Source organism: Mycobacteriales bacterium (assembly GCA_035995165.1).
Classification (GTDB): domain Bacteria; phylum Actinomycetota; class Actinomycetes; order Mycobacteriales; family CADCTP01; genus CADCTP01.
This window is the reverse complement of record DASYKU010000031.1, coordinates 1-57,164: the sequence shown is the minus strand read 5'-3', so window position 1 is coordinate 57,164 and position 57,164 is coordinate 1. Positions and strand designations below refer to the sequence as shown.

The window sequence follows — 57,164 nt, the reverse complement described above, 5'->3', positions numbered from 1 at the left end:
CAGCTCCGGGTGCCAGGTCCCGGGCGGCCCGGCCAGCTGCGCCTCGACCAGCGAGCCGAACCGCTTGTCCAGGCGGCGCAGCCGCGGCCGGTGCCGCAGCCCGAGCAGCCGGCTGACCTCGAAGCCGCCCTCGGTCAGCAGCGTGGTGAACTCGGCCGGGTCCAGCTCGCGGTGGTGGAAGGGGTTCAGCGGCCGGTTCTCCGGCGAGAACGTCAGCCGGTTCGGCGTGGTCAGCAGCAGCGTGCCGGCCGGGCGCAGCACCCGGGCGCACTCGGCCAGGAAGCCGGGCTGGTCCCAGAGGTGCTCGATCACCTGCAGGCTGGCGACGACGTCGACCGCGCCGTCCGCGACCGGCAGGCCGGCCAGGTTGCCCCGCACCGGCCGCACCCGCGGGTACGCCCTGGCCACGTGCCCGACCGCGGCCCGGTCGTAGTCCAGGCCGAGCACGGTCTGCGCGACCGTGGCGATCCGGTCCGCGCCGTACCCCTCGCCGCAGCCGGCCTCCAGGACGACCGCGCCGAGGCAGAACGGAAGCACCGCGTCGTACGCGGCCTCGTGCCGGCGGAACCAGTAGTTCTCCGCCGGGATGCCCGGCAGGGTGCGCTCTCCGGTGAGCTGGAGGGTCGGATGCACCGACGAAGCCTCGCACATCGGGCAAGTCGCGCATCTTCCGCGCGTGCGCGCCGCCGTCCACTGTGGACGCCGCGTCGCCGGCCGTGCTGGACCGGTGGACGACAAGGACCTGCCCTCTCTGGTCGCGCCGTGAGGTTCGCCACCCGCCCGCCTGACCTCGCAGCTCAGCCCGGCGCCGCGTACGCCAGACTGGTCCCGGCGCTGGCCCGATGACCCTGCGCATGAAATAACCTATGGCGGGCAGGCCGGTGAGCAGGATCACCGGCCGTCGTCGACCTACTTGTGAGTAACATCGGCGCACCTCACGGTGGAGGAGGACCGAGCACGTGGACATCGTCGTACTGGTCAAGCAGGTGCCCGACACCTGGGCCGAGCGCAAGCTCCAGGAGACGGACAAGACGCTCGACCGCGAGTCGGTCGACGCCGTCATGAACGAGATCGACGAGTACGCGGTCGAGGAGGCGCTCCGGCTCAAGGAGGCCCACGGCGGTGAGGTCACCGTCCTCACGATGGGCCCCGAGCGGGCGGCCGAGACGATCCGCAAGGCGCTGTCGATGGGCGCGGACAAGGCCGTGCACGTCAGCGACCCGGCGCTGCACGGCTCCTGTGCGGTGCAGACCGCCGAGACGCTGGCCGCGGCGCTCGGCACCATTCCTTTCGATCTGGTGGTGCTCGGGTCGGAGTCGACCGACGCCCGGCTGTCGGTGATGGCCGCGATGCTGAGCGAGAAGCTCGGCCTGCCGCAGCTCTCCGGCGCCCGCAAGGTCACGGTCGAGGACGGCACTGTCACGATCGAGCGGCAGACCGAGACCGGCTACGACCGGGTCCAGGGCGCGACGCCGGCCGTGGTGAGCGTGGTCGAGAAGATCAACGAGCCGCGGTACCCGTCGTTCAAGGGGATCATGGCCGCGAAGAAGAAGCCGGTCACGACGGTGACGGTGGCCGACCTCGGCCTCGACGCCGGCTCGGTGGGCCTGGCCAACGCGACCAGCGAGGTGCTCGAGATGACCCCGCGGCCGCCCCGGCAGGCCGGTCAGATCGTCAAGGACGAGGGTGACGGCGGCGCGAAGATCGCCGAGTTCCTCGCCGCCCAGAAGCTGCTCTAGGAGGCAGGGAGATGGCATCCGTTCTCGTCCTCGTCGAGCACGCCGAGGGCACCGTCAAGAAGGTCACGCTGGAGCTGCTCACCGCGGCCCGCACGATCGGCGAGCCCGTCGCGGTCGTCGTCGGCGCACCCGGCAGCGCGGCGGCCCTGACCGGCAAACTCGCCGAGTACGGCGCCGGCACGGTCGTGGTCGCCGAGACCGACGCGGTCGACAAGCACCTGGTCACCCCGCAGGTGGCCGTGCTGACCGACCTGGTGGCGTCCGAGTCGCCGGCCGCGGTGCTGCTGGCCTCGTCCGCGGAGGGCAAGGAGATCGCGGCCCGGCTGGCGATCCGGACCCGGTCCGGCATCCTCACCGACGCCGTCGGCCTGGACGGCGACGGCACCGCGACCCAGAGCGTCTTCGGCGGCGCGGTCGTGGTGAAGTCCCGCGTGAAGACCGGCACGCCGATCATCACGGTGCGGCCGAACTCGGTCACGGCCGAGGCCGCCCCGGCCGAGGCGAGCACCCGGTCGGTCGAGGTCACCCTGGACGACGCCGCCCGCGGGGCGACCGTGCTGGAGCGGGTCGTGGAGGAGAAAGGCAGCCGCCCGGCCCTCACCGACGCCTCGATCGTGGTCTCCGGCGGCCGCGGGATGGGCTCCGGCGACAACTTCGTGCTGGTCGAGGCGCTGGCCGACTCGCTCGGCGGGGCCGTGGGCGCGTCCCGGGCCGCCACCGACGCGGGCTGGTACCCGCACCAGAACCAGGTCGGCCAGACCGGCGTCACCGTCTCCCCGCAGCTGTACGTCGCGGTCGGCATCTCCGGCGCCATCCAGCACCGGGCCGGCATGCAGACGTCCAAGACGATCGTCGCGGTGAACAAGGATCCCGAGGCGCCGATCTTCGAGCTGGTCGACTTCGGCGTCGTCGGCGACCTGTTCCAGGTCGTCCCGCAGCTGACCGAGGAGGTCGGCAAGCGGAAGAACTGAGGCGGCTCCCGGCGTACCCGCGGGTTACGTTCGGGGCATGACCGACGGGATCTTCGCGCGCCCGTACCGGGTCGCGACGGTCGGGATCGTCGGGCTGATCAGCCTGATCGCGTTCGAGGCGGTGGCGGTCGCGACCGCGCTGCCGACCGCGGTCCGGGAGCTGAACGGGCTGGCCTACTACGGCTGGTCGTTCAGCGCGCTGCTGGTCACCTCGATGGTGGCCATGGTGATCTCGGGCGAGCTGAGCGACCGGTTCGGCCCGCGGGCGCCGGTGCTGATCGGCACCGCGTCGTTCCTGGCCGGGCTGCTGGTGGCCGGGTTCGCGCCGGACATGGGCGTGTTCCTCCTCGGCCGGGCGCTGCAGGGCGTCGGGGTCGGGCTGCTGATCGTGGTCATGACCGTGATGGTCGGCGACCAGTACCCGGAGCAGCTGCGGCCGCAGGTCTTCGGCGCGATCTCGGCCGCCTGGGTGCTGCCCGCGCTGATCGGGCCGGTGATCGCGGGCGCGCTGGCGCAGGGGCCGGGCTGGCGCTGGGTCTTCCTCGGGCTGGTCCCGCTGGTGGTGACGGCGCTGGCGTCGCTGACGCCGACCCTGCGGCGCAGTCGCCGGCCCGAGCATCCGGTCCCGCCGCGCCGGGCCCGCCGGGTGGCCGCGGTCGGCGCCGCGCTCGGGGTGGCGGCCGTGCAGTGGGCGCTGCAGGACCTGTCCTGGGTGCGGGTGCCGGTGCTGCTGGCGGGACTGGTCCTGCTGGTGGTGTCGCTGCGCTCGCTGCTGCCGCGGGGGACCGGCGCGGTCCGGCGCGGGGTGCCGGCCGTGGTCGCGTTCCGGGGGCTGATGGCCGGGGTGTTCACCTCGATCGAGTCGCTGGTGCCGCTGACCCTCACGCTCGTGCACGGCTACTCGCCGACCGCGGCCGGCGTACCGCTGACGGTCGGCGCGCTCGGCTGGTCGGCCGCGTCGTACTGGCAGGGCCGGCACGGGCACGTACCCCGGCACCGGCTGATCCGGGCCTGCTTCGTGCTCATCTTCATCGCCGCCGCCGGCCTCGCGGTGGTCGCCCAGCCCTGGTCGCCGGCCTGGGTCATCTACCCGGTCTGGATCGCCGGCGGCGCCGGGATGGGGCTGGGCATGTCGAGCGTCTCGGTGCTGCTGCTGTCGTTCAGCCCGCCGGCCGAGCGCGGGGTGAACTCCTCCGCGCTGCAGCTGTCCGACGGCGTCGGCAGCGCGCTGTGCATCGGGCTCGGCGGCGCGCTGGTGGCCGCCAGCGCCCGCGGTCTGCTGCCGCTGAACCGGGCCGCCGCCGCCCTGGATCTGGCCATGGCCGCGGTCGCGCTGGCCGGGGTCGTGCTGGCCGGCCGGGCCCGGCCGGCTGTCCGGGCGGCCTCACGCCGGCCGGACACCGAAGTCGTACGCTGATCGGTGATGCACTACCTGGATCACGCCGCGACGACCCCGATGCTGCCGGAGGCGGCCGAGGCCGTCGCCGCCGCCTTCCGCGACACCGGCAACCCGTCCTCGCTGCACGCCGCCGGCCGCCGGGCCCGTCGCGTCGTCGAGGAGTCGCGCGAACGGCTGGCCGCCGTGGTCGGGGCCAAGCCGTACGAGGTGGTCTTCACCGGCGGCGGGACCGAGGCCGACAACCTCGCGGTCAAGGGCATCTTCTGGGCCCGCCGGGCCGCCGACCCGCGCCGCCGCCGGCTGCTGGTCAGCGCGATCGAGCACCACGCGGTCGTCGACTCGGTCGAGTGGCTGGAGCGGCACGAGGGTGCGCTGGTCACCTGGCTGCCGGTCGACCCGTACGGGCGGGTGCGGCCGGAGACGCTGCGCGCCGCGCTGGCCGAGCCGGACGACGTCGCGCTGGTGTCCGTGATGTGGGCCAACAACGAGGTCGGCACGGTGCAGCCGATCGCGGCGCTGGCCGCGATCGCGGCCGAGCACGGGGTGCCGTTCCACACCGACGCGGTGCAGGCCGTCGGGGCGGTTCCGGTCGACTTCGGCGCGTCCGGCGCGGACGCGCTCGCGCTGACCGGGCACAAGCTCGGCGGGCCGGTCGGCGCCGGCGCGCTGCTGCTCGGCCGGGACGTCGAGTGCGCGGCGCTGCTGCACGGCGGCGGGCAGGAGCGCGAGGTCCGCTCGGGCACCCTGAACACCGCCGCGATCGTCGGGCTGGCGGTCGCGACCGAGGCCGCGGTGACGAACCGGCCCGCGACCATGGCCCGGGTGGCGCAGCTGCGGGACGAGCTCGTCGCCGGCGTACGGGCCCGGGTACCGGACGCGGTGCTGTCCGGCGACCCGGCCGACCGGCTGCCCGGCAACGCGCACTTCGCCTTCCCCGGCTGCGAGGGCGACTCGCTGCTCATGCTGCTGGACGCGCGCGGGGTCGAGTGCTCGACCGGGTCGGCCTGCTCGGCCGGCGTCGCGCAGCCCAGCCACGTGCTGCTCGCGATGGGGGCGGAAGCGGAGCTGGCCCGCGGCTCGCTGCGGTTCTCGCTCGGGCACAGCTCGACCTCGTCCGACGTGGACGCGCTGCTGGCCGTACTGCCCGGGGCGGTGGAGCGGTCCCGGCGGGCCGTGCTGGCGGCGTCCCGATGAAGGTGCTCGCCGCCGTCTCCGGCGGGGTCGACTCGGCCGTCGCGATGGCCCGCGCGGTCGACGCCGGGCACGACGTGACCGCGGTGCACCTCGCGCTGGCCCGCAACCCCGCCTCGACCCGGACCGGCGCCCGTGGCTGCTGCACGCTGGAGGACGCCCGCGACGCCCGCCGCGCCGCGGACGTGCTCGGCGTCCCGTTCTACGTCTGGGACCTGGCCGAGCGGTTCCACGCCGACGTCATCGACGACTTCGTCGCGGAGTACGCGGCCGGCCGGACCCCGAACCCCTGCCTGCGCTGCAACGAGAAGATCAAGTTCGCGGCGGTGCTGGACCGGGCGCTCGCGCTCGGCTTCGACGCGGTCGTCACCGGACACCACGCCCGGCTCGACGGCGGGGTGCTGCGGCGCTCGGTCGACCCGGCCAAGGACCAGTCGTACGTGCTGGCGGTACTGACCGCGGCGCAGCTCGCGCACGCGGTCTTCCCGCTCGGGTCCTCGACCAAGGAGTCGGTGCGGGCCGAGGCCGCCGCGCGCGGGCTGGCGGTCGCCGACAAGCCCGACTCGCACGACATCTGCTTCATCGCCGACGGTGACACCCGCGGCTACCTGCAGCGGGCCCTCGGCGACCGGCCCGGGGCGCTGGTCGACGCCGAGACCGGGGCCGAGGTCGGCCGGCACGACGGCGCGTACGGGTTCACGATCGGCCAGCGGCGCGGGCTGGGATTGGACCGTCCCGACGGCGAGCCCCGGTACGTGCTGTCGATCGAGCCGGTCGGCGGGACCGTGACGGTGGGCCCGGGGTCGCGGCTGGACGTCGGGTCGGTCACCGGTTCGCGTCCGGTCTGGACGTCCGGGTCGGTGCCGTCGTCGTCCTTCGGGTGCCTGGCCCAGCTGCGGGCGCACGCCGCGCCGGTGCCGGCGGCCGTCACGGTCGGCCCGGACTCGGTCGAGGTCCGGCTGCTCTCGCCGGTACGCGGCGTGGCCACCGGGCAGGCCGTCGTCCTCTACGACGACGACGCCGTCCTCGGCTCCGCCACCATCTCCGCCACCGCGCCGATCCCCGTCCCCGCCGGAGCCTCTGTCGTCCGCGCCTGAGCCTCTGTCGTCCCGGCTTGAGCCGCGCCCGCGCGCTCAGCGGAGGAGGCGGGCCGGCGTCGTTCCGGCGAGGGTGTGGCAGTCGCGGGTGAGGTGAGGCTGGTCCGCATAGCCGGCCTCGACGGCCAGCCGGGCCAGCCCGGCGTCCGGATCGGACCGGCCCAGCGCGAGGAACCGCTGCAGCCGCAACACCCGGTCCAGGGTCTTCGCGCCGTACCCGAAGGCGGTCAGGCAGCGCCGGTGCAGCTGCCGCTCCGACAGCCCGGTCCAGGCCGCGAGCCCGGCCACCCCGGCCGACCGGCGCCCGAGCTGCCCCGCGACGGCCAGCGCGACCGGATCCGGCGCGGGAGCGTCGGCCAACCGGCGCCGGACCGCGTCGGTCAGCTCCGCGACCCGATCCGAGGCGTCGGACACCTGCCGCTCCAGCAGCGCACCGTCCGCCCACAGCTCGGCCAGCGGCACCCGCCGGTCCCGCAGGTCGGACGCGGGCAGCCCCAGCACGGCCGGCGCCGCGCCCGGCCGGAACCGCACCGCCGCGATCTCGACCCCGGGCCGCACCTCGCTGCGGGCGACCACCGAGTCGGGCCCGGCGACCATCAGCGCGCCGCCGACCCACATCAGGTCCAGGCAGCCGTCGGGCAGCACCGTCCCGGACCCGCCGGTGACCCGGGTCCAGGAACAGCGCAGGTGGCCGGCGAGGTCCGCCGGGGGTGCCGCCTCCGCGTACATGCCTGCATCCTGCCCGGCCGCACCGACAGATTTGCTCGGACTAGGGTCCGCCTGTGACCGAGGTGGAGTGGACGGGCGTGGCGACCGGGATCGGCTCGCTGCCCGGGACGGATCCGGCCGAGGCGGTCCGGATCGTGCTCGGCGAGCTGCCCGGAATGCCGCACGTGCCGGAGCTGCCGGCCCGCGGGGTCGGCGCCGACATGGTCGGGCGGGGCGCGACGTTCCTGGTCGACCTGCCGGTGGACGTGCAGCCCTCCGGCTGGCGGCTGGTCGACCACCCCGGCCGCGACTCCCGCCGGGCCGCCGACCTGCTCGCCCGCGACCTCGACACCCTCGAGGACCTGGCCCAGGACTACGCCGGACCGCTGAAACTGCAGGTCGTGGGCCCGTGGACGCTCGCGTCGACGCTGGAGCTGCACTACGGCGACAAGGCCGTCTCCGATCCCGGCGCGGTCCGGGACCTGATCCAGTCGCTGTCCGAGGGGGTCCGGCGGCACGTCGCCGACCTGGCCGGACGGCTGCCGAACGCGCAGATCGTGCTGCAGCTGGACGAGCCGTGGCTGCCGGCGGTGCTGACCGGGCAGGTACCGACCGCGAGCGGGTTCGGCACGCTGCGGACGATCGAGGAGCAGGTCGCGCGGGACGGGCTGATCGACGTGATCACGGCGGCGACCTCGGCCGGCGCCGTCCGTACGGTCGCGCACTGCTGCGCGCCCCGGCCGCCGGTCCAGCTGTTCCGGGACGCCGGGGTCGGCGCGGTCTCGCTGGACGCGTCGCTGCTCAAGACCGTCGACGAGGAGGCGATCGGCACCGGGGTCGAGGCCGGGCTCGGCCTCTGGCTGGGCGTGGTCCCGGGTACGGACGCGGAGCTGGGCGACCTGGGCGACACGGTCCGGGCCGTCCGCGGGATCTGGAGCCGCTTCGGCTTCCCCGCCACCCTGCTCCCCACCGCCGTCGTCCTCACCCCGGCCTGCGGCCTCGCCGGCGCGTCCCCGCCGTACGCCCGCGCCGCGATGCGCCGCGTCCGCGAAGCCGCCCACGCCCTGGCCGAAGACCCCGAAGGCTGATCCTCCGCGGCTTCGCGGCGGTTCCGACCGGTCCTCCGCGGCTTCGCCACGCCCCGACTGGCCGTGCCCGATTGCCGCGCCCCGACTGGCCGCGCCCCGACTGGCCGCGCCCCGACTGGCCGCGCTCCGACCGGCGGCCGGGCGCCCCGACTGGTCCCCGGGCGCGCCCGACTGGCTGCCGGTCCGATTCGGCGCCGCCGGCGTGCGGCCGCTCGGTGCGCGCCCCGACTGGTCGCCGCGCGAGGCCCGATTGGCCGCCGGGCGCCCGACTGGCGGCCGGTCCGGCTCGGCGCCGCCGGCCCGGACCCGCTCGGGTGCGGCCGTGCGGCCGTGCGGCCGTGCGGGATGCGGCGAGGCGGCGGCGCACGCCGCCGTGGGCCCGAATTGTCGGGGGCGGCGGATACGGTGCTCGGGTGAGTGAGATCGGGGAGGACCTGCCGGCCGTGCCGCCGGCGGCCGAGCCACGCCGGGCGACGCCCGAGGCGCGGGAGCGGGCCGCGGAGCTGGCGCAGGCGATCGACGACGCGCAATACCGCTACTACGTCCTCGACCGACCCACCCTCTCCGACCACGACTACGACGTCCGCATGCGCGAGCTCGAGGCGCTGGAGGACGAGTTCCCCGAGCTCCGGACGCCGAACTCGCCCACCCAGCGCGTCGGCGGGACGTACTCGACCTTGTTCACCCCGGTCGACCACGTCGAGCGGATGCTGAGCCTGGACAACGCGTTCTCCGGCGACGAGCTGGCGGCCTGGGCGCAGCGCGTCGAGCGCGACGCCGGCGCGGGCGCCGAATACCTCTGCGAGCTCAAGGTCGACGGCCTCGCGATCGACCTCGTGTACGAGAAGGGCCGGCTCGTCCGCGGCGCCACCCGCGGCGACGGCCGGACCGGCGAGGACGTCACGCCCAACCTGCGCACGCTCGACGACGTGCCCGACCAGCTGACCGGCGAGCACATCCCCGAGCTGCTCGAGGTCCGGGGCGAGGTCTACTTCCCGGTGGCCGGCTTCGAGAAGCTCAACGAGTCGCTGGTCGAGGCGGGGAAGGCGGCGTTCGCCAACCCCCGCAACGCGGCCGCGGGCTCGCTGCGGCAGAAGGACCCGCGGGTCAGCGCGACCCGCCCGCTCCGGCTCGTGCTGCACGGCGTCGGCGCCCACCAGGGAAAGGCGCCCGACCGGCAGAGCGGCTGGTACGAGCTGCTGGCCGGCTGGGGCCTGCCGGTCTCCGACCGGGTCCGGGTGGTCAGGACCCTGGACGAGGTCGAGGACTACGTCTCCTACTACGGCGAGCACCGGCACGACGTCGAGCACGAGATCGACGGCGTCGTGGTCAAGGTCGACCAGCTCACGCTGCAACGGCGGCTCGGCTCGACCTCGCGCGCGCCGCGCTGGGCGATCGCGTTCAAGTACCCGCCGGAGGAGGTCAACACCAAGCTCCTCGACATCAAGGTCAACGTCGGGCGCACCGGCCGGGTCACGCCCTTCGGGCAGCTGGAGCCGGTCGTCGTGGCCGGCTCCACGGTCGGCCTGGCCACCCTGCACAACGAGAACGAGGTCCGCCGCAAGGGCGTCTGGATCGGCGACACCGTCGTGCTGCGCAAGGCCGGCGACGTGATCCCGGAGATCGTCGCGCCGGTGGGGGAGCATCCGCCGGGCGCGTACGAGTTCGTGATGCCGACGCACTGCCCGGAGTGCGGCACGAAGCTGCGCCGGGAGAAGGAGAGCGACGTCGACATCCGCTGTCCCAACTCGCGGTCGTGTCCCGCGCAGCTGCGGGAGCGGGTCTTCCACGTCGCCGGGCGGGGCGCGTTCGACATCGAGGCCCTCGGGTACGAGGCCGCGATCGCGCTGACCCGGATCCCGGCGGACGGCGGCGAGCCGGTGCTGGCCGACGAGGGCGACCTGTTCTTCCTCGACGTCGACCGGCTGACCCAGGCCGAGCTGTTCCGCAAGAAGGACGGCACCCCGTCCGCGAACGCGCTGCGGCTGCTGGAGAACGTGGCCGCGGCCAGGGACCGGCCGCTCTGGCGGGTGCTGGTCGGCTTGTCGATCCGGCACGTCGGGCCGACCGCGGCCCAGGCGCTGGCCCGGGAGTTCCGCTCGATGGACGCGATCCGGTCGGCCTCGGACGAGGAGCTCGCTGCCGCCGACGGGGTCGGGCCGACGATCGCCGAGGCGGTCCGGGAGTGGTTCGCGGTCGACTGGCACACCGACGTGGTCCGGCGCTGGGCCGAGGCCGGGGTCCGGATGGAGGACGCCGGCGCCGACGAGGGGCCGCGGCCGCTGGTCGGGATCACGGTCGTGGTGACGGGATCGCTGGCCGACTACAGCCGGGACGACGCCACCGACGCGATCCAGACCCGCGGCGGGAAGGTCACCGGCTCGGTGTCGAAGAAGACGTCGTTCGTGGTCGCCGGCGAGAGCCCCGGCTCCAAGTACGACAAGGCGCTGCAGGTCGGCGTCCCGATCCTGGACGACGCCGGCTTCGCGGTCCTGCTCGCCGACGGACCCGACGCCGCGCTGGAAATCGCCACCAAACCCGCCCCACCCGAGAAGCCCGCCAAGAAAACCCCCGCCAAGAAGCCCCTTGCCGACCCCGCCGACGCCGACGCCGACAAGAAACCGGCCAAGAAGACCGCGCCGAAGAAGGCACCTGCCGACCCGGCAGATGCCGACCAGAAGCCGCCCGAGAACGCCGCCGACCCGGCCGACCCCGAGGAGAAGCCGGCCAAGAGGACCGCCGCGAAGAAGGTCGCCGAGCAGGCCGACTCCGACGAGAAACCCGGCGAGAGGGCCCCGGTCAAGCGAGCTGCCGCCAAGAAGGCGCCCGCCAGGAAAGCCGTGGCGAAGAAGGCCGCCGCGGCGCCCTAGCGTCGCCGCTCGTCAGCGGCGGCGGGCCCGCGCCGACCCTGAGCCCAGCAGGTGCCGGGGCCGCGACGAGGGTCGCGCCACCCGCTCAGCGGCGGGTGCGTTGTTGGGGTGGCGGTGCGGCCTGGGCGGCGACCGTGACCGCGATCCCGGCCAGGTGCGCCAGCCGCATCAGCTCGGCCGGGCGCCAGGCCGGCCCGCCCGGGCGGCCGACCAGCACGGCCCGGTCCGGGTCGCCCAGCGGCGCGGCCGCGAGCTCCGTCCCGAGCGTGCCCCAGTCCGAGGGCACCCAGCGCGCGGTCGGGTCCAGCACCTGCACGCGCGCCAGCGGCAACCAGGGCAGGTCGACATCGGCCAGGTCCGGCGCGGCCGGCGACGCGGCCTCGACCAGCGGCCCGCGCTCGTCGTACCGGACCACGACCGCCCAGCCGGCCCGGAAGATCCGCGGCGCCCCGGAGACGAGCAGCTCGGCCGAGCGTTCCGGCGAGGTCGCCAGCGCCTCCAGCAGCTCCAGCTCGCGGTGCGCGTCCCCCGACCCGGCGTAGTAGCGCTGGATCGACTCGACGCTCACCCCCGGCACCGAGACCGCGGCGCTGACCAGCGTGTCGGCCAGCTTCCCGGGCGGCAGCTCGACGATGAGGTCGTCCACGGCGACCCCAGCGGAGCGCTCCACGACGTCGACGCTGAGGATGTCGGCCCCGGCCTCACCGAGCGCCGACGCGACCGCGCCCAGCATGCCGGGCCGATCCGGCAGCAGAACGCGCAGCAAGTAGGACACGCCGGGTCACCTCCGCCGGCCAGCGTGCCGCACCGATGTTTACAGCGTGTTACCCCTGACCACGTCGTCCGGTATCGGACGTTGCCGGGAGGAGTCCGGACAGCGACCGCGAGACGGCTGCACGGAGGCGGTGGGGCACCGCTGAACCCGCCCAGTCGTGACCAGACCGTGCCCGGCACCCGCTTCGGTCAGTCCAAAGGCGGCGCTAGGGTGACGCCATATAGCCCCGGCGCCGCCCGGGTTGTCGGTGATCCCGAGACCAGTGGAGCCCACATGCTTGGTACGAAGGCGAGGAGGGCGATCGTCCTCGCTGCGGTCGCGGCCCTGTCGGTCGCCGTCTCCAGTTGCGCGAAGAGCGATCGCAGCGACGACGCGGCCGGTGGCAACGGTGCCCAGACCAGCAGCAAGGACACTCTCGTATTCGGTGCGGCCGGGGACCCCAAGATGTTCGACCCCGCGTTCGCCTCCGACGGTGAGACGTTCCGAGTGCTCAAGCAGGTCTTCGAGGGCCTGGTCAAGACCAAGGAGGGCAGTGCCGACATCGAGCCGGCGCTGGCCACCAAGTGGGAGAGCAGCCCCGACGGCAAGGACTGGACGTTCACGCTGCGCCAGGGCGTGAAGTTCAGCGACGGCACCCCGTTCAACGCCGACGCGGTCTGCTTCAACTTCAACCGCTGGTACAACTTCACCGGCGCGCTGCAGAGCCCCGACGTCTCGACGTACTGGCAGGACACGTTCGGCGGCTTCGCGAAGAACGAGAGTGCCGACCTGCCCAGCAGCCTCTACAAGTCCTGCACCGCCTCCGGTGAGACCGCGAAGCTCTCGCTGACCAGCGCGACCGGCCGGATCCCCGCGGCGCTGGCGCTGCCCTCGTTCGCGATGCAGAGCCCGACCGCGCTGGCGAAGTACGACGGCGACAAGGTCACCGCCTCCGGCGACACCTTCCAGTACCCGTCGTACGCGCAGGCGCACCCGACCGGCACCGGTCCGTACATGTTCGCGGGTCGCGACGAGGCCCAGAAGACCGTGACGATCACCGCCAACCCGAACTACTGGGGCGACAAGGCGAAGATCAACAAGATCGTCTTCAAGGTCATCCCGGACAACAACGCCCGCAAGCAGGAGCTGCAGGCCGGCTCCATCGACGGGTACGACCTGGTCGCGCCCGGCGACATCAGCGGCCTGAAGACCGCGGGCGAGCAGATCCTCGACCGGCCGCCGTTCAACATCCTGTACCTGGGGATGAACCAGAAGAACCCGGCGCTGGCCAAGCCCCTGGTCCGCCAGGCGATCGCGTTGGCGATCAACCGGGACGCGCTGGTCAAGTCGAGCTTCCCGCCGGCCGCGCAGGTCGCCAAGGAGTTCATGCCGCCGGAGGTCGCCGGGTACGCCGACGACGTCACGACGTACAACTACGACCCGGCCAAGGCCAAGGCGCTGCTGGCGCAGGCGGGCGAGTCGAACCTGACGCTGAACTTCTGGTGGCCGACCGAGGTGAGCCGGCCGTACATGCCGGACCCGAAGCAGATCTTCTCGGTCATCCAGGCCGACCTGCAGAAGGCGGGCATCAAGATCACGCCGGTCGCCAAGGTGTGGAACTCGGGCTACCTGACCGGCGTGCAGACCGGCAAGGCCGACCTGCACCTGCTCGGCTGGACCGGTGACTACAACGACGCGTACAACTTCGACGGCACGTTCTTCGGCCGGCCGAAGCCGGACTTCGGCTTCACCAACAAGCCGCTGTTCGACGCCATCGCCAAGGCGGACGCGATTCCGGACGCGACCCAGCGGGCGGACGCGTACAAGGGGGTCAACCGGCAGATCATGGACTTCGTGCCGGCCGTCCCGCTGGTCCACTCGCCGCCGTCGGTGGCCGTCGCGTCCAACGTGAAGGACTTCGTGCCGAGCCCCGTGCTCAACGACGACTTCTCGCTGGTCTTCACTTCCGGCCAGTAACGGACCGGGATGCTGCGCTTCGTCGTACGGCGTCTGCTGCAGCTGATCCCGATCCTGCTCGGCCTGTCGATCCTGCTGTTCGCGTGGTTGCGTCTCCTCCCAGGAGGGCCGGCTTCGGCCCTCCTGGGAGAGCGCGCCACCCCGGACCGGATCGCCGCGGTCAACCGCGCGTACGGGCTCGACCAGCCGATCTGGGTTCAGTACTGGCGCTATCTCAAGCAGGTGCTCCAGCTCGACTTCGGTGACTCCATCCAGACCGGACGGCCGGTCACCGAGGTGCTGCGAACCCAGTTCCCGGGCACCATCGAGCTGAGCACCGCCGCGCTGATCTTCGCGATCGGCATCGGGATCCCGCTGGGCTACTTCGCCGCCCGGCGGCAGGGCGGGATCCTGGACAGCCTGTCCGTGATCGGCTCCCTCGTCGGGGTCACGATCCCGGTGTTCTTCCTGGCCTTCCTGCTCAAGTACCTCTTCGCGGTGAAGCTGGGCTGGCTGCCGCCCTCGGGCCGGCAGGACGTCCGCATCGACGCCACCCACGTGACGAACTTCTTCGTCCTGGACGGCCTCATCACCCGCGAGTTGGACGCGTCCTGGGACGCGGTCAAGCACCTCATCCTGCCCGGCGTCGCGCTGGGCACGATCCCGCTGGCGATCATCGTGCGGATCACCCGGGCCGCGGTCCTGGACGTGGTGAACGAGGACTACGTCCGCACGGCGGAGGCCAAGGGCCTGACCACCGCGGTGATCCGGCGCCGGCACGTGCTGCGCAACGCCATGCTGCCGGTGGTCACCACGATCGGCCTGCAGCTCGGCCTGCTGCTGTCCGGCGCGATCCTCACCGAGACGGTGTTCGCGTTCCCGGGTATCGGGCAGGAGATCTACAGCGCGATCATCAACAAGGACTACGCCGTGCTGCAGGGGGCGATCCTCGTCATCGCGGTGCTGTACGTGCTGATCAACCTGGTCGTCGACCTGCTGTACGGCGTCCTCGACCCGAGGGTGAGGGTGCGATGACGACGGCGACCCAGGTCGACGCCGCCGGCGCCGGTGTCTTCGCCGGCGACGAGTCCGCCGGCGGCCGGTGGAACGAGGCGTTCAAGCGGCTGCGCCGCAACCCGATCGCCATCCTCGGCGCGCTGCTGGTGCTGGCGTTCATCCTCGTCGCCATCTTCGCGCCGCTGCTGGCCGGGCACGACCCCAACGACCAGATCCTGCTCGACGAGGTCCGCCCGGGCTCGGCCCCCGGACCGCGGCCCGGCTTCCCGCTGGGCGCCGACCAGCTCGGCCGCGACGAGCTGGCCCGGCTGCTCTACGGCTCCCGCCAGTCCCTGCTCGTCGGCGTGGTCTCCACCCTGCTGGGCCTGACGATCGGGCTGCTGATGGGCGGGCTGGCCGGCGCGTTCGGCGGGCGGGTCGACAACGCGCTGATGCGGGTGACCGACCTGATGCTGTCGATCCCCGGCCTGCTCACCGCGATCACGATCTCGGTCATCCTGGGCCAGTCGCTGACCTCGGTGATGATCGCGATCGCGATCGTCAACGTGCCGATCTTCGCCCGGCTGCTGCGCGGGTCGATGCTGGCCCAGCGCGAGGCCGACTACGTGCTGGCCGCCCGCAGCATCGGGCTGAAACGCCGGACCGTGGTGCTCTCGCACATCGTGCCCAACTCGCTCGGCCCGGTGATCGTGCAGGCCACGCTGACGCTGGCGACCTCGATCATCGACGCGGCCGCGCTGTCCTTCCTCGGCCTGGGCAACCCCGACGACACCCGGCCGGAGTGGGGGCAGATGCTCTCCGACGCGCAGAACCTGCTCTCCACGCGGGCGGCGCTGGCGTTCTACCCCTGCATCGCGATCGTGCTGGCCGCGCTCGGGTTCACGCTGCTGGGCGAGTCGCTGCGCGAGGCCCTCGACCCGAAGTTCCGCCGGTGAGGCGGCCGATGCCGCCCCCGGCGCTTCCGGCGCGGCCGGTGCGGACATCGGAGGCGCGGGCATGAGCCTGCTCGAGGTGACGGACCTGGCTGTCACCTTCACCCGGCGCGGCCGGCGGGACGTGCGCGCGGTCGACGGCGTCTCCTTCTCCGTCGACTCCGGCCGGACCCTCGGCCTGGTCGGCGAGTCCGGTTCCGGCAAGTCGGTCACCTCGCTGGCGGTGATGGGCCTGCTGCCGCGCCGGGGCGTACGGATCGGCGGGAAGGTCGAGTTCGAGGGCAAGGAGCTGCTGGGCCTGCGCCAGGACGCCCTGCGCGACCTGCGTGGCCGGGAGATCGCGATGGTCTTCCAGGACCCGCTGTCCTCGCTGAACCCGGTGGTGCCGATCGGCGTCCAGGTCACCGAGGTGCTGGTCCGGCACCGCAAGATGAACGGCGCCGCCGCCCGCAAGGAGGCCGTCGACCTGCTCGCGCTGGTCGGCATCCCGGACCCGGACCGGCGGCTGAAGGAGTATCCGCACCAGCTCTCCGGCGGCATGCGGCAGCGCGCGCTGATCGCGATGGCGGTGGCCTGCCGGCCGAAGCTGTTGATCGCGGACGAGCCCACCACCGCGCTGGACGTCACGATCCAGGCCCAGATCCTGGAGCTGCTCAAGGAGCTGGTCCGGGAGCAGGGCACCGCGCTGGTGCTCATCACCCACGACCTCGGCGTCGTCGCCGGCCTCTGCGACCGGGTCAACGTCATGTACTCGGGGCGCATCGTCGAGGAGGCCGACCGGCGGACGCTGTTCGTCTCGCCGCGGCACCCGTACACGACCGGGCTGCTGGGGTCGATCCCGCGGCTCGATTCCGTGGAAGGATCCCCGCTGCAGCCGATCCCCGGATCCCCGACGGACACGCTGCCGTGGCCGTCGGCCTGCGCGTTCGCGCCGCGCTGCTCCCGGAAGCTGGAGGTGTGCACCACGGTGACGCCGGAGCTGGAGCCGGACGGTCCTCGCTGGCTGCGCTGCCACAACCCGGTCCCGGCCGAGGAAGCCGCGGCCATCGGGGCGGAGGGGCGCCGGTGACCGGACCGGACGGACGGCAGGCGGCCAGCGGGACCGACGCGGGCGACGGCGAGCGGGACTGGCTCGGCGACGCCGAGCGCGCGATGGAGCGCCGGCGCGACGTCGAGCCCAGCCGCGGCGCCGACCCCGAGACCCAGGGACCGGTCGGCACCACGGCGGCCGAGGGCGCCGCGCGGGCCGGCGAGGCCGCGGACGTGCTGCTGTCCGCCCGCGGCCTGCAGGTGCACTTCCCGATCCGCCGCGGTCTCTTCTTCGACCGTACGATCGGGCACGTCCGGGCCGTCGACGGCGTCGACCTCGACCTGCCCCGCGGCGGGACGTACGGGCTGGTGGGGGAGTCGGGCTGCGGCAAGTCCACGCTCGGCCGGGCGCTGCTGCGGCTGGTCGAGCCGACCGCCGGCTCGGTGACCGTGGACGGTGTCGACGTGCTCGCGCTCAAGGGCGAGCAGCTGCGCCGGCAGCGCCGCAAGATGCAGATGGTCTTCCAGGACCCGCTGTCCTCGCTGGATCCGCGGCAGAACATCGAGTCGATCCTGTCCGAGCCGCTGCAGACCCACGATGTGGTCAAGGGCGCGGCCGCCCGGCAGGCCCGGGTCCGGGAACTGCTGGACACGGTCGGGCTGCCGCAGACCGCGCTGCCCCGCTACCCGCACGAGTTCTCCGGCGGCCAGCGGCAGCGCATCGGCATCGCCCGGGCGATCGCGCTGGAGCCGGAGCTCATCGTCGCCGACGAGCCGGTGTCCGCACTGGACGTCTCGATCCAGGCCCAGATCGTCAACCTGCTGGAGGAGCTGCAGGACCGGCTCGGCCTGACCTATCTCGTCATCGCGCACGACCTGGCCGTGGTCCGGCACATCGCCGACGTCGTCGGGGTGATGTATCTCGGCGTCGTCGTCGAGCAGACCTCCTCCCACCTGCTCTACACCGAGCCGCTGCACCCGTACACGCGGGCGTTGATGTCGGCGGTGCCGATCCCGGACCCGGACCTGGAGGACAGCCGGCAACGGATCCTGCTCTCCGGCGACCTGCCGTCCCCGGCCAACCCGCCCTCGGGCTGCCGGTTCCGCACCCGCTGCCCGTGGGTGCAGGAGACCCGCTGCGCCGACGAGGTGCCGGTGCTGCGCGAGGTCCGGCCCGACCACGTCGTCGCCTGCCACTACGCCGAACAGATCGACTCCGGCGAGATCCGCCCCAAGGCCGAGGCGATCGTCTCCTGACCCGTCGGGGAAACCGGGTCGGGGCGGCGGAGCGGCTCGCCGTACACTCGCCCGCATGCCCGAGTCCCCTGGGATCACCCGGGACGAGGTCGCTCACCTCGCCCGGCTGGCCCGCCTCGCCGTCTCCGACGCGGAGCTGGACGTCTTCGCCGGCCAGCTCGACGTGATCCTCGGATCGGTGGCCCGGGTCCAGGAGGTCGCCGCCGCCGACATCCCGCCGACGTCGCACGCGGTGCCGCTGACCAACGTGCTGCGTCCCGACGTGGTCATCCCCTGCCTGGACCGGGACGAGGTGCTCGCCGCCGCGCCCGCCGCGGAGGACGGCCGCTTCCGGGTCCCGCGCATCCTGGACGAGGAAGCATGAGCGAGCGCGAGGGTTCGCAGGGCGAGCGGGAGTGGGCACAGTGGAGCTGACGAGCATGACCGCGGCCGAGCTCGGGGCCGCGATCGCGGCCGGCGAGACCAGCGCCGTCGAGGTCACCCAGGCCCACCTGGACCGGATCGCCGCGGTCGACGACCGCGTGCACGCCTACCTGCACGTCGACACCGGGGGCGCGCTGGCGGCGGCCCGCGCGGTGGACGCGGACCAAGGCCCGAAGGGCCCGCTCGCCGGCGTCCCGCTGGCGCTCAAGGACGTCATCGTCACCCGCGGCATCCCGACGACGGTCGGCTCCAAGATCCTCGAGGGCTGGATCCCGCCGTACGACGCGACGGTGACGACGAGGCTGCGCCAGGCCGGCATCGTCATCCTGGGCAAGACCAACATGGACGAGTTCGCGATGGGCTCCTCCACCGAGAACTCCGCCTACGGGCCGAGTCACAACCCCTGGGACCTGGACCGGATCCCGGGCGGTTCGTCCGGCGGATCCTCGGCCGCGGTGGCCGCGTTCACCGCGCCGCTGGGCATCGGCACCGACACCGGCGGCTCGATCCGGCAGCCGGCCGCGGTCACCGGCCTGGTCGGGCACAAGCCGACCTACGGCGGCGTCTCCCGCTACGGGCTGGTCGCGTTCTCGTCCTCGCTGGACCAGGCCGGCCCGTTCGCCCGGACCGTGCTGGACGCGGCCCTGCTGCACGAGGTGATGGCCGGGCACGACCCCTGCGACTCGACGTCGATCGACGCGCCGGTGCCGCCGGTGGTCGCCGCCGCCCGGCAGGGCGCGAGCGGCGACCTGACCGGGCTGCGGGTCGCGGTGGTCAAGGAGCTGTCCGGCGAGGGCTACGAGCCCGGCGTCGAGGCCGCCACCCGGGACGCGCTGGCCCGGCTGGAGAAGCTCGGCGCGACCGTGCACGAGGTCTCCTGCCCGAGCTTCGCGTACGCCTTGCCGGCGTACTACCTCATCGCCCCCAGCGAGTGCTCCTCCAACCTGGCCCGCTTCGACGCGGTCCGCTACGGCCTGCGCGTCGGCGACGACGGGGTCCGGTCGCTGGAGGAGGTCATGTCGCTGACCCGGGAGGCCGGCTTCGGGCCCGAGGTCAAGCGCCGCATCATCCTGGGGACGTACGCGTTGTCCTCCGGCTACTACGACGCCTACTACGGCCAGGCCCAGAAGGTCCGGACGCTGATCGGCCGGGACTTCGAGGCCGCCTTCGCGAACGCGGACGTGCTGGTCTCGCCGTCCACGCCGACCGTCGCGTTCCCGCTCGGCGCCCGCGCGAACGACCCGCTGGCCATGTACGCGGCCGATCTCTGCACGTTGCCCGCCTCGCTCGCCGGCATCCCGGCCATCTCCGTCCCGAGTGGACTGTCGGAGGGTCTGCCGGTCGGGCTGCAGGTGATGGCGCCGGCGCTGGCCGACGACCGCTGCTACCGGGTCGCCGCCGCGCTGGAGGCCGACCACGGGCACCCGCTGACCCAGGAGGCTCCGGCGCTGTGACTGCCATTGCAGAGTCCACTGAGGACATTGCCGTCCGGTACGACCCGGTGATCGGTCTGGAGACGCACGTCGAACTGGGCACCGCGTCGAAGATGTTCTGCGGCTGCCCGACGACGTTCGGCGCCGAGCCGAACACCCAGGTCTGCCCGGTCTGCCTCGGCCTGCCCGGCTCGCTGCCGGTCGCGAACGCGGCCGCGATCGAGTCCACCATCCGCATCGGACTCGCGCTGCACTGCGACATCGCGTCCTGGTGCCGGTTCGCCCGGAAGAACTACTTCTACCCGGACATGCCGAAGGACTTCCAGATCAGCCAGTACGACGAGCCGCTGTGCACCGACGGCTACCTCGACGTGATGGTCGACGGCAAGCAGGTCCGGGTCGACATCGAGCGGGTGCACCTGGAGGAGGACACCGGCAAGTCGCTGCACGTCGGCGGCGCCACCGGTCGGATCCATGGCGCCGACCACTCGCTGGTGGACTACAACCGGGCCGGCATCCCGCTGGTCGAGATCGTCACCCGCCCGGTCTTCGGCACCGGCGCATCCGCCCCGGTCGTCGGCAAGGCGTACGTGACCGAGCTGCGCGAGGTGCTGCGCGGGCTCGGCGTCTCCGACGTCCGGATGGAGCAGGGCTCGCTGCGCTGCGACGTGAACCTGTCGCTGTCGCCGGCCGGCTCCGGCATCCTCGGCACCCGCAGCGAGACCAAGAACGTCAACTCGCTGCGGTCGGTGGAGCGGGCGATCCGGTTCGAGATGGGCCGGCAGGCCGGGCGGCTGGATGCCGGCGAGCGGATCGTGCAGGAGACCCGGCACTTCCACGAGGACACCGGTGCCACCACGTCCGGCCGCAGCAAGGAGGAGGCCACCGACTACCGCTACTTCCCGGAGCCCGACCTGGTGCCGCTGGCGCCGGACGCGGACTGGGTGCAGCGGCTGCGGGCGACCCTGCCGGAGCTGCCGGCGCAGCGCCGGGCCCGGCTGGCGGCCGAGCTGGGCGCGACCGACTTCGAGATGGAGTCGATGACGAACGCGGGCGTGGTCGAGCAGGTCGCGGCGACCACCGCGGCCGGGGCGCCGGGGGCCGAGGCCCGCAACTGGTGGCTGGGTTACCTGGCCCAGAAGGCGAACGAGGCCGGGGTCGACGCGGCCGACCTCGCGATCACGCCGGCCCAGGTGGCCCGGGTGATCGCGCTCGTCGACGCCGGGACGTTGTCCACCGGGCTGGCCCGGCAGGCCGTCGACGGCGTGCTGGAGACCGGCTCCGACGTGGACACCGTGGTGGCCGAGCGCGGCCTGCAGCGGGTGTCCGATGTGGACGCTCTCGGCGCGGCGGTGGACGCGGCGATCGCCGCCCAGCCGGACGTGGCCGAGAAGATCCGCGGCGGCAAGGTCGCGGCGGCGGGTGCGCTGGTCGGCGCGGTCATGAAGGCGACCCGCGGCCAGGCCGACGCGGCGACGGTCCGCGAGCTGATCCTGCAGAAGCTGAGTTAGACCGTCATCCGCAGGATGCGGTCGTCGTCGCCGGTCGGGTCGCCGCGGCCGTCCCGGTTGGACGTGAGGATCCAGAGCGAGCCGTCCGGGGCGACCTGGACCGCGCGCAGCCGGCCGTACTCGTCCTGCAGGGCGGCTCGCGGCGTCCCGGTCCGGTCGCCCTGCAGCGGCACCTCCCAGAGCCGCTCGCCCCGCAGCGCCGCCACGTACAGCGTGGAGCCGGCGATCGTGACGCCGCTGGGGGAGGCGTCCGAGGTCGGCCAGGTCACCAGCGGGGCCTGGAAGCGCGGGTCGTCCGTGGCGCCCTCGACCGTCGGCCAGCCGTAGTTCTTGCCCCGCTGGATGAGGTTGACCTCGTCGAAGCGGTTCTGCCCGAACTCGCTCGCCCACAGCCGCCCGGCCGAGTCGAAGACGAGCCCCTGCACGTTGCGGTGCCCGTACGTCCAGACCAGGTTGCCGAACGGGTTGCCCGGCGCGGGCTTGCCGTCGGCGGTCATCCGCAGGATCTTGCCGCCGAGGGAGTTCGTGTCCTGGGACCGGCCGCTGCTGGAGGCGTCGCCGGTCCCCGCGTACAGGTAGCCGTCGGGGCCGAAGACGAGCCGGCCGCCGTTGTGGATGCCCGAGCGCGGGATGCCGGTGACGATCGGCTGCGGCGACTGGCCCAGCCGCAGCGTGGCGATCCGGTTGTCGTCCGCGGTCGAGTAGTAGACGAACACGGTCTGGTCGTCGGCGTACGTCGGGGAGACGGCGATGCCGAGCAGGCCGCCCTCGCCGTCACCGTCCACTTCGGACAGCGTCTGCACCTCGGCCGGATCGCCACCCCCGGCCGGCACCCGCAGGATCCGGGCCGAGTCCCGCTCGGTCACCAGCGCGTCGCCGTCGGGCAGGAACGCGATGCCCCAGGGCGCCTCCAGCCTGGACGCGATCACGCTGACCTGCCCGGCCGGCGCCGCCGAACCGCTGGCCGAAGAGCCGCCGCCGGCCGCCGAGGAGGCCCGGGTCGCCGACGGGGTCCCGTCCGCGGCCGGCTGGTCCGACGAGCAGGCCGCCAGCCCGGCCGCGCTCAGCGCCGCGACGAACACGGCCACGCCGCGGCCGCGTCCCCGGGCCGGCCGGGACCCGCCCTGATCGCCCGTGAGCGGGGCCCGGGCCTGCCGGCGGGAGCGGAGGGTCGGAACGTGTGCGGTCATCCGTACGCCTCCTCAGGCCGGGGAGTTGGTGCTGCCCGCCGGCGGCAGGATCCGGATGACCCGGTCGTCCTGCGGGGTCGGCTTGCCGGCACCGTCCTTGTTCGAGGTGGTCAGCCAGAGCGCGCCGTCCGGGCCCGCGACGACCGTCCGCAGCCGCCCGTACGCCCCGGCGAGGTAGTCGGCCGGCGGGCCGAGGTGGCCGGAGTCGTCCAGGGGCAGCGCGTACAGCCGCTGGCCGGTGGTCGAGGTGACGAACAGGCCGCGCTCGATGACCGCGCAGCCGCCGACCCCGCCGGTCGCCGCCGGCACCGTCCGGTCCGGCTCGGCCGCACCGGTCCGGGTCCCGTTCGGCGCGCCGTAGTCCCGGCCCCGCTCGACCCGGTTGACCTCGTCCAGGGAGCGGCCGGGCTCGGTCGTGTACACCTGGTCGGTCCCGGTCAGGCAGAGCCCGGCGATGTCGCCGTGCCCGATCGAGTAGACCGGGGAGGCCGGGTCCGGGTTGGTCGCGGCGGGCCGGCCGAACGTGGTCACCCGCAGCACCTTGCCGGCCAGGCTGCGCCGGTCGGCGGACAGCGCGGGCCGGCCGGCGTCGCCGGTGCCGACGAACAGCGTCCCGTCCGAGCCGAACGTGATCCGCCCGCCGTTGCCGGTGCGCCCCTTCGGGATGCCGGTGAGCACCGGGGTGACCGCGCCGCGCAGCGCGAAGCGGACCACCCGGTTGTCGGTCTTCGTCGTCACGTACGCATAGATGAGCTGGTCCTGTGCATAGTTCGGCGACAGCGCCAGCCCGAGCAGGCCGCCGTCGCCGGTCCCGTCCAGCCCGGGGACGGTCATGACCGGCTTCGCCGGGGCCCGCTGCGGCTGCACGATCAGCAGCCGGCCGGTGGTCCGCTCGCCGACCAGCGCGGTGCCGTCCGGCAGCACGGCCAGGCCCCAGGGCAGGGTCAGGTTGGTGGCGACGACGTTCGGGTCGTCCTCGGCGCCGGCCTCCGGCCCGTCGGTCTGCCCGGGCCGGCCGGGCGCGGCCGAGCTCTGGCCCTGGTCGGGCTGGGGCAGGTCGGCCGGCGGCGGTCCTTGCGGCTGCGGCACCCAGGTCGGGTCCGGGCGCAACGCGTCGGCGGCGGCGGCGCAGCTGGTCAGCAGCAGCAGCGCCAGTACCGCGATCAGCGCGCGCCCGGTACGCCTCATGCAGTCCAGTTTCCCCGGCCCACTGTGTGCTACCCGTGAACCAGACCCGCCGGGCCCCGTGAACCAGACCCCCGGGCCCGTGAACCAGACCCCCGGGCCCCGTGAACCAGGCCCCGGCCCGTGAACCGGGCCCCGGCTCAGTCGTGCACGGGCGTCCGCCGGGCGGCCAGCCAGCCGGTCAGCTCCTCGCCCGGCATCGGCGCGGCCAGCAGGAACCCCTGCGCGTGGTCGCAGCCGAGCTCGTCGACCAGCTCCAGCGTCGCGGCGTTCTCGACCCCCTTGGCCACGACCTGGATGTGCAGCGCGTGCGCCATCAGCACGGTGTGCCGGACGATCGCCCGGGCCCGCCCGTCCTCGACGATCGCGCCCACCAGCCCGCCGTCCAGCTTGAGCTGGTCGACCGGCAGCTGGCGCAGCAGCGCGACCGAGGAGCGGCCGGTGCCGTAGTCGTCCAGCGCGACGAACACGCCCATCTCGTGCAGCCGGGCGCCGGTGGCACGGGCCCGGCCCTCGTCGGTGAGCGCGACCGGACGGGTACGGCAGCCAGGCTGCCCACGGCAGAAATCGGCGCACGGTCCCCCTTCCCGACACACCGTAGCCCAGCGTAACCCTCTGTCACAGAATGCGCTGGCAGAACCGCGCCTGCCGGACCCGGACCCCGAAGATCTACGCTCGCACCCGTGCCGAGCCGTGTCGCCCTCCTGCCCACCGAGCAAGGTCGCCAATTGCTGGGACCGCCGCCGGACGGGGTCACCGTCGCGCTCTGGGCCCCGGCCGACGACCCGCCGCCGGAAGCGGCCGAGGCCGGCTTCTGGGTCCCGCAGTACCTGGGCCGGGACGGGATCGACCGGCAGATCGCGGCGCTGCCGAAGCTGGAGGTCGTCCAGCTGACCACGGCCGGCGCGGACTCGTTCTTCGGGCTGGTGCCGCCCGGGGTGACCCTCTGCGACGCCCGCGGCGTGCACGGCGGGTCGACCTCGGAGTGGGTGCTGACCGCCGTGCTCTCCGTGCTGCGGAACTTCCCCGAGTTCGTCCGCAACCAGGAGCGAAACTTCTGGGACCAGAAGTACACCGACGAGCTGGCCGGCAAGCGGGTGCTGATCGTCGGGGCCGGCGACGTCGGCGAGTCCATCCGGAGCCGGCTGCTGCCCTTCGACACCGCCGTCACGATGGTCGCCCGCCGGGCCCGGCCCGACGCGCACGGCGTGGACGAGCTGCCGGCGCTGCTGCCCGAGCACGACGTGGTCGTGGTCGTCGTCCCGCTCACCGACGCCACCCGAGGGCTGGTCGACGCGGCGTTCCTGGCCCGGATGCGCGACGGCGCGCTGTTCGTCAACGCCGCCCGCGGGCCGGTCACCGTCACCGACGCGCTGCTGGCCGAGCTGACCAGCGGCCGGCTGCGGGCCGCCGTGGACGTCACCGACCCGGAGCCGCTGCCGGCCGACCACCCGCTCTGGGACGCGCCGAACCTGCTGCTCACCCCGCACGTCGGCGGGGCGGTCCGCGGCTTCCCGGCCCGCGCGTACGCGCTGGTGCGGGCCCAGCTGGGCCGCTGGGCGGCCGGCGAACCGCTGCAGAACGTGGTCGAGAACGGCTACTGAGCCGGCGCCCCCGCGGTCGGGTCGGGCAGCCGGCCCCCGCTGGCGGCCGAGAGCAGCGAGAGGTGCCGGGCCCGCAGCACCGGCAGCCGCACCGCGGTCCCGTTGCGCAGCACCGCGCCGATCCGGCCGCGCCGGATCCGTAGCCCGGCGATGTCGTCCCAGGACAGCCGGCGCGAGCGCAGCAGGGTGTGCGCGGTCACGCCGGCGGCGTCGGCGTCCACCCCGGTCCGCAGCACGTGCACCAGCCCGGCGATCGGCAGCAGCCAGAGGATCGCCAGCCAGGGCGACGCGAACGCCAGCGGCAGCGTGCAGATGGCGGCGACCCCGACGGCGAACAGGTTGATCCGCGGGATCCGGATGCGCAGCGCCGGGCCGCTCATGCCGGGGTCACCCGCGCCCGCGGCACCAGGCTCTCGTGCCAGGCGTCGTGCCGGTCGGAGTCCCCGGCTCCGAGCACCAGCGCGGCGCAGCGGTCACAGCGCAGCAGCACCGGCCGGCGCAGCTCGCGGTCCCAATCGGGGGCGACGACCGCGTAACCGGGCGGGGCGACGTACTCACTCACGTTCATATCCTCCCGCACCGAACCTGAGAACGTCCGGGGGCACGGCGGGGGTAGCGTGCGCAGTCGTGAGCGACGCACCGGGCCGGCCGCAGGCACACCCGAAGCCCCGCAGCAGCGAGGTCACCGACGGTATGGAGCGGGCCCCCGCGCGGGCCATGCTGCGGGCCGTAGGGATGGACGACGAGGACTTCGCCAAGCCCCAGATCGCCGTCGCCTCGTCCTGGAACGAGGTGACCCCGTGCAACCTGCCGCTGGACCGGCTGGCCAAGCGGGCCAAGGAGGGCGTCCGGGCCGCCGGCGGCTACCCGATGGAGTTCACCACGATCGCCGTCTCCGACGGCATCTCGATGGGCCACGAGGGAATGCGGGCCTCGCTGGTCTCCCGCGAGGTGATCGCGGACTCGGTCGAGCTGATGGTGCACGCCGAGCGGATGGACGGCATGGTCCTGCTGGCCGGCTGCGACAAGTCGCTGCCGGGCATGCTGATGGCCGCGGCCCGGATGGACCTCGCGTCCTGCTTCCTCTACGGCGGCACGATCCTGCCGGGCCGGCTGGGGGACAAGGACCTGTCCATCCTGGACGCGTTCGAGGGGGTCGGGGCCTGCGCGGTGGGCCGGATCACCCGGGCCGAGCTGGACGACATCGAGCGGCACGCCTGCCCGGGCGAGGGCTCCTGCGCCGGCATGTACACGGCCAACACGATGGCGGCCGCGGCCGAGGCGATGGGCATGGCGCTGATCGGCTCGGCCTCCCCGCCCGCGGTCGACCGCCGCCGGGACGGTCTCGCGGTCCGCAGCGGCGAGGCGGTGATCGCCCAGCTCGACGCCGGGATCACCGCCCGCAAGATCCTCACCAAGGAGGCGTTCGAGAACGCGATCGCGGTGGTGATGGCGGTCGGCGGCTCCACCAACGCGGTGCTGCACCTGCTGGCGATCGCGCACGAGGCCCGGGTGGAGCTGACCCTGGAGGACTTCAACCGGGTCGGCGACCGCACCCCGCACCTGGCCGACGTCAAGCCCTTCGGCCGGTACGTCATGGCCGACGTCGACCGCATCGGCGGCATCCCGGTGGTGCTGCGCGCGCTGCTGGACGCCGGCGTGCTGCACGGCGACACGCTCACCGTCTCCGGGAAGACGCTGGGGGAGGAGCTGGACGCGATCGCGCCGCCGGACCCCGACGGCAAGATCATCCGAGCGCTGTCCGAGCCGATCCACCGCACCGGCGGGCTCACCATCCTGCGCGGCTCGCTCGCGCCCGAGGGCGCGGTCGTGAAGAGCGCGTCGTTCGAGTCCACCGTCATCGACGGCGTCGCCAAGGTCTTCGACGACGAGAAGGACGCGATGGCCGCGGTCGTGAACGGCCACATCGAGCCGGGCGACGCCGTCGTCATCCGGTACGAGGGGCCGGCCGGCGGCCCGGGCATGCGGGAGATGCTCGCCGTCACCGCCGCGATCAAGGGCGCCGGCCTGGGCGATAGCACGCTGCTGCTCACCGACGGCCGGTTCTCGGGGGCCACGGCCGGCCCGTGCATCGGGCACGTCGCCCCGGAGGCCTCCCACGGCGGGCCGATCGCGCTCGTCGCCGACGGGGACCGGATCCGGCTGGACATGTCGGCGCGCACCCTCGACCTGCTGGTCGACCCGGCCGAGCTGGAGCGCCGCCGGGCGGACTGGAAGCTGCCCCCGCCCCGGTACGAGACCGGCGCCCTCGGCAAGTACGCCCGCCTGGTCGGCTCCGCCGCCCACGGCGCCGTCTGCGACTAGGCAGCTCCGCGCGGGTTGGTCCGCCCGGGGCCGGACGCGACCTGCCCCGGTCGGCCGCCGGGTCGGCACGGACCCGGCCGGGCCGGGATGCGTGGGGCATCCCGGACCCGCCGCCCGTACCAGCACCCGCTCACGCGAGCGAGATCGCGACCTGCTCCATCGCGTCGAACGAGGACTGCATGCCGCCCTCCATGCCGGAGTCGATCACGGCGTCGCGGATCTTCTGGTCGCCGTAGTCGCAGAGCTGGGCGAGCGTGGTCCGCCCGTCCGCCTCGGTCAGGGTCGTGGTGATGACGCCCGTCCCGTCCGGCGCGCCCTCGTAGATCTCGGTGTTGACCAGCCGCCCGGGCGCGTCGATCTCGCGGTACTCGCCGTGGAAGGCGACCTCGAAGTCGTCGTGGGTCACCAGCACGTACCGCCAGCTGCCGCCGACCCGCAGGTCGACCTCGGCCGCGGTGACCGTGCCGTGGGTGCCGGCCCACCAGCGCCGGATCAGCTCCGGGGTCGTGTACGCCTTCCACACCAGGTGCCTGGGCGCGTCGAACTCCCGGGTGATGAGGATCTGGGTGTCAGTGGGAAGGGTGACCTTCGCCGAGTTGGTCGTTGTCGCCATCGGATTCCTCCTGAGCCTTGAGTTCCTGGATCACGTCGTCCATCAGGTCGAACCGCTCCGCCATGGCCCGCTCGAACGGCGCGAGCCAGTCCACGATCGACCGCAGCGGCCCGGCGTCGAGCCGGTAGAGCCGCTGCCGTCCCTCGTCCCGGACCTGCACGAGCCCCACCTCCCGCAGCACCCGCAGGTGCTTGGACACCAGTGGCTGGGACAGGCCCAGGCGGTCGACCAGGTCGGAGACCGACCGCTCCCCGCCGGTGAGGACGTCGAGCAGCTGCCGCCGGCGGGGCTCGGCGACGGCGTTGAACGCGTCCGTCGTGGTCGCCGCCCGAGCCATGCCCAGATCATATAACCATATGGTTATGAGTCAAGTCGTTGCCGCGAACGAGACGGCGATCCCAGTACGTGGGATGCGTGTTGACGGGGGTGCCCACCCCTGACTACCGTCCGGAGCCGTGAGCACCAGCCTGACCCTCGTACTTTCGTAGCGCGCCGACCTCCCGGTCGACGCGCAGCCCCTCAGTGCCCCGCGGCACGAGGGGTTTTTTGTTGGGCAAACCCAGCCATGAGACCCGCGGAGGGGTCAGCAGCGATGACAGACAGCAATAGACCGGCCACCGGCGCCCAATCTCTCGTGCACTCGCTCGAGGCGGTCGGCGCGGATGTCGTGTTCGGCATCCCCGGCGGCGCCATCCTGCCGGCGTACGACCCGCTGTTCGACTCCACGGCCGTCCGGCATGTCCTGGTCCGGCACGAGCAGGGTGCCGGCCACGCCGCCGAGGGGTACGCGCAGGCCACCGGCAAGGTCGGGGTCTGCATGGCGACCTCGGGCCCGGGCGCGACCAACCTCGTCACCCCGATCGCCGACGCGTACATGGACTCGGTGCCGATCGTCGCGATCACCGGGCAGGTCCCCTCGGCCGCGATCGGCACCGACGCCTTCCAGGAAGCCGACATCTGCGGCATCACGCTTCCCATCACGAAGCACAACTTCCTGGTCAAGGACGCCGCGGACATCCCGCGGACGATCGCCGAGGCGTTCCACATCGCGCTGACCGGCCGCCCCGGCCCGGTGCTGGTCGACCTGCCCAAGGACATCCTGCAGGCGCAGACCACGTTCGGCTGGCCGCCGACGATGGACCTGCCGGGCTACCGCCCCGTCCTCAAGCCGCACGGCAAGCAGATCCGGGAGGCGGCCCGGCTGATCGCCGAGGCCAGGCGCCCGGTCCTGTACGTCGGCGGCGGCGTGCTGAAGGCCCACGCGGCCACGGAGCTGCGCCGGCTGGCCGAGCTCACCGGGATCCCGGTGGTCACCACGCTGATGGCCAAGGGCGCGTTCCCGGACAGCCACCCGCAGCACCTCGGCATGCCCGGCATGCACGGCTCCGTCTCCGCGGTCAGCGCGCTGCAGAAGTCCGACCTGCTGATCACGCTGGGCGCCCGCTTCGACGACCGCGTCACCGGCAAGCTGGACAGCTTCGCGCCGCACGCGCTGGTCATCCACGCCGACATCGACCCGGCCGAGATCTCCAAGAACCGGATGGCGGACGTGCCGATCGTGGGCGACTGCCGCGAGGTGATCATCCAGCTGATCGCGGCCGTCCAGGGCGAGTACGACGCCGGCCACCGGGCCGACCTCACCGGCTGGTGGGCCGAGCTCGACGCCTGGCGCACCCGGTACCCGCTGGGCTACGAGTGGCCCAGCGACGGCTCCCTCGCCCCGCAGTACGTCATCGAGCGGCTCGGCCGGATCGCCGGTCCCGAGGCCCTGTACGTCGCGGGCGTCGGCCAGCACCAGATGTGGGCGGCCCAGTTCATCCGGTACGAGAACCCGTACACCTGGCTGAACTCCGGCGGCGCCGGCACGATGGGCTACTCGGTCCCGGCCGCGATGGGCGCCAAGATGGGCCGGCCCGAGGCCACCGTCTGGGCGATCGACGGCGACGGCTGCTTCCAGATGACCAACCAGGAGCTGGCCACCTGCGCGCTGGAGGGCATCCCGATCAAGGTCGCCATCATCAACAACGGCAACCTCGGCATGGTCCGGCAGTGGCAGAACCTCTTCTACTCCGAGCGCTACAGCCAGACCGACCTCGGCACCCACAAGCACCGCATCCCCGACTTCGTGAAGCTCGCCGACGCGCTGGGCTGCGTGGGCCTGCGGGTGGAGTCCAAGGAGGACGTGGACGGCGCGATCGAGAAGGCGATGGAGATCGACGACCAACCCGTGGTCATCGACTTCATCGTCGGGCAGGACGCGCAGGTCTGGCCGATGGTGCCGGCCGGTACGAGCAACGACGAGATCATGGCCGCCCGCGGCGTGCGGCCCGTCTGGGACGAGGTCGAGGGTTAACCATGAGCACTCATCACACGCTGTCGGTGCTGGTGGAGAACAAGCCCGGCGTGCTGGCCCGGGTGTCGGGCCTGTTCAGCCGGCGCGGGTTCAACATCGAGTCGCTCGCGGTCGGCCCGACCGAGCACCCGGACATGTCCCGGATGACGATCGTCGTCGTGGTCGACCAGCTGCCGCTGGAGCAGGTCACCAAGCAGCTGAACAAGCTCATCAACGTCATCAAGATCGTCGAGCTCGACCCGGCCCAGTCCGTGCAGCGGGAGCTGCTGCTGGTCAAGGTCCGGGCCGACGTGGCCGTCCGCAGCGCCGTGCTCGAGGTGGCCACCCTGTTCCGGGCCAAGGTGGTCGACGTCGGCACCGAGTCGGTGACGATCGAGGCGACCGGCACGGCGGACAAGCTCAGCGCGCTGCTCAAGGTGCTGGAGCCGTACGGGGTGCGGGAGATGGTCCAGTCCGGCATGGTCGCCGTCGGCCGCGGCCCGCGCTCGATCACCGGCACCGCGCTGCGCTCGCTCGATCGCTCCGCCTGATCCACCGAACGCGATAGTCCACACCAGACAGTCCAGAGAGGACGCTCCACATGGCAGCCCGGATGTTCTACGACGACGACGCCGACCTGTCGCTGATCCAGAACCGCACGGTCGCGGTGCTGGGTTACGGCAGCCAGGGGCACGCGCACTCCCTGTCGCTGCGCGACTCCGGGGTCGACGTGCGGATCGGGCTGCCCGAGGGGTCGAAGTCCCGGGAGAAGGCCGAGTCGGAGGGGCTGCGGGTGCTCACCCCCGCGGACGCCTGCGAGGAGGCCGACCTCATCATGATGCTGGCCCCCGACACGGTGCAGCGGACGCTGTTCACCGAGTCGGTCGCGCCGAGCCTGGTCCCCGGCGACGCGCTGTTCTTCGGCCACGGCCTCAACATCCGCTACGGCCTGATCACGCCGCCGGAGGGCGTCGACGTGGCCATGGTCGCGCCGAAGGGCCCGGGCCACCTGGTCCGCCGGCAGTACACCGACGGCAAGGGCGTGCCCTGCCTGGTCGCGGTCGAGCAGGACGCGTCCGGCAACGGCCTCCCGCTGGCCCTGTCGTACGCGAAGGGCATCGGCGGCACCCGTGCCGGCGTCATCGAGACCACGTTCACCGAGGAGACGGAGACCGACCTCTTCGGCGAGCAGGCCGTGCTCTGCGGCGGCACCACCGCGCTGGTGCAGGCCGGCTTCGACACGATGGTCGAGGCCGGCTACCAGCCCGAGATCGCGTACTTCGAGGTGCTGCACGAGCTCAAGCTCATCGTCGACCTCATGTACGAGGGCGGCATCGCGCGGATGCGCTACTCGGTCTCCGACACCGCCGAGTTCGGCGACCTGACCCGCGGGCCGCGCATCATCGACGACCACGTGCGCGCCTCCATGCGGCAGATCCTGGCCGAGATCAAGGACGGCACGTTCACCCGCGAGCTCATCGCGGACGACGACGCCGGCCGGCCGACGTTCAACGCGCTGCGGGACAAGGCCGCCGGCGCCCCGATCGAGGAGGTCGGCCGCAAGCTGCGCGGGCTGATGTCCTGGGTCGACCGCCCCATCACCGAGACCGCCTGACGGTCTCCGCGACCGCCTGACGGTCGCCACGAACGCCCGCTTCCCCAGAAGGGAACCCGGGCCGACCGACCGGCCGCCGCCCCGCGCCAGCAGCGCGGGCGGCGGCCGGTCGCATGCTGTGCGGGCGCTGGGAGGCGGCGTCCTCCCTCCGCGCCGCGCGGCGACCCGTCGGCGCGTCGCTGCGGTCCGGACGCCGCCGCGCCCGCCTCCGCGACGAGAAATGTTCGCTGCTCAGATGAGCAATGCCGGTCGCAGAGGTTTGCCGGGACCACTTTCGGTGACATTGAACTCCCGGGCGACCGCACCCGCAGCCGTCCTGTTTCAGCTGGGAGGCCCGGGTGACACAGACCTCAATGATCCTCGCGGCGGACAGCAGCGGTCGACTGGACGTCAACTTCCTCGACTACTCGATCCTCGCGTTCTACTTCATCATCGTGATCGCGATCGGCGTGCTGGCCCGGCGCTCCATCGCCACGAGCGAGGATTTCCTGCTGTCCGGCCGGTCGCTGCCCGCGTGGGTGACCGGGATCGCCTTCATCTCCGCGAACCTCGGCGCGATCGAGATCCTCGGAATGGCCGCGAACGGCGCGCAGTACGGCATCTCGACGGTCCACTTCTACTGGATCGGCGCCGTGCCGGCGATGGTGTTCCTCGGCATCGTGATGATGCCGTTCTACTACGGCTCCCGGGTGCACTCCGTCCCGGAGTACCTGCGCCGGCGGTACAACGGCGCCACCCACCAGTTCAACGCCTGGACCTTCGCGGCCTCGGCCGTGCTGCAGGCCGGCGTCAACCTGTTCGCGATGGCGCTGATCATCAAGAGCCTGCTCGGCTGGCCGATCTGGGTCTCGATCATCATCGCGGCCGGCTTCGTGCTGGGCTACATCACGCTGGGCGGGCTGTCCGGCGCGATCTACAACGAGGTCCTGCAGTTCTTCGTGATCCTGGCCGGGCTCATCCCGGTCGTCATCGTCGGCCTGCACGCGGTCGGCGGCTGGGGCGGCCTGAAGGACAAGATCGAGGCGCAGCAGCCCAACGGGGCGGCGTTGTTCAGCCAGTGGGGCGGGACGGCCGTCGGCCATCCGACGAACCCGCTGGGTGACTGGATCGGCATCGTGATGGGCCTCGGGTTCGTGCTGTCCTTCGGCTACTGGACGACGAACTTCGCCGAGGTGCAGCGGGCGCTGGCGGCCAAGGACCTCTCGGCCGGGCAGCGCACCCCGCTGATCGGGGCGTACCCGAAGATCTTCATCCCGGCCCTGACGATCATCCCGGGTCTGCTCGCGCTGGTGCTGATCCCGAAGATCGGCCAGCCGGACGGGGACGCGACCTACAACGACGCGATCCCGCGGCTGATGGGCCTGCTGCTGCCCAACGGCGTGCTCGGCGTCGCGCTGGCCGGCCTGCTGGCGGCGTTCATGGCCGGCATGGCGGCGAACGTGAGCTCGTTCAACACCGTCTTCACGTACGACATCTGGCGGGCCCGGTTCGCCAGGGACCGCTCCGACGAGTACTACCTGCGCGTCGGCCGGTACATCACGATCATCGGCATCCTGGTCAGCGTGGGCACGGCATTCATCGCGTCGGGCTACTCGAACATCCAGAACTACCTGCAGCTGCTGTTCTCGATCTTCAACGCGCCGCTGTTCGCCACGTTCATCATCGGCATGCTGTGGAAGCGGACGACGGCCTGGGCCGGGTTCTGGGGCCTGCTGACCGGCACCGTGGCCGCCGCCGTCGGCCACTTCGCGCTCACCGGCCTGAACATCGGCAGCCTGGACATCTGGAGCCCGTGGGTGACGATCGAGTCCACCCAGTCCCAGAACTTCTACGGCGCGATCATCGCGTTCGTCGTCGACGCGGTCGTCACGGTCGCGGTGACGATGTTCACCGCGCCCAAACCGGAGTCGGAGCTGGCCGGCCTGGTCGCCCGCGTCCCGAACCCGAACGCGCCGCCGAAGGGTCCGAAGCTGCCCTGGTGGGAGTCGCCCAAGCTGCTCGGCGGCGGCGCCCTGCTCATCACGCTGATCCTCAGCCTGATCTTCCTCTAGGAGGTTGTCATGACCGACAGCGAAGACCTCCAGGAAGAGGAGTTCAACGCCGAGCACAGCGCCTCGTCCCGGCTGTTCGACCTGCGCTACCTCATCGGCGGGCTGATGGGGATCTACGGGGTCGTGCTGATCATCGTGGGCCTGGCCGACTCCAAGCAGGAGATCGACAAGGCCGCCGGCATCCGGATCAACCTCTGGATGGGGCTCGGGATGCTGGTGCTCGGCGGGCTGTTCCTGTTCTGGGCCCGGACCCGGCCGCTGAAGATCGAGGGCCCCTCGGCCGCGGCGAAGGCCGAGGAGGCCGGCCCACCGATCCACTGAGCTGCGCTTTCCCGCGGGCCTCTGTCCGATGTGGACAGGGGCCCGCGGGATGTAACGTTCGTCACCGCCGGGCAACGCCGGTGTGACGGACGGATCCGCCGCGCCCGTCCTGGGGCTCACGCCGCGTCGCTACCATTGCAGGGCGCCGGCGGGGGTTCGGCGTCGCCGATCCCAGGAGGAACAGCAGTGGCCCAGCCCGAGCGCCGTCCGGTCGTCCTCGTCGCCGAGGAGCTCGCGCCGTCCGCGCTGGAGGTGCTGTCCGCGGACTTCGAGCTCCGTCACGTCGACGGCGCCGACCGGGCCGCCCTGCTGCCGGCACTGTCCGATGTGGACGCGGTGCTGATCCGCAGCGCCACCAGGATCGACGCCGAGGCGCTGGCCGCCGCCGACCGGCTCAAGGTCGTCGCCCGGGCCGGCATCGGCCTGGACAACGTCGACGTGCCGGCCGCCACCGCCCGCGGCGTCATGGTCGTCAACGCGCCGACCTCCAACATCGTCAGCGCCGCCGAGCACGCGGTCGCGCTGCTGCTCGCGGTCGCCCGCAACGTGCCCGCCGCCGACGCGAGCCTGCAGGCCGGGCAGTGGAAGCGGTCGAAGTTCACCGGCGTCGAGGTCGCGGACAAGACCGTCGGCGTGGTCGGGCTGGGCAAGATCGGCGTGCTGGTCGCCCAGCGGCTGTCCGCGTTCGGCGTCCGCCTGATCGCCTACGACCCGTACGTGCAGCCGGCCCGGGCCGCCCAGATCGGCGTCCGCCTGGTCACCCTGGACGAGCTGCTGGCCGAGAGCGACTTCGTCACCATCCACCTGCCCAAGACGCCCGAGACGATGGGCCTGATCGGCGCCCGCGAGCTGGCCCTGACCAAGCCGGGCGTCCGGATCGTCAACGCCGCCCGCGGCGGGCTGGTCGAGGAGCAGGCGCTGGCCGACGCGATCGCGTCCGGCCACGTCGGCGGCGCCGGCATCGACGTGTTCGTGACGGAGCCGGCCACCGAGAGCCCGCTGTTCGGGCTGCCGGGCGTCGTCGTCACCCCACACCTGGGCGCCTCCACGGTCGAGGCCCAGGACAAGGCCGGGCTGGCCGTGGCCCGCTCGGTCCGCCTCGCCCTGCAGGGCGAGTTCGTCCCGGACGCGGTGAACGTGCAGGCCGGCGGCATCGTCGCCGAGGACGTCCGGCCCGGGCTGCCGCTGGCGGAGAAGCTCGGCCGGGTCTTCACCGCGCTGGCCGGCGGGGTCGCCCAGTCGATCACCGTCGAGGTCCGGGGCGAGATCGCCGCGTACGACGTGAGCGTGCTGCAGCTGGCCGCGCTCAAGGGCGTGTTCACCGACGTGGTCTCCGAGCAGGTGACGTTCGTCAACGCGCCGCTGCTGGCCAAGGACCGCGGCGTCGACGTCGGCATCGCGACGTACGCGGAGGCCGGGGACCACCGCAACCTGGTGACCGTGCGCGGCGTGCTGGCCACCGGCGTGACCGTGAGCGTGTCCGGCACGCTGACCGGCCCGAAGCAGGAGCAGAAGCTCACCGAGGTCGACGGGTACGACGTGGACCTGCGGCTGGAGGGCCACCTGCTGTTCTTCCGCTACACCGACCGGCCCGGGGTGGTCGGCGCGGTCGGCGTCCGGCTCGGCGACGCCGGCGTGAACATCGCCGGCGCGCAGGTCAGCCGGACGCGGCGGGGCGGCGAGGCGCTGATGACGGTGACCGTCGACAGCGCCGTCCCGGCCGACGTGCTGGCCGCGATCGGGGCCGAGATCGGGGCCACCACGGTGCGCGACGCGGACATCGACACCGAATAGCGACCGGCCCTCTGGCCGCTGGCCTCGGCGTGTCGGATAACCTCCGAGGTCATGAGGCTGGCGGTGATCCCCGGGGACGGCATCGGACCCGAGGTGGTGGTGGAGGGCCTCAAGGTCCTGCGCGAAGCGGTGTCCGGGGTCGAGACCACGACGTACGACCTGGGCGCCGCCCGCTGGCACCGGACGGGTGAGCTCGTACCGGACTCGGTCATCAGCGAGCTGCGCAACCAGGACGCGATCCTCCTCGGCGCGGTCGGCGACCCGAGCGTGCCCCCGGGCGTGCTGGAGCGCGGCCTGCTGCTGCGGCTGCGCTTCGAGCTCGACCACCACGTGAACCTGCGCCCGGTGCGCCTGTTCCCGGGCGTGCGGACCCCGTTGGCCGGCAACCCGTCCATCGACATGGTCGTGGTCCGCGAGGGCACCGAGGGGCCGTACTCGGGGGCCGGCGGCGCGCTGCGCAAGGACACCCCGCACGAGGTGGCCACCGAGATCAGCGTGAACACCGCGTTCGGGGTCGAGCGGGTGGTCCGGGACGCGTTCCGGCGGGCGACCGAGCGCGAGCGCAAGCACCTGACCCTGGTGCACAAGACCAACGTGCTGACCTACTCCGGGTCGCTCTGGTCGCGCAAGGTCGAGGAGGTCTCCCGGGAGCACCCCGAGGTGACCGTGGCGTACCAGCACGTGGACGCGGCCTCGATGTTCTTCGTCTCCGACCCGGCCCGGTTCGACGTGGTGGTCACCGACAACCTGTTCGGCGACATCCTCACCGACCTCGGCGCTGCGGTGACGGGCGGGATCGGTCTTGCCGCCAGCGGTAACCTGGACGTCAGCCGGGCGAACCCCAGCATGTTCGAGCCCGTGCACGGCAGCGCGCCGGACATCGCCGGCACGGGCCGCGCCGACCCGACCGCGACCGTGCTGTCCGTGGCGCTCCTGCTCGACCACCTCGGGCACGGCGACCAGGCGCGGCGGGTGAATGCCGCGGTGGCCTTCGACCTGGCCACCCGGGACCACGCCGACCCCGGCAAGACCGGGTCCATCGGCGATCGGCTCGCTGCTCTGACCAGCCAGCACACCCCCGTCTGAGAGATCTGATCGGGTGGCGCCGCGGGCGTCCGGAATGAGATGGTAGGACGTCCTCGTATTTCCCGATTGGGCGTAAGCCGCCGAAGGAGCCGACCCGTGCCCATCACGCCGACCAAGAAGATCTGGATGAACGGCACGCTCGTCGACTGGGACGACGCCACGATCCACATCCTCAACCCCACGCTGCACTACGGCTGGGGCGTCTTCGAGGGCATCCGGGCGTACGGGACCTCGCGCGGGCCGGCCGTGTTCCGGCTGACCGACCACATCGCCCGGCTGTTCCGCTCGGCCAAGGTGTACTTCATGGAGCCGGGCTTCACCCCGGAGGAGATCGTCGCGGCGACCAAGCAGGTCGTCCGGATCGCCGAGGTCGAGTCCTGCTACATCCGCCCGCTGGTCTACCTCGGCTACGGCGAGATGGGCCTCAACCCGCTGCCGAGCCACACCGAGGTCATGGTCGCCTGCTGGCCCTGGGGTCTCTACCTCGGCCCGGATGCGATGGCGAACGGCTGCCGGGCGATGACCTCGTCCTGGCAGCACATCAACCAGAACTCGATCGCCCCGCAGGGCAAGGGCACCGGGCAGTACGTGAACTCGTCCCTGTCGAAGGTGGCCGCGCTCAAGGCCGGCTACGACGAGGCCGTCCTGCTGTCCCCGGCCGGCAACGTCGTGCAGGGCACCGGTGAGAACATCTTCATCGTGCAGGGCAAGACGCTGGTCACCCCGCCGGTCCAGGAGGGCCTGCTGGCCGGCATCACCCGCGACTCGGTGATGACGATCGCCCGCGACCAGGGCTACGAGGTCGTCGAGCACGCGCTGGTCCGGACCGACCTCTACATGGCCGACGAGGCGTTCTTCACCGGGACCGCGGCCGAGATCGTGCCGATCGCCTCGGTCGACGACCGCGAGGTCGGCACCGGCAAGCCCGGCCCGGTCACCAAGGACATCGTGGAGGTCTTCTCCGCCGCCACCAAGGGCGAGGTCGACCGCTACAAGGAGTGGAACGAGTACGTCGGGGAGTGAGCCGACGGGGCGGTGAGCATCGCAGGGCTTCCCGCGGCGGCATCCGGTGACTGCCCGAGGAGCGCAGCGCCCGGAGGCGAACCTGCGGCGGAGTAAATCGCCTGACACCCTCGCGACACTGAAGGGGTGCTGACCGACGTCTGGCCCCTGTTCGGCCTGGTGCTGCGGACCCCGCGGCTGGAGTTGCGGCTGCCCTCCCTGGAGCAGCTCGCCGTCCTCGGCGAGCTGGCCGCCGAGGGCATCCACGACCCTGCGGTGATGCCGTTCCAGACGCCGTGGACGGACCTGCCGCCGGACGAGCGCGCCCGTTCGGTCCTGCAGTGGTCGTGGCGCATCTGGGCGGAGCACACCCCGCAGCGGTGGTCGCTCAACTTCTGCGTGCTGGCCGACGGCGAGGTCGTCGGCACCCAGGACCTGGGCGGCAACGACTTCGCCGTCACCCGCGAGGTGAACAGCGGGTCGTGGCTGGGCCGCAAGCACCACGGCCGCGGCATCGGCACCGAGATGCGGGCCGCCGTGCTGCACCTCGGCTTCGCCGGGCTCGGGGCCGAGACCGCGCTGTCCGGCGCGCACACCGACAACGCCGCCTCGCTCGGCGTCTCCCGCAAGCTCGGCTACGTCCCCGACGGCCTGGGCCGGCAGGCCGTCCGGGGCCGGCTCGAGGTGGAGCAGCGGCTGCGGCTGGACCGGGCGACCTGGGCGGCGACCCGGACGGTGCCGGTCACGATCGAGGGGCTGGAGCCGTGCCGGCCGCTGCTCGGCGTCGCCACCGGTTGACGAACCAGCGCTCGACCGAGTCGTCGACCAGCAGGGCGAACAGCGGGTACGACCCGACCGCCGGCCAGATCAGCACGAGCACGAGGTTGATCGTGAAGATGATCGCGGTGGACACCGACACGGCTCGCCGGTCCAGCGGGACACCTCCTCGTGCTGGCTCTTGATCAGCAGCTCCGGGCGCCGGCAGCCCCACCAGGAGATGCCGCGACCAGGCTGAGGGAGGAGATCACCAGCCGTCGTAGAGCGCGGTGGCGCCCCGGCTGGACAGCGCGCTGGTCAGCAGCTGGGTGGTGAACGGCTCGGTCCAGTGGTCGCCCAGCGCGTCGTCGAGTCCCTCGCCGTCCTTCAGCTCCTGCGGTATGTCGACCAGCGGCAGCACCAGCAGCGTCAGCGCGATCGCCACCACGGCGTCCGCGAAAAGTGGTCAGTCGCTCGAATCCCCGTTCCGTCCGCACCCAGGCACCTTGCCCAGCCACGGGGGATTGATCACGAGGCCGCGGCGTGACGGTGGCCGCGCAGCCGCATCCACAGGTGCTCCAGCCGGTCGTCGAGGACCAGCGCGATCAGCGGCCAGGTACCGATCGCCGGCTGGACGGTCGCGAGCACCAGCGCGACCAGCAGGATGGCCGGGGTGACGAACGACACCGGCTCGGCCAGCCACTGCCGGACCTCCTCGCTGTCCTGGCGCAGCAGCTCCGGGTGCCGGTGCCCCCACCAGGACTGGCCGGCCAGCGCCAGCGAGGAGACCAGCAGCACGCCGTCGTAGAGCGGCACGGCGCCGTGGTCGTACTCGGGGCCGGCCAGCAGCTGGGTCACGAACGGCAGCACCACGATCGTGAACATCCAGACCAGCATCAGCCGCGCGATCACCCCGTCGTACGCGTCGAAGTACTCCATCATCCGGTGGTGGATGGACCACAGCACCCAGATGACGACGAAGCTCAGCACGAACGCGCCGATGTCGTCGCGGTGGTCGGAGAGCACGTCGCCGACGCTCGTGCCGTCGTCCTCGAGGTCGGTCGCGAACTCCGACAGCGGCAGCACCAGCAGGGTCAGGGCGATCGCCACCACGGCGTCCGCGAAGGTCATCAACCGCTCGAAGCCACGTCCCGTACGCATCGGGGCATTCTGCCCTCCCGCGGCCCGCTCGTGGGCCGCGCGTCAACCATCCGCGGAGCGCCGGCGCTGCTCAGCTCGCGGCACCGCCGCCGGTCGGCGACAGCGTACGGCCGATCCTCCGGCTCGATCGGGACCGCCTCGCGTTCGAGGTGACGGGGGCCGTACGCGGTCGATGGCACGACGTCGCCCGCATACGCGTCGAGCGTCGCCGGCCGGGATCCGGAGCCGGGGCGTCCGCGTGCTGAGAGGCCGTGCTGACGACGCAGATTCCCCGGGCCGCCCCACGGCGGGGCGACCGCCGCGGCGGGGCTTATCGTCGCTGCGGGAGGTGGGGTCCGTGGCTGAGCCGGTGACGGCTGCGTTCCGGCCGGTGCGCGGGGGCAACGCCTTCGAGGAGACCGTCGAGCGGCTGCTGCAGGCGATCAAGCTCGGCCTGGTCCAGGCCGGCGACCGGCTGCCGGCCGAGCGGGAGCTGGCGGCGCAGCTGCGGGTGAGCCGGATGACGCTGCGGGAAGCGCTGGCCGACCTGCAGCGGGCCGGGTACGTCGAATCCCGGCGCGGCCGCCTCGGCGGCACCTTCGTCCGCTACGTGCCGGCCGACGCGGCCGTCCCGCCGGCCGGCGCCCTGGAGCGGGCCCGGACCGCGGACCTCGAGGACGTGCTGACGCTGCGGTCGGTGCTGGAGACCGGGGCGGCCGAGCTGGCGGCCCGGCGCGGGCTCGGGCCGGAGGAGGCGGCGCTGCTGCGGGAGCGGCTGGCCGACTGCGCGGCCGGGCCGCCGAGCGGCTACCGGCAGCGCGACTCCCGGCTGCACCTGGCGCTGGCCGAGCTGTCCGGCTCGCCCTCGCTGGCCGCCGCCGTGGCCGACGTCCGGGTCCGGCTCAACGACCTGCTCGACGCGATCCCGCTGCTGCCGCGCAACATCCGGCACTCCGAGCAGCAGCACACCGCCGTGGTCGAGGCCGTGCTGGCCGGTGATCCGGATCGGGCCCGGCGGGAGATGGCCGGCCACGTGGACGGCACGGCGGCGTTGCTGCGCGGTTTCCTCGGGTGACCGCCGGGGGCGTCCCTTGACAGCCGGGCGGCCCGATGGGTGAATCTCCGCTTAATGGACTGATCGCAGACCATTTCCGCGAGCGGAGGTCCCCCCGTGGCGACGACCGACGACTCCCTTCCCGCCGATCCCCCTACCGACCTGCGTGACGAGGACACCCGCCGGCTCAACGAGATGGGCTACGCCCAGGAGCTGCGCCGCGGGATGTCGGCGTTCTCGAACTTCGCGGTGTCGTTCACGATCATCTCGATCCTGTCCGGCTGCCTGACGCTCTACCTGTTCGGCATGAACACCGGCGGCCCCGCGGTCATCACCTGGGGCTGGCTGATCGTCGGCGCGTTCACGCTGACCGTCGGGCTGGCGATGGCCGAGGTCTGCTCCAGCTTCCCCACCGCGGGCGGCCTCTACTACTGGTCGGCGAAGCTGGCCAAGTCCAACGCCGCCGCCTGGTCCTGGTTCACCGGCTGGTTCAACTTCCTCGGCCAGGTCGCGGTCACCGCGGGGATCGACTTCGGGGCCGCGTTCTTCCTCAACGCGTACCTGGACCTGCAGTTCAGCTTCGACACCCGGGCCTGGCACACGATCCTGCTGTTCGGGATCATCCTGCTGGCGCACGGGGCCATCAACACCTTCGGCGTCGGCCTGGTGGCCAAGCTCAACGACGTCAGTGTCTGGTGGCACGTCGTCGGGGTCGCGATCATCGTGCTGTCGCTGGCGTTCGTGCCGGACAAGCACCAGTCCGCCGACTTCGTCTTCACCCAGTTCGTCAACAACACCGGCTGGGGCAACAGCTTCTACGTCGCGCTGATCGGGCTGCTGCTCGCGCAGTACACGCTGACCGGCTTCGACGCCTCGGCCCACATGACCGAGGAGACCCGGTCGGCCGCCACCGCCGGCCCGCGCGGCATCGTCATGTCGATCGTGGTCTCGATCGTGGCCGGCTGGATCCTGCTGCTCGGCGTCACGTTCGCGATCCAGTCCTACGACGGGGCGCTCAACAGCGACACCGGGGTGCCGCCGGCGCAGATCTTCCTCGACGCGGTCGGCAACACGGGCGGGAAGCTGCTGCTGCTCATCGTGATTGTGGCCCAGCTGTTCTGCGGGATGGCGTCGGTGACGGCGAACTCGCGGATGATCTACGCGTTCTCCCGGGACGGCGCGCTGCCGGGCTCCTCGTTCTGGCACCGGATCAACCCGCGCACCCGGACGCCCACCAATGCGATCTGGCTCGCCGCCGGCGGTGCGTTCGTGCTCGGCCTGCCCTACCTCTGGAACGCCACCGCGTACGCGGCGGTCACCTCGATCGCGGTCATCGGCCTCTACATCGCGTACGTGCTGCCGACGCTGCTGCGGTTGATGCAGGGCGACTCGTTCGTCCGCGGGCCGTGGCACCTGGGGCGGTGGAGCCGGCCGATCGGGATCATCGCGGTGGTCTGGGTCTGCTTCATCACCGTGCTGTTCATGCTGCCGCAGGTGAACCCGGTCTCGAAGACGACCTTCAACTACACGCCGGTCGCGGTGCTGGCGGTCATCGGCTTCGCCGGGATCTACTGGCTGGTCTCGGCCCGCAAGTGGTTCACCGGGCCCAAGGTGCAGGGTTCGGCCGCCGAGCTGGCCGAGATCGAGCGCGACCTGGAGGCGGCCGGGTGAGTGGGCGCGGACGACTCGACCTGGAGGCACTGCGGCGCGAGGTCGAGGACGGCCGGATCGACACGGTCCTGCTCGTCATCACCGACATGCAGGGCCGCCTGCAGGGCAAGCGGATGGCGGCCGAGCACCTGCTGAACGACGTGCTGCCGGCCGACCGTCCACCTGGGACGGTCGAGGGCTGCGACTACCTGCTCGCCGTCGACGTCGACATGAACACCGTCGACGGGTACGCGCTGTCCGGCTGGGACCGCGGCTACGGCGACTTCGAGTGGCGGCCGGACCTGGACACGATCCGGTGGATCCCCTGGCACGAGGGGACCGCGCTGATCCACTGCGACGTGGTCGCCGGGGACGGGACGGCGGTGCCGCCCTCGCCCCGGCAGGTGCTGCGCAAGCAGCTCGACCGGCTGGCCGAGCGGGGCTGGTCGGCGTACGTGGGGACCGAGCTGGAGTTCATGGTCTTCCAGGACACGTACGAGGACGCCTGGAAGGCCGACTACCGCGGGCTCACGCCGGCCAACCAGTACAACGTGGACTACTCGATGCTCGGCACCGCCCGGATCGAGCCGCTGCTGCGCCGGATCCGGCTCGGCATGGCCGGCGCCGGCATGACGGTCGAGTCGGCCAAGGGGGAGTGCAACCTCGGCCAGCACGAGATCGCCTTCCGGTACGGCGAGGCACTGTCCACCTGCGACGACCACGTGCTCTACAAGACCGGGGCCAAGGAGATCGCCGCCCAGGACGGGCGGTCGCTGACCTTCATGGCCAAGTACGACGAGCGGGAGGGCAACTCCTGCCACGTGCACCTGTCCCTGCGGTCCTCGGACGGCGGCCCGGTGTTCTCCGACGGCGGGCACGGGCACTCGAAGACCTTCGACTCGTTCCTGGCCGGGCTGCTGGCCGGGATGCGGGAGCTGACGCTGTTCTGCGCGCCGAACGTCAACTCGTACAAGCGGTACGTCCCGGGGTCGTTCGCGCCGACGGCGCTGGCCTGGGGGCGGGACAACCGGACCTGCGCGTTCCGGGTGGTCGGGCACGCGCCGCCGGCGCTGCGGGTGGAGAACCGGGTGCCGGGCGGGGACGTGAACCCCTACCTGGCGGTGGCGGCGATGCTGGCGGCCGGGCTGGACGGGGTCGAGCGGGAGCTCCCGCTGGAGCCGGCCTTCCTCGGCAACGCCTACCTGGACGCGGACCGGGCCCGGGTGCCGGCGACGCTGCGGGAGTCGGCCGCGCTCTGGACGGACAGCGCGCTGGCCCGCCGCGCCTTCGGTGACGACGTGGTCGAGCACTACGCCAACAACGCCCGGGTGGAGCTGGCCGCGTACGACTCGGCCGTGACCGACTGGGAGCGGCGGCGCGGATTCGAGCGGCTGTGAAGCTGGTCAACCCGGCCACCGAGGAGGTCCTCGGGGTCGTCCCCGATTCCACTGTGGACGATGTCGATGCCGCGGTTTCTTCTTCTCGGCAGGCATTTCCGGCCTGGAAGGCGGTGGCGCCGGCGGATCGGGGGCGGCTGCTGCGGCGGTTCGCCGAGGCGGTGGACGGCGACCTGGAGCACCTGGCCGGACTGGAGGTCGCCAACGCCGGGCACCCGATCGGCAACGCCCGCGGCGAGGCGGCGATGGTCCGCGACGTGCTGCACTACTACGCGGCCGCGCCGGAAAGGCTGTTCGGCCGGCAGATCCCGGTCGCCGGCGGCATCGACCTGACCTTCGCCGAGCCGCTCGGGCCGGTCGCGGTGATCGCGCCCTGGAACTTCCCCATGACGATCGCGTCCTGGGGCTTCGCGCCGGCGCTCGCGGCCGGCAACCCGGTGCTGCTCAAGCCGGCCGAGCTGACCCCGCTGAGCGCGCTGCGGCTGGCCGAGCTGGCGCTGGCGGCCGGGATCCCCGAGGGCGTGTTCCAGGTCGTACCGGGGATCGGCGCGGTCGCCGGGCAGCGGCTGGTCGAGCACCCTTCGGTCCGGAAGGTGGTGTTCACCGGGTCGACCGCGACCGGCCGCCGGGTGGCCGCGACCGCGGCGGCGACGGTGAAGCGGGTGACGCTGGAGCTCGGCGGCAAGTCTGCGAACGTCGTGTTCGCCGACGCCGACCTGGAGCGGGCGGCCGCGACCGCGCCGGGCGCGGTCTTCGACAACGCCGGGCAGGACTGCTGCGCCCGCTCCCGCATCCTCGTCCAGGCCTCCGTGTACGACCGGTTCCTGGAGCTGCTGGAGCCGGCCGTGACGGCCTTCCGGGTCGGCGACCCGCTGGATCCCTCCTCCTCGATGGGCCCGCTGATCAGCGCGGAGCACCGGCAGCGGGTCGCCGCGTACGTCCCGGCCGAGGTGGCGATCCGCGGCACCGTCCCGAGTGGACCGGGCTGGTGGTTCCCGCCGACCGTGCTGGCGCCGGTCGACCCGGCCGCGCCGGTCGCGACCGAGGAGGTCTTCGGGCCGGTGGTCGTGGTGCTGCCGTTCACCGACGAGGCCGACGCGGTCCGGCTGGCCAACGACTCGCCGTACGGGCTGAGCGGGTCGATCTGGACCCGCGACGTCGGCCGGGCGCTGCGGGTGGCCCGGGCGCTGGAGAGCGGCGCGCTGTCGGTGAACTCGCACTCCTCGGTCCGGTACGGCACTCCGTTCGGGGGGATGAAGCAGTCCGGCCTCGGCCGGGAGCTGGGCCCGGACGCGCTGGCCGGGTTCACCGACGTGAAGAACGTGTTCGTCGCGACAGGGGAGTGAGCGGTGCGGGGTCTTTCCGGCAAGGTCGCGGTCGTCACGGGCGCAGCGAGCGGGATCGGCGCGCAGAGCGCCCGGCGGCTGGCCGAGGAGGGCGCCCGGGTGGTCGTGGCCGACGTCTCCGACGACGCCGGCAAGGCCGTCGCGGCCGAGGTCGAGGGCCTCTACGTCCGGACCGACGTCACGTCCTCCAACCAGGTCAAGGCCCTGTACGAGGCGGCCGCGGCCGAGTACGGCCAGGTCGACGTGCTGGTCAACAACGCCGGGATCTCCCCGCCGGACGACGCCACGATCCTGGAGACCGAGCTCGACGCCTGGCGCCGGGTCCAGGAGGTCAACCTCACCAGCGTCTACCTCTGCTGCAAGCACGGGATCCCGCACCTGCTCGCGGCCGGCGGCGGCTCGGTGGTGAACACCGCCTCGTTCGTCGCGCTGATGGGTGCGGCGACCTCGCAGATCTCGTACACGGCCTCGAAGGGCGGGGTGTTGGCGATGACCCGGGAGCTGGGCGTGCAGTTCGCCCGGCAGGGGGTGCGGGTCAACGCGCTGTGCCCGGGGCCGGTGGACACCCCGCTGCTGCGCGAGCTGTTCGCGGCCGACCCCGAGCGGGCGGCCCGGCGGCTGGTGCACGTGCCGATGGGCCGGTTCGCCCGGCCGGAGGAGATCGCTGCGGCGGTGGCGTTCCTGGCCAGCGACGACGCCTCGTTCATCACCGCGTCGACCTTCCTCGTCGACGGCGGGATCACCGCCGCCTACGTGACCCCGTTGTAGCCTCGACATGGTGTTGCCGCTCATCGGGATCTCCGCGTACGTCGAAGTGGCCCGCTGGGGGCCCTGGGACCGCCAGGCCACCCTGCTGCCGCAGGCCTACGTGACCGCCGTGCACGCGGCCGGGGGACGGGCGGTCGTGGTGCCGCCGTTCCCCGAGGGCGTCGCGGACGTGGTGGGCGTGCTGGACGGGCTCATCCTGGCCGGCGGCGCCGACCTCGACCCGGCCCTGTACGGCGCCGAGCCCGACCCGCGCACCACCGGGATCCGGCCGGACCGGGACGCCGGTGAGGTCGCGCTGCTGCGGGCCGCGATCGGGGCCGACCTGCCGACGCTCGGCATCTGCCGCGGGATGCAGCTGATGTCGGTCGAGGCCGGGGGCAAGCTCGTGCAGCACCTGGAGTCCGGGGCGCACCGCGGGCCCTCGCTCGGGACGTACCGGGAGCACGCGGTGAGCACGGTGGCCGGGACCCGGCTGGCGGACGTGCTGGGGGAGAGCACCGAGGTGCCGAGCTACCACCACCAGGGCGTGGTCGACTCCGGGACGATGACCGTCAGCGCGTACGCGTTCGACGGCGGGATCGAGGGGGTCGAGGACCCGGCGGCCCGGTTCCGGCTCGGCGTGCTCTGGCACCCGGAGCAGGGCACCGACCCCCGCCTCTTCGACGCCCTCCTCGCCGCCGTCTGAGGTTCCCGCCGCCCCGGCCGCTCGGCCGGCCCCCCGCCCCGACCCTCGGCCGGGCCGCCGGGGCCGGCGGTTCGGCGGGCCGGTCTAGTGGGCCGGCGAGGCGACCAGGGGCCGGGCGGTGACCGGCCGGGTCCGGGCGGCCCAACCGGCGGTGGGCGGGACGGCCAACGCCGCCGCCAGCAGCAGGGCGGCCACGACGAGCCAGCCCGGGCCGCGCCAGTCCACGACCAGGAACGAGAGCAGCAGCGGGCCCACCGCCCGCGCCACCGGGATCCCGGTGCCGTAGACGCCCTGCCAGGCACCCGGCCGGCGCGGGTCGGCCAGCCCGAAGCCGAGCTCCCAGTTGCCGGCCGCGAAGAGCACCTCGCCGACCACCTGCACGGCGGCGCCGGCCAGCACCACGAGCGCGGCCGTGGCCGGTACGGCGGGGACGGCGGCCAGGGCGAAGACCGCGCAGGACGCGGCCAGCAGGGCCCCGCCGGCCCGGACCGAGCGGGCCGCGGCCGGCATCCCGTCGACCCGCCGGCCGGCCCGGAGCTGCAGGGCGATCACGCCGATCGTGTTGACGGCGAACGCGGCCGCCACCACCGGCCCCGGCGCGCTGGTCCGCTGCACCACGAACAGGGGCAGCACCACGCTCAGCATCGGCATGTAGAGGCAGAGGACCGCGCTCAGCCCGGCGACCGCCACGTACGGCCGGTCCCGCCAGGCGCTGCGGCGACCCGGCTCCGGAACCCGGATCCCGGTCGGGCGGACCGGGATCCGCGCGGTCACGACGGCGGCCGCGACGAACCCGGCGGCGTCCAGGACCAGCACGGCGGCATAGGCCGCCGGGGTCGCGACGGCCAGCGCGATCCCGCCGACCAGGGCCCCGGCGCCGATGCCGGCGTTGCCGACCGTCTGCAGCCGGGCCCGGAACCGGGTCCGCTCCGGGCCGGGGACCAGCGTCGCCACCATGGCCTGGCGGACGGCGTGCAGGCCGCTCTGGGCCACCCCGTACGCCACCAGGATCCCGACGAAGGCGGCGAAGTCGCGGGCCCAGAGGACGGCGAGCGTGGCCCCCGCGGTGGCCAGGCAGAGCGCGACCGCGGTCGGCCGCAGCCCCCACCGGTCGGCGACGCGACCCAGCGGCGCGGTCATCCCGAAGCCGGCCGTCCAGGCCAGCGTCAGGGCCAGTCCGATCTGGCCGACGCTCATCCCCAGCAACTGGTGGAACACCACCACGGCGGAGACGTAGTAGCCGCCGTCGCCGATGGAGTTCAGGAGCAGGGCCAGCCGCATCCGGGACCGGGTGACCGCATCGTTGTCTTCCATGGAAGGTAGTTTACCTTCCATGGAAGGTACAATCAAGCATGAACTCCGACCCCGCCACGGCGGCAAGGTGGACCGGCTGGTCGAGCGCGGCCTCGTCGCCCGGGCGGCCGGGCCGGGTGGCGGCCGGGCCGGGTGGTCACGGTGACCGCGGCCGGCCGCCGGCTGACCGACCGGCTCATCGCCGAGCACCTGGACAACGAGGGGAGCTGCTGCGGTCGATCGACCCGGGGCTGGTCCGCCGGTCAAGCGCGCGTCCCAGTATGTGGAACGGGTTTCCCATCGGTGGCGGGGCGGGGTTATCGTCGCGGCGTGCACCACCTGACGACGATCATTATCACGTAGCGCGCCGGCGACAGACAGCCAGCGCGCAGACCTCCCGCATCCGCGGGGGGTCTTCTTCTTTTCCGGGGAGACCTGCAGTGCTCGACGACTCGTTCCACGTGTACGACACCACCCTGCGGGACGGCGCCCAGGGCGAGGGGATGTCCTTCTCGGTGGCCGACAAGCTCGCCGTGGCGCGGCTGCTCGACCAGCTCGGCGTGGGCTTCGTCGAGGGCGGCTGGCCCGGCGCGCTGCCGAAGGACACCGAGTTCTTCGCCCGGGCCCGGACCGAGCTGGAGATGACGCACGCGCAGCTGGTCGCGTTCGGCTCGACCCGCAAGGCCGGGGGCAGCGCGGCCACCGACAAGCAGGTGCTCGCGCTGCGCGACGCGCAGACCCCGGTCGTCTGCCTGGTCGCCAAGTCCGACCTGCGGCACGTGCACCAGGCGCTGCGCACGACGCCGGAGGAGAACCTGGCGATGGTCGCCGACACCGTCGGCTTCCTGGTCGCCGAGGGCCGCCGGGTGTTCCTGGACTGCGAGCACTTCTTCGACGGCTACACCTTCGACCGGGACTACGGGCTGCGGGTGCTGGAGGCCGCGTTCGCCGCGGGGGCGGACGTCGGCGTGCTCTGCGACACCAACGGCGGCATGCTGCCGATGGGGATCGGCCGCATCGTCGCCGAGGTGATCGAGCGCACCGGCTTCCGGGTCGGCATGCACGCCCAGAACGACACGTCCTGCGCGGTGGCCAACTCCCTGGCCGCGGTCGACGCGGGCGCCACGCACGTGCAGGGCACCGCCAACGGCTACGGCGAGCGGCCCGGCAACGCGGACCTGTTCGCCGTCATCGGCGGGCTGGAACTGAAGATGAACCGGCGGGTCCTGCCCGAGGGCTGCCTGCCGGAGATGATGCGCGTCGCGCACGACGTCGCGGGGATCGCCAACAAGGCACCCAACCCGCAGCAGGCGTACGTAGGCGTGTCGGCGTTCGCCCACAAGGCGGGCCTGCACGCCAGCGCGATCAAGGTCAGCCCGGACCTCTACAACCACGTGGACCCGGCGCTGGTGGGTAACGACATGCGCATCCTCGTCACCGAGATGGCCGGGCGGGCATCCGTCGAGCTCAAGGGCAGGGAGCTCGGCGTGGACCTGTCCGCCCGGCCCGACGCGGTCGGCCGCGTCGTCGAGCGGGTCAAGGACCTGGAGGCCGACGGCTGGTCGTTCGAGGCCGCCGACGCCTCGTTCGAGCTGCTGGTCCGGGGCGAGCTCGGCGAGGACGTCACGAGCGCGTTCACGCTGGAGTCGTACCGGGTGATCGTGGAGCGGCGCGAGGACGGCCGGGTGGTCAGCGAGGCCACCGTGAAGCTGCACGCCAAGGGGAAGCGGATCGTCGCCACCGGCGAGGGCAACGGGCCGGTCAACGCGCTGGACCGGGCGCTGCGCAGCGCGCTGGAGCCGTACCACCCGCAGCTGGCCGGGCTGTCCCTGATGGACTACAAGGTCCGCATCCTGGACGGGCGGCACGGCACCGACGCGGTCACCCGGGTGCTGGTCGAGACCGGCGACGGGCAGCACGAGTGGACCACGGTCGGCGTGCACGCCAACGTCATCGAGGCGTCCTGGCTCGCGCTCGCCGACGCGGTCCAGTACGGGCTGTTGGGCGTCGCGGACTGACCGTCGCGGGGACCGCGCTGCGGCGCGGTCCCCGGTACTGTGCCGCGCGTGCGCGAGCCGACCCGTCCGCCCCGATCCCGGGACGGGCTGCCCTCGGGCGGCGCCTCGGTCCCGGGCCTGTCGGCGGCCGGCCCGGGCGACGGGCTGTCCGCGGGCGGCGCCTCGGTCCCGCGGGACGACGGCCCGTCCGGCGGCTCGGCGCCGGGTGGGGGCGCGGGGGCGCGGCATCGGTCGGGGCGGGGCGGGCGGCGGCCGGTCGGGTTGCTGGCCGGCGGGCTGACCGCGGTGGTCGCGCTGGGCGCGGCCGCCCTGGTCGCGACGGTGCGGGACGGCGGCACCGCGGCCCCCGCGCCCGAGTCGCTCAACCGGCCACCCGCAGCCTCCCTCCCCGCTCCGGCCCCGACCCGGGGACCGGCCCGCACCGACCCGGCACCGGCCGCGGCGGGCACGATGCGGGCGGCCCCGCGGACGACCGCAGCACCCTCGACCGCGTCCCGGGCCGCCCACCCGCCTGCGTCGTCCGCCCCCGCGCCGACCACGCGGGCCGCCGCCGGCGCCTCCCGGTCCGGCCGGGCGACCTTCTACACGCTGGCCGGCCTGCCCAACTGCGGGTACGAGGACGCCGCCGCCGCCGGCACGTACGTGGCGATGTCGCCGGTCGACTTCGGCGGCTCGGCCGCCTGCGGCACGGTCCTGGACGTCACCGGCCCGAAGGGCACGGTCCGGGTGACGGTGTCCGACCTCTGCCCGGAGTGCGAGTCCGGCCACCTCGACCTGGCGGCGCCGGCGTTCGCGCGGATCGCCGACCCGGTGAGCGGGATCGTGCCGATCACGTTCACCCGCGTCGTCGACCCGCCGACCGCCGGTCCGGTCCGGATCCGGGTCAAGGAGGGCTCCTCGCAGTACTGGCTGGCGCTGTTGCCGATCGGCACCGGCAACCCGCTGGCCTCGGTCGCGGTCAGGATCGGCGCCGGCTGGCAGCCCCTGCAGCGCAGCGGGTACGGCTACTGGATCGCGCCGGCGGGCGCCGGCCCGGGGCCGTACTCGGTCCGGCTCACCGACGACCGCGGGCACAGCGCGACCGGGACCGTCCCGCTCACCGTCGGCGCCACCGTCTCGACCGGCATCCGCCTCTACTGACCGACGGCCAGCGTCGCGCGCAGGACGCAGTGGTCGCTGCCGTGGAACGTGCAGTCCGTACGGAATGCCGTCGGGACGACTCCCGGCCCGCCGAGGATCCGGTCGATCCGGACCACCGCGACCCCGTGCCGCCGCAGCAGCAGCGGACCCCAGGACGGGTCCGGGCCCCAGCCCGCGTCGTGCGCGTCGGACAGCCCGCGGGCCAGCTCCCGGCCGCCCGGCTCCCGGTCGGTCACGTTGAAGTCGCCCATCAGCACCACCCGGCGCCCGGCCGCGATCTCCCGGTCGGTGAACGCCCGGATGAACGCGATCTCGGCGTCCCGCGGCCCCGCGTCCCAGCGCAGCGGCAGTTCCGGCGCCGGCCAGGCCTCGGCCGGCAGCGGGTGCGCGACGATCGCGGTCAGCTCCCGGCCGCCGCCGAGGTCGAGCCGGGCCCACAGCAGCGCCGACCCGGGCCGGCCGGCCGGGTCCTGCAGCGTCCCGGAGTCCAGCAGCGGGTAGCGCGAGTACAGCGCCCGGCCCACCTCGGGGTGCAGCAGCACGGTCCGGTAGCGCTGCCGCAGGTACGGGTCGCCCTTCAGCGCGGCCGACTGCCGGAACGTCACCTCGACCAGGCCGACGACGTCGCCGTCGAAGCCCCGGACGGTGTCGGCGACCCGGACGGACGGGTTCGTCAGCAGCACGTTCCAGGACACCACCCGGACCGGCGTCCCCGCGGCCGCGACGTGCCGGGGCACGTAGGAGGGCCCGAGGTGCAGCCCGAACGCGAGCACGGCCAGCCCGAGCGCCCCGGCCAGCGCCCGGTCCCGCAGCGAGACCGCGAACGGCAGCAGGAACAGCAGCGGCACGAACAGCCAGGGCGCGAACACCTGGGCCAGCGCCAGCGGCCCGCTGCGCTGCGGGAACACCTGCTGGACCGCGGTCAGCACGACCAGCAGGACCGGGTACGCGACCGGCGCCCAGCGCCGGATGCGCCTCACCCCGCGGTGGTGGTGGCCTGCGACTGCCCGGCGGCCGCGCAACCGCCGTCGAGGCCGCAGACGCAGCCGTCGCAGCCGCGCTCGACCGGCGGGGCCGAGGGCGGCGGGATCCGGCCGGCCGTCCAGACCCGCAGGGTCGAGCCCAGCACCAGCAGCCCGGCGCCGACGAACGGCAGGGCCAGATAGCGGACGGTCGCGTCGCCCCAGGTCGCCCAGGGCAGCAGGCCCGCCAGCAGCAGGGCCGCGGCCAGCACTCCGAGCATCCGCACCGCGCGCCGCCGCGCCTGTCCCGCAGTCACCTGAGCAGTATCCCACCCGGGGTCCGCGGCGTCCGGCGGGTAGCCTCCTCACCCGTGCGTATCGCCCGTTTCGCGACCCCGGCCGGCCAGGTCCACTTCGGCAAGGTGGAGGGGGAGGCCGGCGCGCCGGCCGACGCGCTGACCGTCGCCGCCATCGCCGAGCACCCCTTCGGCCAGATCGAGCTCACCGGGGAGCGCTGGGCGCTGCCGGACGTCCGGCTGCTGGCGCCGCTGCTGCCGAGCAAGGTCGTCGGCATCGGCAAGAACTACGCCGAGCACGTGGCCGAGATGGGCGGCGAGGCCCCGGCCGCACCGCTGATCTTCCTCAAGCCGCCGACGTCGGTGATCGGCCCCGGCGACGCGATCCGGCTGCCGGTCGACTCCGGCGAGGTGCACTTCGAGGGCGAGCTCGCGGTCGTCGTCGGCGCGCTCGGTGCCCGCGAGGTGCCGCGCGAGCGGGCGCTGGACGCGCTGCTCGGCTACACCGTCGCCAACGACGTCACCGCGCGGGACCAGCAGCGCAGCGACGGGCAGTGGACCCGGGCCAAGGGGCACGACTCGTTCTGCCCGCTCGGGCCCTGGATCGAGACCGTGCTGGACCCGGCCGACCTGGCCCTGCGCACCGAGCTGGACGGGCAGCTCAAGCAGGACTCGCGCACGTCGCTGCTGCTGCACGACGTCGCCACGCTCGTCTCGTACGTCTCCCACGTGATGACGCTGCTGCCCGGCGACATGATCCTCACCGGCACCCCGTCCGGGGTCGGCCCGATGACGGCCGGCCAGACCGTCGCGGTGACCATCGAAGGCATCGGCACCCTGAGCAACCCGGTGCGGTCCCGATGACCGTCCGCGTCCGCTTCCCCCCGTCGCCGACCGGCGACCTGCACGTCGGCAACGTCCGCAGCGCGCTGTTCAACTGGGCCTTCGCCCGGCACGCCGGCGGCAGCTTCGTGCTGCGCATCGAGGACACCGACGCCGCCCGCAGCACCGAGGCGTCGTACCGGGGCGTCCTGGACCAGCTGCGCTGGCTCGGGCTGGACTGGGACGAGGGTCCCGAGGTCGGCGGCCCCTACGCGCCGTACCTGCAGTCGCAGCGGATGGACATCTACGCCGACGTCATCGCGCGGCTGCGCGAGGCCGGCTACGCCTACGAGTCGTACTCGAACGACGAGGAGGTCCGGGCCCGCCGGGCCGCGCGCGGCGACAAGACCCAGGGGTACGACAACCACGACCGTTCGCTCACCGCGGCCGAGATCGCCGCGTTCCAGGCCGAGGGGCGTCCGCCGGTGCTCCGGTTCCGGATGCCCGACGAGGCCGTGGTCTTCGAGGACCTGGTCCGCGGCGAGGTCCGGTTCGAGCCCGAGAACGTGCCCGACTTCGTGCTCGCGCGCGCCGACGGCAGCCCGCTCTACCCGCTGACCAACCCCGTCGACGATGCGCTCATGGGCATCACCCACGTGCTGCGCGGCGACGACCTGCTCGCCTCCACGCCGCGGCAGATCCCGCTGCAGGCGGCGCTGCGGGAGCTCGGGCTCGCGTCCGGGCCGATGCCGCGGTACGGGCACCTGCCGATGGTGCTGGGCGAGGGCAAGCAGCGGCTGTCCAAGCGCAAGACGCCGGAGGCGTCGCTGGCGAACGTCCGGGCCGAGGGCTTCCTGCCCGAGGGGATCCTCAACTACCTGGCCCTGCTGGGCTGGTCGATGGGCGGCGACCAGGAGCTGTTCACGCCGGCCGAGATGGTCGAGGCGTTCACCGTCGAGAGGATCTCCCGCAACCCGGCCACGTTCGACGTGAAGAAGCTCACCGCGATCAACGGGATCAAGATCCGCGGGCTTTCTCCGGAAGACTTCGTGAAGCGGCTGCTGCCGTTCCTGGTCCGGCGCGGGGTGTTCACCTCGCCGACGGACGCGCAGCTCGACCTGGTCGCCGCGGCCGCGCCGCTGGTGCAGGAGCGGGCGGCCACGCTGGTGGAGGCGGCCGACCTGCTCGGGTTCTTCTTCGTCCCGGACCACCACTTCGCGGTCGACCCGGCGGCCGCGGCCAAGGTGCTCACCGCTGCCGCCGCCCCGGTCCTGGACGCCGCTGTGACGGCGCTGGGCGAGCTGTCCACCTGGACCCACCCGGAGATCCAGGAGGCGCTGGAAGGAGCGCTCGTGACCGGCCTGGGGCTCAAGCCGCGGGTCGCGTACGGGCCGGTGCGGGTGGCGGTGACCGGGCGGACCGTCTCACCCCCGCTGTTCGAGTCGATCGAGCTGCTCGGACGCGGGTCGACGCTCGATCGGCTGCGCGCCGCACGGGCCGGATTGGGCACCGCTGCGGGCATGGGCTAACATCGTCATCCGGCGCGCCGAGCAGGTGGGCGTTCCTCTTGGGGTATGGGGTAATTGGCAGCCCGGCTGATTCTGGTTCAGCTAGTCTAGGTTCGAGTCCTGGTACCCCAGCGCCGCAGCACGATCGCAGCACCGTACGGCCCCGTCGTCTAGAGGCCCAGGACGCCGCCCTCTCAAGGCGGTAGCGCCGGTTCGAATCCGGTCGGGGCTACACCCGCTGACCTGCCCGTTCGGGCAGGTCAGCTTTTTCATGTCCGTTCCGTGCAAGGGTTCGTGCATGGAACGCTGTTAACGTCCCATCCATGCCACAACGTCGTCGCCGCGCGCGGGGGCACATCCGTCCGCTCCCGTCCGGGAGCTTCCAGGCGATCGTCTACGCCGGCACGGACCCGCTGACTGGCAAGGAGCGCTACGAGCGAAAGACGGCGATGACGTACGCGGCCGCCGAGATCGAGCTCACACGCATGCAGGCCCAGGTCGACGAGGACCGGCATCCGAAGTCGGACCTCACCGTTCGCCAGGCGATCGACCAGTGGCTCGAGGTCGCGGAGTTGGAGGACACCACCCGGGACCGGTACGACGACCTGATCCGGATCTACATCGATCCGACGCTCGGCGCTATGAAGGCGTCGAAGCTCGACGCTCAGATGCTGGAGCGTTGGTACGCCCGCCTGCAGCGCTGCCGCTCCGGCTGTGACGGCCGACGCAAGGCCGGCCACCTCTGCCGGCCGCTGAGCAGCAGCACGGTCCGCAAGATTCACTTCATTCTCAGCGGCGCCCTGGGCCGGGCCGTCCGCTGGGACCAGATCCCGGTGAACAAGGCCGAGCTGGCCGTGTCGCCGTCGCCGGCGGCGACCGAGCCGGATCCGCCGACCGCGGCGGAGGCCGCTCGCCTCCTGGGCGAGGCGTGGGCCGCCGACCCGGATTGGGGTCTGCTCCTGTGGCTGACCATGGTCACCGGTTCGCGCCGCGGCGAGATCAGCGCCCTGCGCTGGCATCACGTCGACCTGGACGGCGCCCTGCTGACCCTGCAGCGCAGCAACGCGCAGCCGAAGTCCGGCCTCAAGGAGAAGACGACCAAGACACGCCAGCAACGCCGGGTCACCATCGACCCGCAGACGATCGCGCTCCTGACCGCCCACCGCCAGGCGTGCGAGCAGCGCTGCGCCGCCCTCGGCGTCGAGCTCGACCGGGCCGCATACCTGTTCTCGCCAGCGCCCGACGGCTCGGCTCCCTGGCCGCCGCGATCCCTCACGCAGAGGTACGGCCGCCTGGCCCGCAAGCTCCAGCTCCGCAGTACCCGCCTGCACTCCCTGCGCCACTACTCGGCCACCGAGCTCATCGCCGCCGGCACCGACGTCCGCACGGTCGCCGGCCGGCTCGGCCACGGCAGCGGGGGAGCGACCACCCTCAAGGTCTACGCCGCCTGGGTCGACGAAGCCGGTCAACGAGCTGCCGAGACGATGGGCGGGATCATGCCGGCGATCGTCGTCCCGGCACCGCGCGCGCCTCGCGGACCCTACGAGGTCATCGCCGCCGAATTGCGGCAGCAGATCCAAGACGGACGGCTCGCCCCGGGAAGCTTCGTCCCCAGCACCAACGAGCTGGCGACCGCCTACAACGTCTCGATCGCCACCTCCCACCGAGCCGTCGCGCTACTCAGCGCCGAGGGTCTGATCGAGGTATCGGGTCTGCTGCAGGGATCTGTGACATCTGAGATCGCTTGGCCGGTGGCCGGGCTGGGAGGATGTTGCTGTGCCGAAGCCGTTCCCGAAGGAGTTCCGCGAGGACGTCGTGCGGGTCGCGCGTGAGCGC

The 57,164-nt window shown here is 73.1% G+C and carries 52 protein-coding genes, 2 tRNA genes and 1 pseudogene (1 of these 55 running past the window's edge); 39 read left to right on the top strand and 16 right to left on the bottom strand.

Annotated features, from left to right (window positions below; genetic code table 11):
- Positions 1-651 carry the 5' portion of a class I SAM-dependent methyltransferase gene (locus tag VGP36_05765; protein ID HEV7654230.1) on the bottom strand. 105 nt of this gene lie to the left of the window's left edge, so the window shows 651 of its 756 coding nt (coding positions 1-651); it begins with the start codon at positions 649-651; its stop codon lies off the left edge, out of view.
- 308 nt (positions 652-959) lie between these two features.
- Here VGP36_05765 and VGP36_05760 point away from each other — a divergent pair, with 308 nt between their 5' ends.
- From VGP36_05760 to mnmA, 5 genes are read left to right on the top strand one after another with little or no spacing between them, the layout of a single operon-like run.
- On the top strand, positions 960-1,739 hold the full coding sequence (locus tag VGP36_05760) for an electron transfer flavoprotein subunit beta/FixA family protein (GenBank protein HEV7654229.1): 780 nt from the start codon (positions 960-962) through the stop codon (positions 1,737-1,739).
- An 11-nt stretch (positions 1,740-1,750) separates the two neighbouring features.
- Positions 1,751-2,710 (top strand): electron transfer flavoprotein subunit alpha/FixB family protein, encoded by a 960-nt coding sequence (locus VGP36_05755; GenBank protein HEV7654228.1) that lies wholly within the window; start codon positions 1,751-1,753, stop codon positions 2,708-2,710.
- Between the two features lie 37 nt (positions 2,711-2,747).
- Positions 2,748-4,127: an MFS transporter gene (locus VGP36_05750; protein HEV7654227.1), complete on the top strand. Its 1,380-nt coding sequence runs from the start codon at positions 2,748-2,750 to the stop codon at positions 4,125-4,127.
- A gap of 6 nt (positions 4,128-4,133) precedes the next feature.
- Positions 4,134-5,303 carry a cysteine desulfurase family protein gene (locus VGP36_05745; GenBank protein HEV7654226.1) on the top strand — a complete coding sequence of 390 codons (1,170 nt, stop codon included), beginning with the start codon at positions 4,134-4,136 and terminating at the stop codon, positions 5,301-5,303.
- Positions 5,300-6,397, top strand: coding sequence for a tRNA 2-thiouridine(34) synthase MnmA (gene mnmA, locus VGP36_05740; GenBank protein HEV7654225.1), 1,098 nt, complete (start codon positions 5,300-5,302; stop codon positions 6,395-6,397). The genes VGP36_05745 and mnmA overlap by 4 nt, the downstream gene beginning before the upstream one ends.
- Positions 6,398-6,433: 36 nt before the next feature.
- Here the strand turns inward: mnmA and VGP36_05735 are convergent, their stop codons facing one another.
- Positions 6,434-7,126: a helix-turn-helix domain-containing protein gene (locus tag VGP36_05735; protein HEV7654224.1), complete on the bottom strand. Its 693-nt coding sequence runs from the start codon at positions 7,124-7,126 to the stop codon at positions 6,434-6,436.
- 53 nt (positions 7,127-7,179) lie between these two features.
- Between VGP36_05735 and VGP36_05730 the strand changes: the two genes are divergently transcribed.
- Both VGP36_05730 and ligA read left to right on the top strand, forming a co-directional pair.
- Positions 7,180-8,193 (top strand): methionine synthase, encoded by a 1,014-nt coding sequence (locus tag VGP36_05730; GenBank protein ID HEV7654223.1) that lies wholly within the window; start codon positions 7,180-7,182, stop codon positions 8,191-8,193.
- A 443-nt stretch (positions 8,194-8,636) separates the two neighbouring features.
- Positions 8,637-10,709: pseudogene (ligA, locus tag VGP36_05725) on the top strand (NAD-dependent DNA ligase LigA).
- 439 nt (positions 10,710-11,148) lie between these two features.
- On the opposite strand, the gene VGP36_05720 reads toward ligA, so the two are convergent.
- Positions 11,149-11,838 (bottom strand): ACT domain-containing protein, encoded by a 690-nt coding sequence (locus tag VGP36_05720; GenBank protein HEV7654222.1) that lies wholly within the window; start codon positions 11,836-11,838, stop codon positions 11,149-11,151.
- A gap of 273 nt (positions 11,839-12,111) precedes the next feature.
- On the opposite strand from VGP36_05720, the gene VGP36_05715 reads away from it, so the two are divergent.
- From VGP36_05715 to gatB, 8 genes are all read left to right on the top strand, one after another.
- Complete coding sequence (locus tag VGP36_05715) at positions 12,112-13,794, top strand: ABC transporter substrate-binding protein (GenBank protein ID HEV7654221.1); 1,683 nt, start codon at positions 12,112-12,114, stop codon at positions 13,792-13,794.
- Positions 13,795-13,803: 9 nt separating this feature from the next.
- A complete protein-coding gene (locus VGP36_05710) occupies positions 13,804-14,808 on the top strand; it encodes an ABC transporter permease (GenBank protein HEV7654220.1) in 1,005 nt (334 codons plus the stop codon).
- The gene (locus VGP36_05705) at positions 14,805-15,725 is read left to right on the top strand and encodes an ABC transporter permease (protein HEV7654219.1); all 921 of its coding nucleotides are present in this window, start codon (positions 14,805-14,807) and stop codon (positions 15,723-15,725) included. The genes VGP36_05710 and VGP36_05705 overlap by 4 nt, the downstream gene beginning before the upstream one ends.
- Positions 15,726-15,786: 61 nt before the next feature.
- Complete coding sequence (locus VGP36_05700) at positions 15,787-16,791, top strand: ABC transporter ATP-binding protein (protein HEV7654218.1); 1,005 nt, start codon at positions 15,787-15,789, stop codon at positions 16,789-16,791.
- Positions 16,788-18,008 (top strand): oligopeptide/dipeptide ABC transporter ATP-binding protein, encoded by a 1,221-nt coding sequence (locus VGP36_05695; protein ID HEV7654217.1) that lies wholly within the window; start codon positions 16,788-16,790, stop codon positions 18,006-18,008. Before VGP36_05700 ends, VGP36_05695 begins: the two co-directional genes overlap by 4 nt.
- 55 nt (positions 18,009-18,063) lie before the next feature.
- The gene (gene gatC, locus VGP36_05690) at positions 18,064-18,372 is read left to right on the top strand and encodes an Asp-tRNA(Asn)/Glu-tRNA(Gln) amidotransferase subunit GatC (GenBank protein ID HEV7654216.1); all 309 of its coding nucleotides are present in this window, start codon (positions 18,064-18,066) and stop codon (positions 18,370-18,372) included.
- Between the two features lie 55 nt (positions 18,373-18,427).
- Complete coding sequence (gatA, locus tag VGP36_05685; GenBank protein HEV7654215.1) at positions 18,428-19,885, top strand: Asp-tRNA(Asn)/Glu-tRNA(Gln) amidotransferase subunit GatA; 1,458 nt, start codon at positions 18,428-18,430, stop codon at positions 19,883-19,885.
- A complete protein-coding gene (gatB, locus tag VGP36_05680) occupies positions 19,882-21,375 on the top strand; it encodes an Asp-tRNA(Asn)/Glu-tRNA(Gln) amidotransferase subunit GatB (protein HEV7654214.1) in 1,494 nt (497 codons plus the stop codon). Before gatA ends, gatB begins: the two co-directional genes overlap by 4 nt.
- On the opposite strand, the gene VGP36_05675 is transcribed toward gatB, so the two are convergent.
- The 3 genes from VGP36_05675 to VGP36_05665 form a co-directional block, all read right to left on the bottom strand.
- Positions 21,372-22,565, bottom strand: coding sequence for a PQQ-dependent sugar dehydrogenase (locus VGP36_05675; protein ID HEV7654213.1), 1,194 nt, complete (start codon positions 22,563-22,565; stop codon positions 21,372-21,374). The genes gatB and VGP36_05675 overlap by 4 nt on opposite strands.
- 12 nt (positions 22,566-22,577) lie before the next feature.
- On the bottom strand, positions 22,578-23,753 hold the full coding sequence (locus VGP36_05670) for a PQQ-dependent sugar dehydrogenase (protein ID HEV7654212.1): 1,176 nt from the start codon (positions 23,751-23,753) through the stop codon (positions 22,578-22,580).
- Positions 23,754-23,890: 137 nt separating this feature from the next.
- The gene (locus VGP36_05665; protein HEV7654211.1) at positions 23,891-24,346 is read right to left on the bottom strand and encodes an EAL domain-containing protein; all 456 of its coding nucleotides are present in this window, start codon (positions 24,344-24,346) and stop codon (positions 23,891-23,893) included.
- A gap of 87 nt (positions 24,347-24,433) precedes the next feature.
- Between VGP36_05665 and VGP36_05660 the strand changes: the two genes are divergently transcribed.
- Positions 24,434-25,354, top strand: a complete 921-nt coding sequence (locus VGP36_05660; GenBank protein HEV7654210.1) for a 2-hydroxyacid dehydrogenase — start codon at positions 24,434-24,436, stop codon at positions 25,352-25,354.
- Here the strand turns inward: VGP36_05660 and VGP36_05655 are convergent.
- Both VGP36_05655 and VGP36_05650 read right to left on the bottom strand, forming a co-directional pair.
- Positions 25,348-25,734, bottom strand: a complete 387-nt coding sequence (locus tag VGP36_05655) for a PH domain-containing protein (protein HEV7654209.1) — start codon at positions 25,732-25,734, stop codon at positions 25,348-25,350. The two genes, VGP36_05660 and VGP36_05655, sit on opposite strands and share 7 nt — an antisense overlap.
- A complete protein-coding gene (locus tag VGP36_05650; GenBank protein ID HEV7654208.1) occupies positions 25,731-25,916 on the bottom strand; it encodes a hypothetical protein in 186 nt (61 codons plus the stop codon). Before VGP36_05650 ends, VGP36_05655 begins: the two co-directional genes overlap by 4 nt.
- A gap of 65 nt (positions 25,917-25,981) precedes the next feature.
- Here VGP36_05650 and ilvD point away from each other — a divergent pair, with 65 nt between their 5' ends.
- Positions 25,982-27,679, top strand: coding sequence for a dihydroxy-acid dehydratase (gene ilvD / locus VGP36_05645; protein ID HEV7654207.1), 1,698 nt, complete (start codon positions 25,982-25,984; stop codon positions 27,677-27,679).
- 130 nt (positions 27,680-27,809) lie between these two features.
- Here the strand turns inward: ilvD and VGP36_05640 are convergent, their stop codons facing one another.
- The gene (locus tag VGP36_05640; GenBank protein ID HEV7654206.1) at positions 27,810-28,292 is read right to left on the bottom strand and encodes an SRPBCC family protein; all 483 of its coding nucleotides are present in this window, start codon (positions 28,290-28,292) and stop codon (positions 27,810-27,812) included.
- Positions 28,249-28,629 carry a metalloregulator ArsR/SmtB family transcription factor gene (locus tag VGP36_05635; GenBank protein HEV7654205.1) on the bottom strand — a complete coding sequence of 127 codons (381 nt, stop codon included), beginning with the start codon at positions 28,627-28,629 and terminating at the stop codon, positions 28,249-28,251. The genes VGP36_05640 and VGP36_05635 overlap by 44 nt, the downstream gene beginning before the upstream one ends.
- 255 nt (positions 28,630-28,884) lie before the next feature.
- On the opposite strand from VGP36_05635, the gene VGP36_05630 reads away from it, so the two are divergent.
- From VGP36_05630 to VGP36_05590, 9 genes are all read left to right on the top strand, one after another.
- On the top strand, positions 28,885-30,645 hold the full coding sequence (locus VGP36_05630; protein ID HEV7654204.1) for an acetolactate synthase large subunit: 1,761 nt from the start codon (positions 28,885-28,887) through the stop codon (positions 30,643-30,645).
- Positions 30,646-30,647: 2 nt separating this feature from the next.
- On the top strand, positions 30,648-31,175 hold the full coding sequence (gene ilvN / locus VGP36_05625) for an acetolactate synthase small subunit (protein ID HEV7654203.1): 528 nt from the start codon (positions 30,648-30,650) through the stop codon (positions 31,173-31,175).
- A 50-nt stretch (positions 31,176-31,225) separates the two neighbouring features.
- Positions 31,226-32,239, top strand: coding sequence for a ketol-acid reductoisomerase (gene ilvC / locus VGP36_05620; protein ID HEV7654202.1), 1,014 nt, complete (start codon positions 31,226-31,228; stop codon positions 32,237-32,239).
- Between the two features lie 353 nt (positions 32,240-32,592).
- Positions 32,593-34,290, top strand: a complete 1,698-nt coding sequence (locus VGP36_05615; protein ID HEV7654201.1) for a sodium:solute symporter family protein — start codon at positions 32,593-32,595, stop codon at positions 34,288-34,290.
- 9 nt (positions 34,291-34,299) lie between these two features.
- Positions 34,300-34,611 (top strand): hypothetical protein, encoded by a 312-nt coding sequence (locus VGP36_05610; protein HEV7654200.1) that lies wholly within the window; start codon positions 34,300-34,302, stop codon positions 34,609-34,611.
- A 186-nt stretch (positions 34,612-34,797) separates the two neighbouring features.
- Entirely contained in the window at positions 34,798-36,405 is a 1,608-nt protein-coding gene (gene serA / locus VGP36_05605) for a phosphoglycerate dehydrogenase (GenBank protein HEV7654199.1), read from the top strand.
- A gap of 51 nt (positions 36,406-36,456) precedes the next feature.
- Positions 36,457-37,491, top strand: coding sequence for a 3-isopropylmalate dehydrogenase (locus tag VGP36_05600; protein HEV7654198.1), 1,035 nt, complete (start codon positions 36,457-36,459; stop codon positions 37,489-37,491).
- 96 nt (positions 37,492-37,587) lie between these two features.
- On the top strand, positions 37,588-38,514 hold the full coding sequence (locus VGP36_05595) for a branched-chain amino acid transaminase (GenBank protein ID HEV7654197.1): 927 nt from the start codon (positions 37,588-37,590) through the stop codon (positions 38,512-38,514).
- A 126-nt stretch (positions 38,515-38,640) separates the two neighbouring features.
- Positions 38,641-39,291 (top strand): GNAT family N-acetyltransferase, encoded by a 651-nt coding sequence (locus VGP36_05590; GenBank protein ID HEV7654196.1) that lies wholly within the window; start codon positions 38,641-38,643, stop codon positions 39,289-39,291.
- Here VGP36_05590 and VGP36_05585 read toward each other — a convergent pair.
- The 3 genes from VGP36_05585 to VGP36_05575 form a co-directional block, all read right to left on the bottom strand.
- Positions 39,236-39,412 (bottom strand): hypothetical protein, encoded by a 177-nt coding sequence (locus VGP36_05585; GenBank protein HEV7654195.1) that lies wholly within the window; start codon positions 39,410-39,412, stop codon positions 39,236-39,238. The genes VGP36_05590 and VGP36_05585 overlap by 56 nt on opposite strands.
- 105 nt (positions 39,413-39,517) lie before the next feature.
- On the bottom strand, positions 39,518-39,694 hold the full coding sequence (locus VGP36_05580) for a hypothetical protein (GenBank protein ID HEV7654194.1): 177 nt from the start codon (positions 39,692-39,694) through the stop codon (positions 39,518-39,520).
- Positions 39,695-39,777: 83 nt separating this feature from the next.
- Positions 39,778-40,410, bottom strand: a complete 633-nt coding sequence (locus VGP36_05575) for a TMEM175 family protein (protein ID HEV7654193.1) — start codon at positions 40,408-40,410, stop codon at positions 39,778-39,780.
- Positions 40,411-40,747: 337 nt separating this feature from the next.
- Here VGP36_05575 and VGP36_05570 point away from each other — a divergent pair, with 337 nt between their 5' ends.
- The 6 genes from VGP36_05570 (at position 40,748) to VGP36_05545 (ending at position 47,289) form a co-directional block, all read left to right on the top strand.
- Positions 40,748-41,464, top strand: a complete 717-nt coding sequence (locus VGP36_05570; GenBank protein HEV7654192.1) for an FCD domain-containing protein — start codon at positions 40,748-40,750, stop codon at positions 41,462-41,464.
- Between the two features lie 96 nt (positions 41,465-41,560).
- Positions 41,561-43,114: an amino acid permease gene (locus VGP36_05565; protein ID HEV7654191.1), complete on the top strand. Its 1,554-nt coding sequence runs from the start codon at positions 41,561-41,563 to the stop codon at positions 43,112-43,114.
- The gene (locus VGP36_05560) at positions 43,111-44,490 is read left to right on the top strand and encodes a glutamine synthetase family protein (protein ID HEV7654190.1); all 1,380 of its coding nucleotides are present in this window, start codon (positions 43,111-43,113) and stop codon (positions 44,488-44,490) included. Before VGP36_05565 ends, VGP36_05560 begins: the two co-directional genes overlap by 4 nt.
- Positions 44,487-45,836, top strand: coding sequence for an aldehyde dehydrogenase family protein (locus tag VGP36_05555; GenBank protein ID HEV7654189.1), 1,350 nt, complete (start codon positions 44,487-44,489; stop codon positions 45,834-45,836). Before VGP36_05560 ends, VGP36_05555 begins: the two co-directional genes overlap by 4 nt.
- A gap of 3 nt (positions 45,837-45,839) precedes the next feature.
- Complete coding sequence (locus VGP36_05550) at positions 45,840-46,604, top strand: 3-oxoacyl-ACP reductase (GenBank protein ID HEV7654188.1); 765 nt, start codon at positions 45,840-45,842, stop codon at positions 46,602-46,604.
- Positions 46,605-46,611: 7 nt separating this feature from the next.
- Positions 46,612-47,289, top strand: a complete 678-nt coding sequence (locus VGP36_05545; GenBank protein ID HEV7654187.1) for a gamma-glutamyl-gamma-aminobutyrate hydrolase family protein — start codon at positions 46,612-46,614, stop codon at positions 47,287-47,289.
- An 84-nt stretch (positions 47,290-47,373) separates the two neighbouring features.
- On the opposite strand, the gene VGP36_05540 is transcribed toward VGP36_05545, so the two are convergent.
- The gene (locus VGP36_05540) at positions 47,374-48,603 is read right to left on the bottom strand and encodes an MFS transporter (GenBank protein ID HEV7654186.1); all 1,230 of its coding nucleotides are present in this window, start codon (positions 48,601-48,603) and stop codon (positions 47,374-47,376) included.
- Between the two features lie 419 nt (positions 48,604-49,022).
- Between VGP36_05540 and cimA the strand changes: the two genes are divergently transcribed.
- Both cimA and VGP36_05530 read left to right on the top strand, forming a co-directional pair.
- Complete coding sequence (gene cimA / locus VGP36_05535; protein ID HEV7654185.1) at positions 49,023-50,600, top strand: citramalate synthase; 1,578 nt, start codon at positions 49,023-49,025, stop codon at positions 50,598-50,600.
- Positions 50,601-50,648: 48 nt separating this feature from the next.
- Complete coding sequence (locus VGP36_05530) at positions 50,649-51,740, top strand: expansin EXLX1 family cellulose-binding protein (protein HEV7654184.1); 1,092 nt, start codon at positions 50,649-50,651, stop codon at positions 51,738-51,740.
- Here the strand turns inward: VGP36_05530 and VGP36_05525 are convergent.
- Complete coding sequence (locus VGP36_05525) at positions 51,734-52,720, bottom strand: endonuclease/exonuclease/phosphatase family protein (protein HEV7654183.1); 987 nt, start codon at positions 52,718-52,720, stop codon at positions 51,734-51,736. The genes VGP36_05530 and VGP36_05525 overlap by 7 nt on opposite strands.
- Positions 52,717-53,019: a hypothetical protein gene (locus VGP36_05520; GenBank protein HEV7654182.1), complete on the bottom strand. Its 303-nt coding sequence runs from the start codon at positions 53,017-53,019 to the stop codon at positions 52,717-52,719. The genes VGP36_05525 and VGP36_05520 overlap by 4 nt, the downstream gene beginning before the upstream one ends.
- A 54-nt stretch (positions 53,020-53,073) precedes the next feature.
- On the opposite strand from VGP36_05520, the gene VGP36_05515 reads away from it, so the two are divergent.
- From VGP36_05515 to VGP36_05495, 5 genes are all read left to right on the top strand, one after another.
- A complete protein-coding gene (locus tag VGP36_05515) occupies positions 53,074-53,862 on the top strand; it encodes a fumarylacetoacetate hydrolase family protein (GenBank protein HEV7654181.1) in 789 nt (262 codons plus the stop codon).
- Complete coding sequence (gltX, locus tag VGP36_05510) at positions 53,859-55,349, top strand: glutamate--tRNA ligase (protein HEV7654180.1); 1,491 nt, start codon at positions 53,859-53,861, stop codon at positions 55,347-55,349. The genes VGP36_05515 and gltX overlap by 4 nt, the downstream gene beginning before the upstream one ends.
- Positions 55,350-55,388: 39 nt before the next feature.
- Positions 55,389-55,460 (top strand) — tRNA-Gln (locus tag VGP36_05505).
- A gap of 27 nt (positions 55,461-55,487) precedes the next feature.
- Positions 55,488-55,560 (top strand) — tRNA-Glu (locus VGP36_05500).
- Between the two features lie 91 nt (positions 55,561-55,651).
- Entirely contained in the window at positions 55,652-57,160 is a 1,509-nt protein-coding gene (locus VGP36_05495; protein HEV7654179.1) for a tyrosine-type recombinase/integrase, read from the top strand.
- The last annotated feature ends 4 nt before the right edge of the window (positions 57,161-57,164 follow it).

Bases quoted from the DNA above. Each gene is read 5' to 3' on its own strand.
- VGP36_05495 (HEV7654179.1), top strand. From the start codon at position 55,652: ATGCCACAACGTCGTCGCCGCGCGCGGGGGCACATCCGTCCGCTCCCG.
- VGP36_05635 (HEV7654205.1), bottom strand. From the start codon at position 28,629: ATGGCTCGGGCGGCGACCACGACGGACGCGTTCAACGCCGTCGCCGAG.
- VGP36_05755 (HEV7654228.1), top strand. From the start codon at position 1,751: ATGGCATCCGTTCTCGTCCTCGTCGAGCACGCCGAGGGCACCGTCAAG.
- VGP36_05735 (HEV7654224.1), bottom strand. From the start codon at position 7,126: ATGTACGCGGAGGCGGCACCCCCGGCGGACCTCGCCGGCCACCTGCGC.
- gatC (HEV7654216.1), top strand. From the start codon at position 18,064: ATGCCCGAGTCCCCTGGGATCACCCGGGACGAGGTCGCTCACCTCGCC.
- VGP36_05615 (HEV7654201.1), top strand. From the start codon at position 32,593: ATGATCCTCGCGGCGGACAGCAGCGGTCGACTGGACGTCAACTTCCTC.
- VGP36_05630 (HEV7654204.1), top strand. From the start codon at position 28,885: ATGACAGACAGCAATAGACCGGCCACCGGCGCCCAATCTCTCGTGCAC.
- VGP36_05575 (HEV7654193.1), bottom strand. From the start codon at position 40,410: ATGCGTACGGGACGTGGCTTCGAGCGGTTGATGACCTTCGCGGACGCC.
- VGP36_05610 (HEV7654200.1), top strand. From the start codon at position 34,300: ATGACCGACAGCGAAGACCTCCAGGAAGAGGAGTTCAACGCCGAGCAC.
- ilvC (HEV7654202.1), top strand. From the start codon at position 31,226: ATGGCAGCCCGGATGTTCTACGACGACGACGCCGACCTGTCGCTGATC.
- VGP36_05670 (HEV7654212.1), bottom strand. From the start codon at position 23,753: ATGAGGCGTACCGGGCGCGCGCTGATCGCGGTACTGGCGCTGCTGCTG.
- VGP36_05700 (HEV7654218.1), top strand. From the start codon at position 15,787: ATGAGCCTGCTCGAGGTGACGGACCTGGCTGTCACCTTCACCCGGCGC.
- VGP36_05540 (HEV7654186.1), bottom strand. From the start codon at position 48,603: ATGGAAGACAACGATGCGGTCACCCGGTCCCGGATGCGGCTGGCCCTG.
- gatA (HEV7654215.1), top strand. From the start codon at position 18,428: ATGACCGCGGCCGAGCTCGGGGCCGCGATCGCGGCCGGCGAGACCAGC.
- VGP36_05640 (HEV7654206.1), bottom strand. From the start codon at position 28,292: ATGGCGACAACGACCAACTCGGCGAAGGTCACCCTTCCCACTGACACC.
- VGP36_05600 (HEV7654198.1), top strand. From the start codon at position 36,457: ATGAGGCTGGCGGTGATCCCCGGGGACGGCATCGGACCCGAGGTGGTG.
- VGP36_05655 (HEV7654209.1), bottom strand. From the start codon at position 25,734: ATGAGCGGCCCGGCGCTGCGCATCCGGATCCCGCGGATCAACCTGTTC.
- VGP36_05745 (HEV7654226.1), top strand. From the start codon at position 4,134: ATGCACTACCTGGATCACGCCGCGACGACCCCGATGCTGCCGGAGGCG.
- ilvN (HEV7654203.1), top strand. From the start codon at position 30,648: ATGAGCACTCATCACACGCTGTCGGTGCTGGTGGAGAACAAGCCCGGC.
- VGP36_05750 (HEV7654227.1), top strand. From the start codon at position 2,748: ATGACCGACGGGATCTTCGCGCGCCCGTACCGGGTCGCGACGGTCGGG.
- mnmA (HEV7654225.1), top strand. From the start codon at position 5,300: ATGAAGGTGCTCGCCGCCGTCTCCGGCGGGGTCGACTCGGCCGTCGCG.
- VGP36_05675 (HEV7654213.1), bottom strand. From the start codon at position 22,565: ATGACCGCACACGTTCCGACCCTCCGCTCCCGCCGGCAGGCCCGGGCC.
- VGP36_05705 (HEV7654219.1), top strand. From the start codon at position 14,805: ATGACGACGGCGACCCAGGTCGACGCCGCCGGCGCCGGTGTCTTCGCC.
- VGP36_05715 (HEV7654221.1), top strand. From the start codon at position 12,112: ATGCTTGGTACGAAGGCGAGGAGGGCGATCGTCCTCGCTGCGGTCGCG.
- gltX (HEV7654180.1), top strand. From the start codon at position 53,859: ATGACCGTCCGCGTCCGCTTCCCCCCGTCGCCGACCGGCGACCTGCAC.
- VGP36_05710 (HEV7654220.1), top strand. From the start codon at position 13,804: ATGCTGCGCTTCGTCGTACGGCGTCTGCTGCAGCTGATCCCGATCCTG.
- VGP36_05545 (HEV7654187.1), top strand. From the start codon at position 46,612: ATGGTGTTGCCGCTCATCGGGATCTCCGCGTACGTCGAAGTGGCCCGC.